The organism is Paenibacillus roseus (assembly GCF_016424485.1).
GTDB classification, from domain to species: Bacteria; Bacillota; Bacilli; order Paenibacillales; family Paenibacillaceae; genus Paenibacillus_D; species Paenibacillus_D roseus.
Genome location: NZ_JAELUP010000077.1, coordinates 59653 through 102788, shown reverse-complemented (window position 1 = coordinate 102788; position 43136 = coordinate 59653). Strand labels below are relative to the sequence as shown.

29 protein-coding genes are annotated in these 43136 nt (G+C 48.6%); 7 read left to right on the top strand and 22 right to left on the bottom strand.

Annotated features, from left to right (window positions below):
• The 19 genes from JFN88_RS15030 to JFN88_RS14940 form a co-directional block, all read right to left on the bottom strand.
• Window positions 1-944 (bottom strand): alpha-helical endospore appendage domain-containing protein (locus JFN88_RS15030; protein ID WP_500048323.1); only part of this gene is annotated, 944 nt, incomplete at its 3' end.
• 205 nt (window positions 945-1149) lie between these two features.
• Window positions 1150-1974 carry a carbohydrate ABC transporter permease gene (locus JFN88_RS15025; RefSeq protein ID WP_199020089.1) on the bottom strand — a complete coding sequence of 275 codons (825 nt, stop codon included), beginning with the start codon at window positions 1972-1974 and terminating at the stop codon, window positions 1150-1152.
• 4 nt (window positions 1975-1978) lie between these two features.
• A complete protein-coding gene (locus tag JFN88_RS15020) occupies window positions 1979-2920 on the bottom strand; it encodes a carbohydrate ABC transporter permease (RefSeq protein ID WP_199020088.1) in 942 nt (313 codons plus the stop codon).
• 81 nt (window positions 2921-3001) lie between these two features.
• Window positions 3002-4258, bottom strand: a complete 1257-nt coding sequence (locus tag JFN88_RS15015) for an ABC transporter substrate-binding protein (protein WP_199020087.1) — start codon at window positions 4256-4258, stop codon at window positions 3002-3004.
• 179 nt (window positions 4259-4437) lie between these two features.
• Window positions 4438-6825 (bottom strand): glycoside hydrolase family 95 protein, encoded by a 2388-nt coding sequence (locus JFN88_RS15010; RefSeq protein WP_199020086.1) that lies wholly within the window; start codon window positions 6823-6825, stop codon window positions 4438-4440.
• 170 nt (window positions 6826-6995) lie between these two features.
• The gene (locus JFN88_RS15005) at window positions 6996-8513 is read right to left on the bottom strand and encodes a response regulator transcription factor (RefSeq protein WP_199020085.1); all 1518 of its coding nucleotides are present in this window, start codon (window positions 8511-8513) and stop codon (window positions 6996-6998) included.
• Window positions 8510-10324: a sensor histidine kinase gene (locus tag JFN88_RS15000; RefSeq protein ID WP_199020084.1), complete on the bottom strand. Its 1815-nt coding sequence runs from the start codon at window positions 10322-10324 to the stop codon at window positions 8510-8512. The genes JFN88_RS15005 and JFN88_RS15000 overlap by 4 nt, the downstream gene beginning before the upstream one ends.
• A gap of 613 nt (window positions 10325-10937) precedes the next feature.
• Window positions 10938-14915: a carbohydrate-binding protein gene (locus JFN88_RS14995; RefSeq protein ID WP_199020083.1), complete on the bottom strand. Its 3978-nt coding sequence runs from the start codon at window positions 14913-14915 to the stop codon at window positions 10938-10940.
• Between the two features lie 385 nt (window positions 14916-15300).
• Window positions 15301-16971 carry a glycerol-3-phosphate dehydrogenase/oxidase gene (locus JFN88_RS14990; RefSeq protein WP_199020082.1) on the bottom strand — a complete coding sequence of 557 codons (1671 nt, stop codon included), beginning with the start codon at window positions 16969-16971 and terminating at the stop codon, window positions 15301-15303.
• 222 nt (window positions 16972-17193) lie between these two features.
• Entirely contained in the window at window positions 17194-18690 is a 1497-nt protein-coding gene (glpK, locus tag JFN88_RS14985; RefSeq protein ID WP_199020081.1) for a glycerol kinase GlpK, read from the bottom strand.
• Window positions 18691-18693: 3 nt separating this feature from the next.
• Complete coding sequence (locus JFN88_RS14980; protein ID WP_199020080.1) at window positions 18694-19269, bottom strand: glycerol-3-phosphate responsive antiterminator; 576 nt, start codon at window positions 19267-19269, stop codon at window positions 18694-18696.
• A gap of 222 nt (window positions 19270-19491) precedes the next feature.
• Window positions 19492-21594 carry an alpha/beta hydrolase family protein gene (locus tag JFN88_RS14975; protein ID WP_199020079.1) on the bottom strand — a complete coding sequence of 701 codons (2103 nt, stop codon included), beginning with the start codon at window positions 21592-21594 and terminating at the stop codon, window positions 19492-19494.
• A gap of 231 nt (window positions 21595-21825) precedes the next feature.
• The gene (locus JFN88_RS14970) at window positions 21826-24003 is read right to left on the bottom strand and encodes a copper-translocating P-type ATPase (RefSeq protein WP_199020078.1); all 2178 of its coding nucleotides are present in this window, start codon (window positions 24001-24003) and stop codon (window positions 21826-21828) included.
• Between the two features lie 168 nt (window positions 24004-24171).
• Window positions 24172-24891: a prolipoprotein diacylglyceryl transferase family protein gene (locus JFN88_RS14965; RefSeq protein ID WP_199020077.1), complete on the bottom strand. Its 720-nt coding sequence runs from the start codon at window positions 24889-24891 to the stop codon at window positions 24172-24174.
• Window positions 24892-24902: 11 nt separating this feature from the next.
• Window positions 24903-25421: a TlpA family protein disulfide reductase gene (locus tag JFN88_RS14960; RefSeq protein ID WP_199020151.1), complete on the bottom strand. Its 519-nt coding sequence runs from the start codon at window positions 25419-25421 to the stop codon at window positions 24903-24905.
• A 43-nt stretch (window positions 25422-25464) separates the two neighbouring features.
• Window positions 25465-26178: a cytochrome c biogenesis CcdA family protein gene (locus tag JFN88_RS14955; protein WP_199020076.1), complete on the bottom strand. Its 714-nt coding sequence runs from the start codon at window positions 26176-26178 to the stop codon at window positions 25465-25467.
• 61 nt (window positions 26179-26239) lie between these two features.
• Entirely contained in the window at window positions 26240-27097 is an 858-nt protein-coding gene (locus tag JFN88_RS14950; protein ID WP_199020075.1) for a M56 family metallopeptidase, read from the bottom strand.
• Entirely contained in the window at window positions 27094-27528 is a 435-nt protein-coding gene (locus tag JFN88_RS14945; protein ID WP_199020074.1) for a BlaI/MecI/CopY family transcriptional regulator, read from the bottom strand. The genes JFN88_RS14950 and JFN88_RS14945 overlap by 4 nt, the downstream gene beginning before the upstream one ends.
• Before the next feature lie 143 nt (window positions 27529-27671).
• Window positions 27672-28193: a DinB family protein gene (locus JFN88_RS14940; protein WP_199020073.1), complete on the bottom strand. Its 522-nt coding sequence runs from the start codon at window positions 28191-28193 to the stop codon at window positions 27672-27674.
• 194 nt (window positions 28194-28387) lie between these two features.
• On the opposite strand from JFN88_RS14940, the gene JFN88_RS14935 reads away from it, so the two are divergent.
• Together JFN88_RS14935 and JFN88_RS14930 are read left to right on the top strand one after the other, a co-directional pair.
• Window positions 28388-28642, top strand: a complete 255-nt coding sequence (locus JFN88_RS14935) for an Ig-like domain-containing protein (RefSeq protein WP_199020072.1) — start codon at window positions 28388-28390, stop codon at window positions 28640-28642.
• Window positions 28643-28690: 48 nt separating this feature from the next.
• Window positions 28691-28834: a hypothetical protein gene (locus JFN88_RS14930; protein WP_199020071.1), complete on the top strand. Its 144-nt coding sequence runs from the start codon at window positions 28691-28693 to the stop codon at window positions 28832-28834.
• A gap of 47 nt (window positions 28835-28881) precedes the next feature.
• On the opposite strand, the gene JFN88_RS14925 is transcribed toward JFN88_RS14930, so the two are convergent.
• Together JFN88_RS14925 and JFN88_RS14920 are read right to left on the bottom strand one after the other, a co-directional pair.
• A complete protein-coding gene (locus tag JFN88_RS14925) occupies window positions 28882-29448 on the bottom strand; it encodes a DUF4256 domain-containing protein (protein ID WP_199020070.1) in 567 nt (188 codons plus the stop codon).
• A gap of 1 nt (window position 29449) precedes the next feature.
• The gene (locus JFN88_RS14920) at window positions 29450-30922 is read right to left on the bottom strand and encodes an aminotransferase-like domain-containing protein (protein WP_199020069.1); all 1473 of its coding nucleotides are present in this window, start codon (window positions 30920-30922) and stop codon (window positions 29450-29452) included.
• A 247-nt stretch (window positions 30923-31169) separates the two neighbouring features.
• On the opposite strand from JFN88_RS14920, the gene JFN88_RS14915 reads away from it, so the two are divergent.
• The 5 genes from JFN88_RS14915 to JFN88_RS14895 are packed head-to-tail and all read left to right on the top strand — an operon-like array spanning window position 31170 to window position 37162.
• Entirely contained in the window at window positions 31170-32189 is a 1020-nt protein-coding gene (locus tag JFN88_RS14915) for an ABC transporter substrate-binding protein (RefSeq protein ID WP_199020068.1), read from the top strand.
• The gene (locus tag JFN88_RS14910) at window positions 32120-34207 is read left to right on the top strand and encodes an iron ABC transporter permease (RefSeq protein ID WP_199020067.1); all 2088 of its coding nucleotides are present in this window, start codon (window positions 32120-32122) and stop codon (window positions 34205-34207) included. Before JFN88_RS14915 ends, JFN88_RS14910 begins: the two co-directional genes overlap by 70 nt.
• The gene (locus tag JFN88_RS14905; RefSeq protein WP_199020066.1) at window positions 34204-35280 is read left to right on the top strand and encodes an LLM class flavin-dependent oxidoreductase; all 1077 of its coding nucleotides are present in this window, start codon (window positions 34204-34206) and stop codon (window positions 35278-35280) included. Before JFN88_RS14910 ends, JFN88_RS14905 begins: the two co-directional genes overlap by 4 nt.
• A gap of 14 nt (window positions 35281-35294) precedes the next feature.
• A complete protein-coding gene (locus JFN88_RS14900) occupies window positions 35295-36503 on the top strand; it encodes an LLM class flavin-dependent oxidoreductase (protein WP_199020065.1) in 1209 nt (402 codons plus the stop codon).
• Between the two features lie 53 nt (window positions 36504-36556).
• Window positions 36557-37162: a DJ-1/PfpI family protein gene (locus JFN88_RS14895; protein ID WP_199020064.1), complete on the top strand. Its 606-nt coding sequence runs from the start codon at window positions 36557-36559 to the stop codon at window positions 37160-37162.
• A 502-nt stretch (window positions 37163-37664) separates the two neighbouring features.
• Here JFN88_RS14895 and JFN88_RS24600 read toward each other — a convergent pair.
• The coding region (locus JFN88_RS24600; protein ID WP_233167881.1) for an InlB B-repeat-containing protein at window positions 37665-43136 on the bottom strand (5472 nt) is incomplete at its 5' end.

Sequence of the window (43136 nt, the reverse complement as noted above, 5' to 3'; positions counted from 1 at the left end):
GCTTCTCCCGTTGCTCCCGTCGCTCCGGTCAAGCCTGCTTCTCCCGTTGCTCCTGTCGCTCCGGTCACTCCCGCTTCTCCTGTTGCTCCCGTCGCTCCGGTCACTCCCGCTTCTCCTGTTGCTCCCGTCGCTCCGGTCACTCCCGCTTCTCCCGTTGCTCCCGTTGCTCCGGTCAAGCCTGCTTCCCCGGTTGCTCCCGTTGCTCCGGTCACTCCCGCTTCTCCCGTTGCTCCCGTCGCTCCGGTCAAGCCTGCTTCTCCCGTTGCTCCCGTCGCTCCGGTCAAGCCTGCTTCTCCCGTTGCTCCCGTCGCACCAGTCACTCCCGCTTCTCCTGTTGCTCCCGTCGCACCACTTGGACCCGTTGGGGTAAGCAAGGTTTCTATTTTAACATTTGCCGAACCCTGGGTGACATCAATAGACAAGGTATCCGAGGAAAACGTGATGCTCTCACCAAAGCCCAAAACTGCGGTGCCGGAGGTTCCTGCTACATTAAACAGAAAATCCCCTAGCGCAATGCTGCCCGTGGCTCCGGTTGCTCCTGTAACACCTGTTGCACCAGTAGCCCCGGTCAATCCAGCCGCACCCGTAGGACCCGTTGGCCCTCCAAAAGGACCTGTCGGGCCTGTTGGACCTGGTGGGCCGGACAATACCGACGCATTCAAAACACTATCAAGTTTCGATTGCAAAAATAACTGGTTCTTCATCGTGCTGTCCATCGTGTTGCGCACACTTGCATTCACAGCCAATACATCACTTATCGTTGCCGGGGGACTGCTTACACCTGGCAACGTTCCCAGAACATACTGAAGATTTTCTCCACCTGCATTCAAAATATGGCTTAAACCCAATTCTTCCAATGCAATCGAAGAAAGCAATAAATTGATTGCATCATCTCTTGTTACCGTTATATTGGGTGTAATATTAGGAATATTCGCTTGTGACATTCAAATCTACCCCCTATAAAAGAATTTGTTGGTGCATTGATAGATTATGAAGTTTACTTAATAGAAGTTCTAGGATAAATAATTAAATCTAATAAAGTGGTTCCTTTTCCCCAGACAGGCTATCGCAAAAACAGCCCGCAAGAAGAACGCTTGGACAAGCGTTTCTCTTGCGGGCTGTTTCATAATTAAAGGAGCAGGGCAGGACTTAGCCTTTTACACCGGATGCAGAGATGCCCTCAATATATTGACGCTGGAACAGGAAGAAGAAGACGAGAATCGGCAACGTCGTCAGTACAACCCCTGCCATAATCATCGGCGTATTTTCGAAGAACAAGTCTTTTACACTGTTCAAACCGACGACCAGCACATATTTGTCCGGCGAATTCGCCAACGTGCTTGGGACGAGGTAACTGTTCCATGTACCGGAGAAAGCCAGAATCGACATCGTAATCAGCGATGAGTTGGCGAGCGGATATACAATGCGCCAGAACGCCCCCATCTTCGTCAATCCGTCGATGCGCGCAGCTTCAATAAATTCCCCAGGGACAGAGAGGAAGAACTGTCGCATCATAAAAATATACAAGCCCTGATACAAGAATGGAATCGTTAAACCCTTAAACGTATTCAGCCAGCCGAGTTGGGCGACATTGACGTATACTGGAATCAGGATCATATGATAAGGAATCATCATCGTCGCGACTACAATCCAGTACACAACCGCTTTTCCTTTGAAATCAACCTTCGCCAGCGCAAAGCCTGCCATCGGGTTAATGATCAGATTGCCCAAGACGACGATGGAGGTCATAATCAACGTATTGAGGAACCACTGCGGAACATCATACGCTTCATTTGTAAAATAAACGTAATAGTTGGCGAAGCTCCATTGATCTGGCCCCACGAGTGTATTCACATTGCGCATCGAAATAAAGGACGTGTAGATCGTGTATAGAAAGGGCATGGCGAACAGCAACCCGAGCGCAATGATGGCAACGTACAACAGTATTCTCCCGGTAAATTTGCGTTCCTTCATTGTCTCACCCCTTCTCATCCAGTAATTTCTTCTGCAAGAACGTAATTAACATAATAATGATGAAGAATAAAACAACCGCAGCACTACCATAACCAATATTCATATAGCGGATACCGTGCTGATAGAAGTACGTGACCACAGTGCTTGTAGCTCCCGCCGGAGAGCCCAACGCTCCATATCTGGAGATAGCCGCAATCTGATCAAAGATCTGAAAACCGACGATCGTAGTTACCGAAACTATAAAAAACGTAATGGGCTTCAAATACGGCAGTGTAATAAAACGAAACTTGTTCCAACCGGAAGCACCGTCGATTTCGCCCGCTTCATAAAGGTCTTTAGGAACCTCCTGCAGACCGGACAAATATACAATCATGGTAAAACCACTATTTTGAAAAATAAACAACAGGCAGACGAACAGCAGCGCATAACGCGTATCCGCAAACCATGTCACATCGCCAAAACCAAATTTGCCGAAAAAATCAGTCAGGAATGTACCTTTTTTGAAAAGCATCATAAACACAGTCGTAATCGCAATTTGCGAGGTAATATATGGAACGAAAAAGACAGTACGGAATATGCCTTTTCCTTTCAGCTTTTTATTCACCAAAATAGCCAGCGACAGTCCTAGGAAGGTCTGCACTGGAACGGAAATAATGACGATCTCCAATGAATGCCAGACCGCCTCATAAAACAGCTTATCTTGTAAAATATTGATATAGTTTTCAAGACCAATGAACTTTGCCTGGCCAAGTGCGGCGAAGTTCGCGTCCTGGAAGCTCCGGACAAAGGACTGCACGAACGGGTAAAAGAACCACCAACACCATAGTACCAAAAACGGCAGTACAAAAATCCAGCCGAGCGCCTTATCGGAATCAGCAAGCATACGCAGTCGTGAAAAACCTGGTCTGCCGGTGATTCTTCCCTCTTGTTTGCTATATTGGGACATTATGTTCCTCCTGAGGTACTGGAGAAGACAGCCTCGCCCTGCGCATATAAACGCAGAGCGAAGAACGAGGCTGCTTTCAACCTATTTGAACTGCTCTTGAATACTGTCGAGAATTTCCTTCGCTGTCTTGTTAGAGCCTCCCAATACGCGATTCTCCACTTGCTTCACCAATTCGTCAATGAACCGTTTTGTATCTGCCGGGTAACCAAAGTCAGTGCTGTACGCCAAAGCCGGCTCTATATCTTTAAACTCCGGATTTTTCTCAAAATACTGCTTGGAGAGCGAAGCTACTGCTGTGTTATAACCGATGTCCAAAAACTGTGTCTGAACGGTGTCATTCGTCAAGTAATTAGCTGCTTTGAGCGCTGCTTCCTGATTTTTGGAATCTTTCAGTACCACATACGCGTTAGAAATCATTGTGCTGCCTTCTACAGTACCTTTAGGAACTGGAACTGCAGCAAATTTCAAGTCCGGGTTGGCGTCTTTCAGATATGGCTTATACCAATATCCGCCTGTCGTCATTGCACCCTTCTCGTTGCTGAACACTTCGCCATCCCAGCCAAAGCCAAGCGATTTCGGAGTTACAGCAAGCCCATCCTTGAACATATCGATAATGAATTCAAGGGCTTGTACGTTTTCAGGGGAATTGATTGTTTTGCCATTGCCCCAGCCGCCGCCAAAGCTTTTCACATAGTTGGTAATGTGGTAAGCGTCAATGTTGATGATAATCCCGTGCGACTTGTCAGAATTCAGCTTGGTAGCCGCTGCTTTTACGTCATCCCATGTTTTCGGATAATCGCCAAGATTGGCATCTTTCCATAATTTCTCGTTGATCAGGAACATCGCAGGCATTGAGCTTGCAGGAATACCGTATTGCTTGTCATTAACCTTCCAGATATTCAGTGCGGAAGGCGTAAAGCGTCCCAAATCAACGCCCGCTTTCCCAATCAGATCATCCAGTGGCGCAAACAAACCTTTATCGATGTACTCGTATGCACCTTCGTTCGATACTGCGATCAGGTCAGGAGCAACCCCAGCTGCAATCTCGCCGGGCAATGTGTTCCAGAATTGCTCGCTGCTCGGGTACTGCTTGATTTTCAAATCAATTTCAGGATATTCCCCGGAAATTGCTTTTGCTGCGTCTTGATAAATTTTCAAGTCCTGGGCCGTTCCCCAGAAACCCATGTTAACGGTAACCTTTTTAACATTTCCAGTGTCTGTCCCTGGCTTGTTGCCATTGCCGCTCTCATTGTTTTTGCCCCCGCATGCGCTTAATGCTACAGCGATTACAAGCAATACCGTAACAATGAGCGAAAAGCGCTTCTTGCTGCCTGCCATACCTGTCTGCCCCCTTAGAAATGGTTGGTTTTCTTGATGCCTAATCATTTTACCCTACAGTCCCATTTTAAAAACAGACGTGGAACACCTATTCATTTTGTAAAATCACACGATTATCCTATAAGTTATTTTGCATAAAACAGTAAAATATATGTGTAACAACACTTTTTTTTATTTTGTCACACTTGTTTCGGCTTTTCGGGGTTTATGACATAGCTTTTTCCTTTTTCAGTAGCAAACGCAATGATATTTCCGTCCTCCGGTTTTACTAGCCATTTTTTCCCCTCGGAAAACACCGACACTGACGTAGTGCAATAGATGCGGCATGGAAGTCCTGCATGAGAAACAACTTTCAATTCTGTCCATTCTCCGTCTCTCCATGTCAGATTGAGCGTAAATGCCCCCCGAACCCGCACCCCTGCAATTGCTCCTGCAGGAAAGCTCGAAGGCAGCGCCGGAAGCAAATGAATGGCTTTCTGATGGGACTGCACGAGCATTTCCATAATGCCCGCCGTAAATCCGAAGTTGCCGTCCGCCTGAAACGGAGGATGCGCATCGAATAAGTTCGGATAGACGCCGCCCCGCTCATAATTCGTCAAATCTTCCTCGGTGACAAGCTGTAAAAATTGACTAACCATCTTGACCGCCTTGTCCCCATCCAAAAATCTCGCCCACAAGCTGATTTTCCAGGCCAGGCTCCAGCCGGTTCCCTCATCTCCTCGTAGTTCCAGCGATTTCCGCGCAGCGTCGTAAAACTCCGCTTCCCGCTCCGGCGTTAATTGTCGGCCTGGGAAAACACCAAACAAATGCGACACATGGCGGTGATACAGATCCTCGCCGTCCCAATCGGCTTCCCATTCCTGCAATTGTCCGAACCGACCAATCTGCATCGGGTACAGATTATCAAGCACGGTTTCCAGTTGCTTGCGGAATTCCAGATCGCCCCCCAACACATCAAGCGCCTCGATACAGTTCGTGAACAAATCCCAGATCAGAGCCAGATCACTCGTTGTCGCCTTGCTTACCGTACACAACTCTCCGCTCGGAAGACGGAACTTATGTTCGGGCGAAGTGGATGGGGAAGTGATCAGCCTGCCCTGCTCGTCCTCAATCAGCCAATCAAGCACAAAGCGGGCGGCTCCCTTCATCAACGGATAAGCCGTCTGCGCTAAAAAGTCCTCGTCTCTCCCATAGGCATAATGCTCCCATAAATTTTGACACAGCCACACTCCAGCCATTGGCCAGGCCGCCCATACCGGATCGCCATGACCGTAGTTCCCCGCAGGGGCTGTCTGCGCCCATAAATCCGAGTTATGGTGGGCAGTCCATCCTTCACAATCGTAGTGAATTCTCGCCGTTTGCTTCCCGTTGACTTCAAGATGGCTGATGAAATCAAACAATGGTTCATGGCATTCCGACAGATTGCCAGCTTCCGCCAGCCAATAATTCATTTGAGTATTTATATTTAACGTATACCCGCTATGCCAAGGCGGCCGAATGTGACGGTTCCATATGCCCTGCAAATTGGCAGGCTGTGTGCCTCTTCTGGAACTGGCAATCAGCATATAGCGCCCGAATTGAAAGAGCAGCTCGACGAGCGCGGGATCGGAAGCGCCGTATTCGGTAATCCGAAGAGCTGTCGGCATATCCTCTGGAGAAATACGTTCTCCCAAATTCAGCTTGACCCTTCCGAACAGGCCGCCGTAATCTGCCAAATGGCGTTCCAGCAGTTCCTCATCCGATTTAGCAAGCGCCTTCTCGATATAACTGGCATTCAGAGCTTCTTCATCCCGCCCTTCAAGGCCGGGATGCTTGTCAAAACCATTGAAGCTTGTCGCCACACTGAGCAACAAGGTCGCCTCTTCAGCTCCCTCCACATGCAGCCCGTCATGGTCGATGCGCAGCTTTCCTCCCTTAACCCGTGCCGCGACTCTGCCTTCGAAGCGCATTGATGCCGCACGCTCGCTGTACATGACCGGATTGTTCGTATTTAAATATTCCGGGTCAACGTGGGAAGGACACCATCCTTTTAAGAAATAGCCCTCTTCTGTTGCCTCGGTTTTGTAGCGCAGCTGACTGCCCAATTGAACGGTGAAGTTGAGCAACCCTTCCCTGCTGCAACGCAGCTTCGCAACCATCACTTGATCGGGAAATGACGCATAGTACTGCCGTTGATAGGAAACGTCCCCTATTTTATAATTAACGTCAACCGTTCCTGTCTCCAGGTTAAGGCTGCGTTCATAGCCATGAACCACACTTCCGTGGTAAAAACGAATGCTCAGCTTGCCCAGAGGCAAATAGGACTCCGTGTATGGCCCCATCATGTGCTTGCCGGTGTGATGCGCATTGACATAATCCCCCTTGGCCAGATAGCTGCGCATTTCCGGAAGATAGGCAAGCGCATCGGGATTGTTATGATTCGTCGGGTGTCCAGACCATAACGTATCTTCGTTCAGATCAATCCGTTCTTCCTCGACGGTTCCGTACACCATTCCTCCCAGACGGCCGTTGCCAATCGGCAGCGCTTCTGTCCATTTCAAAGCTGGTTTAAGATCATGCAATCGCATTGTGCCTAGTGCCTCCCTGTGATCAAACTATTAACAATCATAGTCGCCTGTAACCGTAAAAAAAATGGCGCAAAGCCCAATTCCTTTCCTCTTATGCACCAATGTACGATTTACCCTGCAGGCTTACCTTTTAGTTTTTTTCAATTTCAATACTTTTTTGTTGAATCTATTTATTCCTTGCGAAATTGCTTTGGGGGAACGCCCGTATACTTTTGAAACACAATGGCAAAGTGGGCCTGGTTGCTGAAACCGACCATTTCTGCGACATCGTATATTTTGTACTGGTAATCCTTTAATAATTCTTTCGCCTTCTCAATCCGAACCTCGTTGATATACTCGAACATGCCTTTGCCAACATCCTGCTTAAACATACGGCTTAAATAATTCGGGCTGAGATGAAATTGCTCTCCAAGCTGCTTTAATGACAAACTTTCATGGTAATGCTCACTTATATACTGAATGATGCTGCGAACCAGTTGGCTGTACTCATTCGTCTTACCGGGGAGAAGCCGCTGAAACAACTGACGATAATAGGTCGAAAGCTCGGCAAAAGTATGGAGTGCTTCAGCTTGCTCCTCACTGTCCTTGCCACTCTCCGCCATCATGAAGTAAAAGCCTTCATAAATTTTCTTGGTTTCCTGTTCTGTCAGACATTCTTCCTTCTCCAGAAGCTGTTCCCAGCGGCCAAGCAGTTGCAGGAACTTGTCCCCGCTTCCTTCGCGCAGCGCACCCTTCATCTGCGATACGGATTGATCCGATTGCTCCACAGCACTCTTATTTTGTTGCTTGCGCCTAATATGCTGGTAATAAAAGAAGTGAGACTCCGGGTGATAAAATTTAAATGATAAAGCTGTCTGCGCTTGCTGATAGCCATTTTGAATCCCGTCAAAGTCGGTAAACCAATCACTAATGCCAAATACAAGCTCAATATTCACAAAACGCTTCAAAGTTGAATTTACCATTTGCAGAACGCTATTAACACGGGTCAGTGAAGCCAGCAGGCTCTTCAGATTGCTGTTGCTGATGAAAATAACGCCTCTCTGCTCGTCAAGCTGCAAATACTCCAGCTCCTTCTCCTTCGAAAACAGTTCGCTGATCATGTTTTTAATGGTATTGCCAAGTACCGACTCCGTATGCTCCGTATACCGTTTAATAACAGTTTCATAATCTTTGACCGCAAACAGCACGACGTACAGATTTCCTTGTCTCAGCGAAGTATCTGCAAGATGGCTGGAATTGCCGTGCAAGGCGTTATGCAGGGACTGATCCTTGAGCGTTGCGCCCTTGGGGACGATGATATTGCTCTGATCGCTTGCTGCTGACTGTTTTCCGATCGATCCGAGAATCGCGCTTAGCTCACGTTCGTTAATATCCGGTTTATGGCAGTAATCATACGCTCCCAGCCGGAGTGCTTCTTTTACATATGAAATATCATCAAAGCTGCTCAGCACGATAACCTTCGTTGCAATATTGCGCTGCTTGAGCTCCCTGAGCACTTCAATACCATCCAGCTTGGGCATTTTGATGTCCAACAGCACAACGTCAGGCCGATCTGTCATAATTTTATGGAGCGCTTCCTCTCCGTCCTCCGCTTCCTCCACAGCAAGAATGCCTTGTTCTTCCCAGTTAATAGCCGATTTGATTCCGATGCGAACGAGAGGCTCGTCATCTACGATCAAAACTTTCATTTCAGCTCATCCTTTCCTTCATCTTCAATTACAGGAATGCGAATGATTGCTGTTGTTCCTCCCGTAGAAGCATCGACCAGCCATAACCCGTAGCCTTGCCCGAAATGAAGGGCAATTCGCTCACGTACATTTTGAATGCCAATCGAGTTCAGCGGGTCCCGCACTCCTTTATGCTGTTCTTCCTGATTGTCGTATGCAAGACCCTTCCCGTTATCGGTAACTTCCATCATGATTCCGTCCCGGTCCTTGTACATTTCAATTTTAAGCTGTCCCTTATAGGCAATGCCGTCAAACCCGTGAAATACCGCATTTTCCACAAGCGGCTGCAGCAAAAACTTCAATGTCCTGTAATGAACCAGCGACGGGTCAACCGAATAGTCGACTTCGAATTTGCCCATATAGCGATAGTCCAGTATTTTGGTATAGTTCTGGATAAATTCCAGTTCTTCCCCAATCGCCGTATACGTCCCTTGCGCCTTCGCCGTAAACTTGATGACCGAGGTAAATGCCCCAAGCGCTTCCTCAATACCGGCGGCGCCTTGAATTTTGGCCATCCACTTGATGACGTTCAGCGTGTTGTAGATAAAATGCGGTTGAATCTGCGACTGGAGCGCCAGCATTTCCAATTCGCGTTTTTCATTCTCCTCACGGTATATGCGTTCGATCAGCTCGCGAATATTGCGCAGCATGTTATCTACCGTATTGCTGATGATTCCGATCTCGCCATACTGCGGTTCAAACTGCACATCCAGCTTGCCTTGCGACACCAGCTTCATTTTTCTTTTTAACACGGCGAGCGGTTTCATGATCGTATGGGATACCCGTGTTGCAATCATGACCGACAAAATCAGCAGCACAATCAGGCTGACAGCCAATACAATCGCCATCTGATAGGCAACGGAGAACAATTCGCGCTTCGGAATAACCGTAACGGCCGTCCATCCTGTCAGCGGCGACAGTGAGGATAGTATATACTGATCCGAATTGCCCCAATACGTCTGACTTTGATGCGAGGCTGACTTATCAAGAAAATCCTTGTCCAGCACCGTCGAAGCCATCTGTCCGATTTGCTCATGCTGCTGTCCGTAAATGATGCGCCCTTTTTCATCGATCAGATAAAAAGATGTATTCTCCGTCAATGCGCTGTCGTTCCAGAACGTTCTCAGCTTGTCCACCGAAATGTTAAGCAAAATAAACCCCAAGTTCTGCTTCGAATAAGGGTCCATAATCGCACGTCCGATCGACACAACCGGCACCCCCTGACGGGAGAGCAGATAATCATTATGAATGCCGACTGCGACATATTGCCCGTCCATCGCCTGAATCTCCTGCACAAACCCCTCCTGCAAAAATTGCTGCTGGGCATAATCGGAATTGATATACTCACTGCTGCTTCTGCCAAAGACAAGATGATTATTGGCTTGAAAAATAGTCACGGAATCAATCGTCTCCGAATACAGCATAATCCCGTTGCGAATGAGGTTGTTGACCTTATCGTAATCCCGTCCCCGCTCCAACAGCGGATATTGCAGCTTGTTATAGTCCTTCTGCATAATTTGATAAACGGTCGGCTCTTGAATAGGAAGCATAGATAGCCGCAATAGCGGCTGAATGGACGTATCGATATTAGAAAGTATTTGTTTGTTCGTTTCCACTGCCGCGCCGAGCATCGTATCCCGGTTATTCTCAACATATACCCAGGAGAGAACGCCTCCAATCAATAGCAGCGGAACAACTACAAATACAGAGAAAGCCAAAATCAGCTTGTTAACCAGGCTCAAGTGGAGCAGCGGTTCCTTCCACCTCTTCATCCTTCTCCCCCTTAAAGTATTCACTTTGTCATTCATCATACTCTGCTGCTGTAAGATGAGCAAGCCCCGTTTGTTTCCTGAGTAAAACCGGGAAGGAGAGAATGCTAGGCGTCAAAATAGAAAAACACCACTTCGTTTGGTAAAGTGAGAGTGACGGCAGTCACTCACAAACAGAAGAGGTGTCACCTTTTAGGATAGATCATCAACACGACCTAAATCAATTTCCAAACGAATTAAAAACCGGCTTTCAAGAATTGAACGTGATGATTTCAGTCATTTGTCCTTGCCTTGGTGAATTTTTTTCATAATAGAAATCAGGTTGATAAATAAAATAACAGCAATAATTGGAAGTGAAAAGAAAATAATACCGCTCAATCTTTATACCCCCTTCAAAATCCGCCAATGCGAGCCAGGTGACAATAAATCTGCGATCCAGCTGATATGGTCCCATCAAATCGTTTCATTCGAGACTACATGACCTACTATAACTCAATTCGGATTCAAACAGAACTAAATAGCCAGTCACCGAAAGATTTCCGGCGACTGGCTGCATAAGCTTGTAAAGTGTTTTGATCCCTGTCTTGCCAACGAAGATCAGTTCCAAACTGAGTTATTACCAGTTGTTACCTGATACTCTGTTCACTGTGAAGCCTGGGCTCTTATCCTCCCCGTAGATTGCGCGAATGCCAGGATTATTGATTTTGACATTCTTGAAGCTTGCTTGACCGAGAGCTGGTCCTTGCCCATCCTCTGCCTTTGCAACAAGCTTGATGCCATAGCGGCCTGGATTGTTGATGTTGACATTTTCAATCCGAACATTTTGCATCGGCAGGTTTTCAGGCGATTTCGTCTGGAACATCAAGCCAAAGTAGACCGAATTGTTGATATCAATGTTTTTGACCAGAATATTCTTGAACGTTCTGTCTCCACCAAAGAACCAGATTGCTCCAAAGTTCTGGTACTCGTTGATTTTGTCATCCGCGCCCACGCTGGTCCAGAAGTCGCCTCCTGTCCGGTCCAAGGTCACGCCATCAAAGACGGTATCCTTGTCGCCGAAGCCCAAAGTGTTGTAGCCGAAGCTCAAGCTGCTGATTGTAATGCCCGGATAAGTCAGCGTATCCGCCCCGTACAGGTTCTGGAACAGGTTATCTGAACCGCCATATACTGCGAATGCAGCCGCGCGTCTTACGTTGGTCGCTGTCAGATTGGTGTACTTGTTCCCTACATTATAGGAGCCGCCAGAGTCAATCGCGCTGAACAGGGCAAATGCATCGTCCCCAGCTCCCCGGGAATAGTTGTTGTCGATTACATTATAGGAAGATCCGTTGGTCATGTTAATACCGTCTGCAAAAACATTTTTGATCCGGTTATTCTTGAAGGTATTATACGATGAGTTAACTCCCCAATACAGGCAGACGAAATGCTCGACCCATGTATTCTGGATGGTTACGTTCTGCATGCCGTTGCCATCGATAAATTTACCCGGACCGTCAACCCGGTATATATAGTTGCCCCACGCGGACAAGTCACGAATCGTAGAGCCGTTCGCGGTAGAGCCGATATTAAAGCCTACATCGGTATTCGTTTGATTCTGAGGGGCGACCAGCTTGGTATGCCAAGGACCAGCGCCGACAATTTCTGTCGCTCTGCCGTACAAGAAAATCTTGTTGCTGAGCGACCATTCACCCGCTGGAATGAAAATTCCTTTCTTCGTATTGTCCTGTCTAAACTCATTCAGGGCCTGCTCAATGGACTTGCTGGCAGAGACTTGAACATATTTGCTTGGATCAGGATTGGAAGCCGGCGGAGCGACATTTTCCGTTTCAAGCATATCTACATAAATCCATGGTACGTCCCCGGCATCCTTCTGGATTTTGATTTTTGTTCCCGCCGGGAATACTTCATTCAGCAGCAACTGGGAGTCTTCATAGAGCCAGTAAGCAGTCAATCCTGCCCCAGGCTGGTTGTCATAGCCCAGACGGCCCAACGTGCTTGGTGTTGCATATACATGAGAGAATTTGGAGGTCACATTGAAGGTGCCTTTTTTCACATCATTGGCATAAATGCTGACTGTCCCGGATGAATTCTCGGCGACCGAGCTGCGAAGCACAAAGGCATTGGCAGGGGAAGTCAGTGTAAACTCAACATATTTCCCTGTTCCATCCAGATAGACGGCAGAGCGTCCAGATGCCTCGCCTGCATAATCGCCAGGTTTGAAGTTCGGAGCAAGAACCGTTCCGTTCGTCCTGTTAGCAGACGATTCTGCCTCAATAATAGTAAACGGCACGTTAGCTCCGCGGCCAATATACAGCCCGCTTGTGTTGGTATTGTTGCCGCGTTTTGCCTCAATTTCATTCCCGTCGGCAGTAACAGTCGTCGTTACGTTGTAGCTGCCGTTTGCTGCAGTCCAGGTGCCGAGTGCAACATTGGTGGACCCTCCAGCTTGAATGACGCCCGAGTAGGAGCCGTTCAAAGTACGAACTGTATTCCCTTCGCTGTTTTTCAGCACAAGCGTAACCGCATGCGGGCCGCTGGTTGTGGCAGTATTGCCCTGGTTTTTGAGTGTTACCGTAAAGTTAACGGTATCACCCGCGCCAGGAGTGCTCGGCGCCCAGGCGGCAGTCGGTACCAGATCAGAGCTGGCAACTTCGCTTACAACAAGCGAAGTCGGATTGGTGTAGCTGTTGTTATTGTAATCCAGTTCCACAATAGATCGGTCTTCGTTCACCTTGGCGCTGACGGAATAAGAAGCGGCAACCTTAGCGCCAATGTTAAGGGATACATTAGCGGTAGCGCCTTGAGTCAGCGCTCCGACAGGAGCTGAACCTGCCAGTGTGTTATTTAAGTAGAAATTTACAGTTGAAGCAGGAGCAGATGCTGTCCCGTTGTTTTTGACTGTAGCAGTCAAGGTAATTTGCGCAGTTTCATTTGGTGTAGCTGGCGACCAGGTTAGTCCAGTCACTGTCAAATCCGGATTAGGAGCAGGCGTTCCAAAAATTTGGAATTCCGCTACCTGGCCAGCCGGAGCACCGGAATTGCTGGTGAATGCAAGACGAACTTCCGCTGCCGTTGCAGTAACCGGAATGGTCACCGAGTTGCCTGTTGCAGGATTGAATGTATAGGTCTGAGCGGATACCAGATTAGTGAAGCTGGAGGCATTCTGGTCGCGACCAAGCACCTGAATGGTCTGGGTGCGTGTCGACCATGATGCAGATGGGTTGAGCTTCAGCACAATGGAGGTAATGCTCGCATTTCCACCCAGATTAACGGTCAGATTGTTCGGGTAAGCGTTGCCAGCTCCCTCCCAATACGTATCCGTGCTGCCATCGTTCGCATTAGCAGCAACGAAGGTATGAACGGTTGAAGACGCAGTAATTGGTTTGTTCAAGGCAAGATTCGAACTGCTAACGTTTTCTCCTGTGCGAGTAACCGTGTTGCTGCGAGGAGAAGCGCTGCCCGCTGCATCCTTCGCAATCACGTAATACGTTACAGTAGCCGTGGACGGCTGAGTATCCGTATAGGTAAGCGTGGAGCCGTTCACGCTGCCGCGCAGTTGCTCATTCGCATAAATTTCATAGCTTTGCACACCAGTGCTGCCTGTAGAGGCCGTCCACGTTAATTTAATGGACCCTGACGACGGCTCCGTATAGGCCAGATTGCCTGGCGCAGTCAGCGGCGAGCTGACAGACCCCTGTTGGAAATTGATCCAATTGAGATTAAAACCGCTTCCGCTCGCATAAACACGCAACGTCTGCTGACCTTGGCTCAGTTGTACCGTCGCGCTGACGGTCTGCCAGGATTGCCAGCCGCCGGTGTTCGGTACGGAAGTTGTGGCCAGTGTTGTCTGCCCGGAACGGAGCTGGATGCCTCCTGAGCTGGAAGTGCTGGCTACACGGTACTCAACCGTATAGGTGCCGGCCTGCGCCACATCTACATAATAGTCCAGCCAATCGCCCGTATCGATCCAGCCAACATTCAGTCCGCCGCCGACATCGGAAGTTTGTTCGGTCTGCACGCCAGACATAGCATCCCAATTTTCAGCTTCGATTTTGCCAGGAATCGGCTTGGCGGTTGACGCTGAAGCCCCATAAATCTCTAATTCGGACAATTGGGCTGCAGACCATCCGGAATTGGCGGTAATATTGACTCTTAAGTATGAAGTGTTTGTAGCCGGGAAACTAATCGTAACTGTATTTCCCGTATTGGGATTAAAGGTGTAAGCGGCAGAATTCACGATTGTGTTGAAATTCGTTCCGTTGCTGCTGCCCTGAATGGATAAAGTTTGCGTTCTTGTCTCCCAGTTGGACGGAAGTTTTAGGACAACGCTTTCAACATTGACTGCATTGCCCAGATTTACTTGAATCCATTGTGGGAATACACCGTTAGTGCTTTCCCAGTATGTGCCTTGATTCTGATCAACAACATTACCAGGTGCCAAAGCATTCTGTTGACTGCTGGCGGTCGCACTCTTGCCGATCGCAAGGTTCGGGCCTGCTGCTGCCGCCGTTTTGATCGTCGGCCCGATACTGGACAAGAAGGTCGAGAGAACAAAGGTTGCTACCAACGACCACACGAAAAACTTGTTTCGCATCTTAATCCTTCCTCCTAACCTGTAATAAAAGATGAATTGCAAAAACATGACGCACATCACGACAACGATAACATTCTTGCTGAGACTGGCCTTTCTTCTGGTCTGCAAATCTGTTTTGTTTCACTTTGTCAGCTCGTCTGATAGCGTTTTCAAATTAGGGCTGCCTGCCGCCCTTTATTCCCCCCCTTCATAGAAACAAATTTTTCCTGATACTATTTCATTCTAATTCTATCCCTTGGTAATTTAGAGGTGTAATTCAACACAGGTTATGTCAAATTTTATGGAAATGGAAAAATGATTCGCTTACCCTGATAAAAAACCCACCGTACAGGTCGGGCCTGCGGTGGGTTAACGGGTTAACAGTCTGATGTGGCACAGCTGGTTTTTAGCGCTTGTTTTTGCGCGATTTCTTAGGAGAGGCAGCCGCGGTCAACTCCCGCTCCAGTTCATCGGTAAAATCACGCTTCTGCTCTTCCGTATAAGCCAATGCTTCCGCCATGAAGCGGATTACAGGTTCGGCCCAGCGCCTTGCCCAATCGATGTCGAAGAACACGGAGCCAGTTCTCCTGATGAAGAAATCAACTGGCTTGACGGCCAGTTCTTCCTCAATCGCATACAACAACTCAGCATGAAGTTCCAGCGGAAGACCATGAGAATTTTCTTCTATCGTTGGAATCCGACTATATACGGCTGTCACATTCGAACCATACCGGCGAGCGAGTTGCTCCGCCGCTTCCGGAGACAAGCCAAGATCCGCGCCTATTCCCGCCATCTTCTTCACGAACGACGGGAACTGTCGTGAACCGCCCACATCGCCGCCCGATATCGGCAACGTCTTCGTGCTGCATGGCTCGAACGGTCCGCGGCCATTGTTCAGAAGCCTGCTAGCAAGCAGATTGGTCACCGTCTCCGCCATTTTGCGATAACCAGTCAATTTGCCCCCAGCTATCGTAATCATTCCCGAAGGAGAGACGAAAATCTCATCTTTGCGGGACACTTCGGACGGCGACTTGCCCGCTTCATAGATCAACGGACGCAAGCCGGCCCAACTGGACTCGATATCCGCTTCGGTCAGCTTCAAGTCGGGGAACATGCCATTGGCAGCCGCCAGTACATAGTTCCGATCCTCTGCAGTAACGAGGGGATGGGCTGTATCCCCGCTGTAGTCGGTATCCGTTGTACCGATATACGTTTTGCCGTCTCGGGGAATTGCGAATACCATCCGGCCATCCGGCGTATCGAAATAGATCGACTGGTGAAGGGGAAACCGGGCCTCGTCGAAGACGAGATGCACGCCTTTCGTTAGCCGCAATGTCTTCCCTTTTCTGGAGCCGTCCAGCTCTCGGAGGGTATCCACCCATGGCCCCGTGGCATTGACTACCTCGCGTGCCTTAATCCGGTACGTTCCACCGCCGAGCACATCTTTAGCGACAACTCCTGCGAGCTTGCCGTCTTCATAGAGAAGCTCCTCCGCCTTCACATAGTTAAGGAGTTGTCCCCCTGCCTCAATTGCTTTCTTCATGACCTCGATCGTCAGACGCGCATCGTCCGTCCGGTATTCCACGTAATAGCCGCCGCCCTTCAGGCCATCTCGCCGCAGCAGCGGTTCCTTGTTTAACGTCTCTTCCCTGCTGAGCATTTTGCGGCGTTCTTCACGTTTGACGCCAGCGAGAAAATCGTATACACGCAGGCCGATCGAAGTTGTGAACGCCCCGAATGTCCCTCCTTTATAAAAGGGCAGCAGCATCCATTCCGGTGTTGTCACGTGCGGACCGTTCTCATATACGATTGCTCGCTCTTTCCCGACATCCGCCACCATTTTCAGTTCGAACTGCTTCAGATACCTTAGCCCGCCATGCACCAGCTTCGTCGAACGGCTCGATGTTCCAGCCGCGAAATCCTGCATTTCGATCAGCGCGGTCTTCATTCCACGTTTCTGGGCATCCAGCGCAATGCCGGCTCCCGTAATTCCGCCGCCGATGATCAGTACATCAAACTCGTTTTTTTCCATTTCAGCAAGCTGTCTGCTCCGATTCCCGCCAAAAATTCTGTTCATCTGCAATCCCTCTTTTTTAAAAGATTATGAAAGATGTGACAAGCGTAAACGGCTTTTGCCGTCCTTTGACGAATAAAAGTTTAAACAAAAACGAACCATGCACAATCCCGTTGCTTGGCCGCAACGGGAACGCTCATGGTTCTCCTGATCTCCTACCGTGTATGAACTTGTTAACAATATTATAGCACTTTAACCGAGCGAATGAAAGCCGATCGCCGCAAGTTACGGCTTAAAAGCCCTAGCGGCCTGCACCGCCTTCTTCCATCCTGCGTAGGCGCGGCCCCGCTCCTCTTCAGACATGACCGGTCGGAACGCGCGCTCACGCTCCCAGCTATCGGCGATCTCCTGTTTATCCGCCCAATAGCCAACGGCCAGCCCTGCCAAATATGCCGCGCCGAGCGCTGTCGTCTCATTGACGACCGGTCGTTCCACTTCCACCCCGAGCAGATCGCTCTGGTACTGCATCAGAAAATCGTTACGCACCGCACCGCCGTCCACGCGCAAACTGCGGAGCGACAAGCCGGAGTCTTTGACCATCACGTCCAGCACATCCTTGCTCTGATAAGCCAGGGACTCCAGCGCAGCCCGGATGAAGTGCTCCTTCGTCGTGCCGCGCGTAAGTCCGAATACGGCTCCACGCATATCGCTGTCCCAATAAGGAGTACCCATACCGACGAAAGCCGGGACGACATAAACCCCTTCCGCCGATTGTACCCGAGCTGCATAAGCCTCGCTGTCGGCAGTCGTCTTCAACATGCGCAGACCGTCCCGCAGCCATTGCATCGCAGACCCTGCTACGAAGACACTTCCTTCAAGCGCATATTCAATCTTGCCCCCGATGCCCCAAGCAATCGTCGTCAGCAGACCTTGGTCGGACCGAACAGCTTCCTCCCCTGTATTCATGAGCATGAAGCAGCCGGTTCCATATGTGTTCTTGGCCATTCCCCTCTCGAAGCAAGCTTGCCCGAACAGCGCTGCCTGCTGATCGCCAGCGATGCCGGCGATCGGTACTTCCGCGCCGAAGAAATGATGGTGTACCGTCTTGCTGTACACCTCCGATGACGACCGCACCTCAGGCAGCATCGAAGCGGGAATATCCAGAATGCCGAGCAGTTCCTCATCCCAGGCCAGCTCATGAATGTTGTAGAGGAGCGTCCTTGAGGCGTTGGAGTAATCGGTGACATGAGCCCGCCCTCCGCTCAGTTTCCAGACCAGCCAGGAGTCGATGGTGCCAAACAGCAAATCTCCGTTCTCCGCCTTCTCGCGCGCGCCTTCGACGTGGTCAAGCAGCCATTTGATCTTTGTACCGGAGAAATAAGCATCGATCAGCAGGCCTGTTTTGCTATGGAATCGTTCCTCATGCCCTTGGAGCTTCAACTGCTCGCAAATATCCTGCGTCTGTCTGGACTGCCATACGATGGCATGATGAATCGGGCGGCCCGTATGGCGATCCCACACGACGGTCGTTTCTCTCTGATTTGTAATGCCAATTGCCTCTATTTGCTTCGGGAGAATTTCCGCACGGGATAGTGAAGCAGCGATTACCCCGAGCACTGAAACCCAGATTTCGTTCGCGTCATGTTCGACCCAGCCTGGCTGAGGAAAATATTGCTGAATTTCTTGCTGCGCCGTGCTGACGATACGCCCCTGCCGATCGAAGACGATCGCCCGAGAGCTTGTCGTTCCCTGGTCAATCGCCAAAATGTAGGTTTGAGACACCCATTACTCCCCCTTCCGTTCGCCGGGATCGAAATGTTTCCACAAATCATAGTTCGATGTTGTCACAGCCGACGCCCCGGCGTGGATTGCTTGTTCGACGTCAGTTACAGTCCGAATCAGACCGCCCGCAAAAATCGGAATCTTCGTCCTCTCTGACACTTCCGAAATAATGTGCGGAATGATACCCGGCAGCACTTCAATGAAGTCCGGCTTCGTGCGCTCAAACATTGCGTAACTCTTCTCCAGAGCATTCGTATCGATCAAGAATAGCCGTTGAATCGCCAGCAGCCCGTTCTGCTTGGTCTTGGAGATTACCCCGGCCCGAGTGGAGAGGAGGCCCGCAGGCCTCACCACCTGGCATAGATACTCTGCTGCATACTCGTCGTTCTTCAAGCCTTCAATCAAATCCGCGTGCAGAAGCGGCTTTTTTCCGTGCGATTTCGCCAGGTCAACGATCGGCCGGATTTGACTGATGTGGGAGTCAAGAATCACGATATATTCGTAAGACAGCTTCATCAGTTTCTCCAGATCCTTCACTTTCCGGGCAGCGGGCAAAATGCGTTGGTTATTAAAGTTCATATCAGCCCTCCCTGTCATTTGCCTGTATAGGAGTGTAAAAAAGGAGTGTAAAAAAACAAAAAAGGAAAATGAACGAACGATCCTGCAAGGACCTGATTCGCGTGTTCTCCTTTTCTCCGCACCCCTATTAACTTGTATTTGATTATAAACCAAATGAAGAGGAGTGTCCAGAAAAAGGGTCCTTCGGCAGCAACAGACATGCTGCCGAAGGATTAATCAACCTTAAACCAGATTCCAGAACAGGACAGTGTTCGCGGCAGTAATCATCGTAAACAAGATCGTGTTCAGGAAGGAAGCCAACCAGACATTATTGGTTTTCTCGAACACTTTGCGTGCATAGATGGCTGCAACAACGAGAACGGGAACAAGTGCAAAGAGCAAGATGCCGTTCAAGGCTTGCCCCGGGTAGAGTGCCACACCCGTCAGGAAGTTCTTCCCGTATTGAACAGCGATCCACAGCACAAGACCGCCTACATTCAGAATGCTAGCCAGCAAGTTGCCCCACTTGCGTCCGCGCGTATTGGCATTCAGCGCCACCACGCTGACGAAATAGTAGAACAGGAAGAACGGCATATATTTCAGTGCGGTTATCACATGCTCAATCTGGAACGTGCGGACAGCCAGCACCCACAGGCGGAAGTCAGTGCCGAAGACAGCTTGCAGGGCAAACAGGATTGCATAGCCGATTACGATCGCAACAACAGCTGTACACAGGCTGGCAACTATCGTCACGGGATTCAGGCTAATTCCGTACTGGCCAAACGAGCTTCCCGCGCCTTTATTCAGGAAATAATGGAAAGCCAGCGCAACGAAGGCCATAATCAGCGCAACCGAGAATGCCCAATAAGCGATCTGGTTCGTTGTTGGTTCATTGAAGTAAGAACCAAGCTTCAGAATTTGTTGAGCATTATTAAATACGAGCCACATGATAAAGGAGACGACCGCCAGCAGCATGCTTCCCGTACCGATGTGTTTCCTCTTCGTCACAAATCCTGCGATTGCTCCAACAACGCCAAGCGACAGCAGCACGATGGCGATGACGCCAAGCGTTTGCAGGCCACCCTCTTGTTTATCCATTAGTGTCGGGAACAAGATAGCCGGAATGAGCGCACTAAAGGCAAATGCAATGACGTACAGTCCTTTGTGAAGTCCAGTGCCTGGCGTCTTTATCGGGGCGACTGCTGTCGTTACTGATCTGCTCAGGAACGGTACTTTAAGCAACAGGCTGATTAATGGTACGAACAGCAAGAAGAATCCGACAAGCGCCACACCATTGAAAACTTCCTTGAGCCACCAAATTTGATTGCCTGCCCCAAGCTCTGTCTGGTCAGGCGAGGCAACGTTCTGGAACGCATGGGTGTAAAAATCGATCAAATCCGCGGTAACTGTCGGTGAGAAGTGATTCCACGGATGTGTCTGATTAGGCGTGAAGATGATGCGCTCGCCTGTCTCTGAAGCACGAGCCTTTTGCTCTTTCACCAGCACGTCGCCTGACTGGACGGTATAGAACTGGCCGGCCACACCCTGTTGATCGGCAGGCAAACCGAGAAACGCTTTGCCTGATGCAGTCGCCACAAAGTCTTTGCGTGTGACCGTGCCCTTTACTTCCAACTCCGCCGCAGATTTCTCAGCATCGGACTTGTTGAAGAAGAATTCATCGTATTTTCCGGCGATTACCCCGACCGTACGGCTTCCGTAAGCAGCCTGGAGCTGATCCTGGGGCGCCACTGCGGCTGCATAGGAGAAATCCGCGCCTACTGCAATGCCGGCATAAATCATTCTGTGCCCTGTCTGCAAGGCATTCATTTCGTCAAAATACATGGCGAGCAGTGAAGAAAAACCACCCATAGAATGACCGCTCACCGCGACATATGCGTTGCCATTGGCATCCTTTTTGGTGAAAGGCTGCTCGTAAATATATTTGGCCGCGTCAAATTGGGAATGAATCCAGAACGTAGAAAACATCTGTTTTACCGGGATATCGGCTGACCACCTCGAGTCCCCGTGATCATATTGGTCGAGCGCCAGCACGATATAGCCCCGTCTGGACATTTCAATGGCAGGCGCATCCTGCATCTCTTTCGAATTCAAATAGCCGTGCGTCGTAATAATCACTGGTCTCGGATTGTCTGCACCTGCCCCCTTAGGCATATACAGCAGTCCGGTCAGCTTTCCGTGTTCGGCCTCAAAAGAGATTTTTTTTACATTGACTGCGTAAAACGACGTGTGGAACAACCCTGCAAAAAAGCTGGCGACAATCATAATCGCCAATGAGATGGCCAGCAGCCCCTGCGGTTTTCTCCAGAATGACCGTGATTTTGTCATATACTAAACCCCTTTTGTTTAAATTAGCGGTTGGCAGCGCTATCATTTCACTGATGAAAAGAAAGAAACCACAACTCCATTAATCACGCTAAAAGCGAAATTATGTGTTGTGGTTTCTCCAGATCTCCAACCGGCTATTAATTTGAGACCATTATACCACGTAAAATCAGGGTTGAATAGGTCTTGCGACAAATTCGCGCGACTGGAAAAAGAAGGCTGTTCTCAACCGATTCAGTCTATTTTTAGCAACTTTGCGTTGATCGCAACGATTACCGTGCTTAAAGACATTAGAACAGCGCCAACGGCCGGACTCAAAATTATGCCGAAGGCATACAGCGCACCCGCTGCAAGCGGAATGGCAACAATATTATATCCGGCTGCCCACCACAAGTTTTGCACCATTTTACGATAGGTAGCCCTTGATAATTGAATAATATTCAGCACATCCTTGGGGTCGCTCTTCACTAGCACAATATCTGCAGTTTCAATCGCAACATCTGTTCCTGCGCCAACTGCAATACCGAGATCGGCCTTTGCCAACGCTGGAGCATCGTTTACTCCATCACCCGTCATCGCCGTACGCAGCCCTTCTTTTAGTTGGACATGTTCGATTTTTTCCGATTTTTCATGGGGCAGGACTTCTGCGAAAATCTCTGCCAAACCAAGTTGTTTCCCAACATATTGGGCCACCTTCTTATTATCGCCTGTCAACATAATCGATTTGATGCCTAGTGCCTTCAATTCATTTACGGCCTCTTTTGCTGTATCGCGAACAATATCCGCAAGCGCGATCATCCCCGCGAGCTGTCCATCAATCAAGGTAAAGACAACGGTTTTCCCTTCATCCGACCATGTATTGAAGCTATCAAGATGATAACTTAGCTTCTGCTCATTCACATATCCCGGGCTAACAACCATAACCTCTTTGCCTTCAACGGTTCCGCGCAGACCTTTTCCTGTCATGGACTCAAAGTCAACTACCTTCTTCAAAGGTATTCCCTCATCCTTCACTTTCGACACAATCCCTTGTGCCAGCGGATGTTGGGATAATACTTCAACAGCGGCAGCATAACTTAGGACTTCTTCCTCTGTATATGAAGCTTCAGCGTAAACATTGGTTACCCCGAACTCCCCTTTCGTTAAGGTACCTGTTTTATCGAAGACAATGGCTTCAATATTACGCGCTCCTTCAAATGCTGTTCGGTTGCGGATCAACAAACCTTTCTTCGCAGCGATTGAAGTGGACACCGCTATAACAAGCGGTATTGCCAAACCAAGAGCATGTGGACAAGCGATAATCAGCACGGTTACTGCTCTTTCAATAGCAAATGAAACGGGATAGCCAAGTGATATCCAAACTATAAACGTTATTAATCCTGCAGCTAAGGCACCATAAAACAGCCATTTTGCCGTATTGTTGGCCAAATCTTGCGCTTTCGACTTGGATGCCTGAGCTTCGCGTACCAGATTAATGACTTGTGAAAGGTAGGTATTCTTGCCGGTTTTCTTCACCAGGATCGTTAAAGATCCTTCACCATTAATCGATCCTCCAATTGCCGGATCACCTTTCCCTTTTTCAACAGGAACCGATTCACCAGTCAGCATCGATTCATCAATCGTCGATTTCCCCTCGATTATTTCGCCATCAATGGGAATTTTCTCGCCAGGCTTTACTAATACTTTTTGCCCCTGCTGTAATTCTGCCACACCGATTTCTTGAATATTGCCATTGTCGTCGATTAGATGGGCTATTGATGGCATTAGCTTTGCCAGCTCCTCAAGAGCTTTCGAGGCCCCCATCACAGAGCGCATTTCAATCCAATGTCCAAGAAGCATAATGACAACTAATGTCGCAAGCTCCCAGAAAAAATCATTTTCTGTTAACCCAATTGTTGAACCGGAACTATATAAATAAGCGACAACGATTGCCAGCGATATCAGCGTCATCATGCCAGGCAACTTCTCTTTTAGTTCATCTACGGCGCCCTTTAGAAACGGCCAGCCTCCATAGAAAAAGACAAATGATGACAAAGCAAATAATATCCACATATCCCCGCTGAATCGCCAGTCTACATTTAAAAACATCTGAATCATAGGTGAAAGTAATAGTATCGGAATGGTAACCACTAACGAGATATAAAACCGCTTTTTAAAATCATCTACCATGTGGGCGTGGTGATTATGATGACCGCCATCCCCATGTCCTTGATGGTCTTCATGATGAACCTGTTCATGGTGCTGATGAGCAGCATGATGGTCCTGATGCTCCTTGTGGTTGTCGCCATGATCTTGATGGTGTTGATCGTGTTGATCGTGTTGATGGTGTTCATGACTGTGATTATGACCGCCGTGATCGTGATGTGCAGCGTGATGGTCGCTATCCCCGTGATGATTCTGTTTTTTATTCATCTTCCTCAAACCTCCAATCTACATCAATTTTTCCCATTTTATTAGCTGAAATACATCATGTTAAAAATGTAATTTTTTTACTCTTCCTTCTAATTAGTACTATACTCCCCTTATGTATATTATTCAAGAGGTATTTGCAGTTTTTTAATGGATGGGAGTTTAATTTATTTAACCAGACTTCTTCTTGTTTAAAACGATGGAAAGGACAACCCCCGCTGCCATCATCACTACATACACGACTTGTTGTCCGGATAAGCCTAGTAGAAAAATCGTTTTAGCCTTGAACAACGAAACCAGCATCATACCCAGTCCAAAATAAGTCAAAAACAAAATAAATATATCCCCTGAACCGACCTTTGATTGTTGCCTCCATATGTAAATGAACAAAGGCACCGTAACAAGCACGATATAAACATTAATCGGATGATATTTAAACTGAGGATTTTCAATCGAAATTCCCCAAGGCAACGAAGTAGCCAAACCATACTGCCATCTAATCAAGCTATATACGAGAACCGAAATTACGAGTCCAATGGCCAGCAGATCAAGAACAAATACAACTGGAACTTTCATTCGCCGCATACTTTTGAACATGTATAGTACAGCAACTGTAACTCCAACCCATAAACCAATGGGAGAGCCAGCCATTGTGATTAACCGGTATGGGTCATTCCACAAAATAGATGGTGAAAATAATAAGGGGCTGAACTTCCAAACGAGCAGCACGATCATGAAGCTGTTGACTAGCTTATCGAGGATAGAACGATCGGCAAAATGGGAGCTTTTGATAAGTCTCTGCATTGCAAAATAGCCAGCTACTGCCGAAATCCCCCATAGGAGCCAGTCAGCTTTAATTATAAAGGGTCCAAATTGCAATATATCCGGCATACTCTTCCCCCCTACTTAATAAGCCTTTTAATTTTTCGTTCCATATCTTGGGGATCGACAGCTCCAATCACCTGATCCGTAATGATGCCTTTTCCATTTACAAAAAAGGTTGTCGGGATCGGCTTGACCTGATATCGCTGAGTCACTGATCCATCCAGGTCCAATAAAACAGGGAACGAAAAGCCGTATTCTGCCACGAATGCTTTTGCCTCATCCAGACTATCCACAGCTGTAATGTTTACGGCATAAATCTCAATTTGTTTACTATATTTTTCATACGTCCTTACTAAATCAGGCGCCTCAGTCTTGCAAGGGCCGCACCATGATGCCCAAAAGTTAATGATGACGGGCTTGCCATTCAAACTTTCAAAGGAGTATGTCTTCCCATCTAACCCATTTAGCGAAATCTGCGGGGCTTTATATCCTTCTTTCGGCAATTCTTCCTTATTGCCAGTTGGTGTTGACGATTGAAAAACAGCCAGTACGGTGAGTACAGCAATAGCCACGATAATAATCCATTGTTTTTTAATCTTTCTCCCCTCTTTCATAAGCCGATAATTTGAGAAAACCTGTTCAAAATCCCGTAAATCCTCCGTAGAGTTGAATCAATACAATCGTTATTTTGGTCATTTGATCCGTATACAGAAGTATTCCGGTTAATACCATTAAAGCTCCGCCAACCTTCATCAAAATACCGGAGTATTTGAGTATAAATTTTAACCGTCCGATAAAGAAGGCCATTACGAAAAACGGGATAGCAAAACCAATTGTGTAGGCAATGGTATAAATAAAGGCTTGATTTGGATTGGCCACGCCAAGCAAAATTACCGCCGATAAAATGGGACCGACGCATGGTGTCCACCCCGCGGCATAGGTGATCCCAACCAGTACGGAACCCAAATAACCAGTTGGCTTGTTGTTGAAGGTTATTCTTGTGTCTTTCATTAAAAACTTGGGCGTAAATATTCCCAGCATAATAAGCCCCATCACAGCGACCATCAGGCCTCCCAGCTTTCGAATCAGTTCTTGGTAATCCACAAATAAATTTCCTATGAAACTCACTGAAATACCAAGGGTAATAAAAATAATCGAGAAACCGATCATAAAAAATACCGTATGCAGCATGGCTTGACGATGAAGCAGTCCTTTTCCTTCTTGCAGATCTTTGACAGATACGCCTGTAATATAGGATAAATACGAAGGATATAAAGGTAGACAACAGGGTGAAATAAATGACAAGAGGCCTGCCCCCAATACAAGCCAAATACTTAAATCTGCCGCGTTCATTAAATGGTTTCCTCACTTTATTCACTACTAATCGTAGTGTTATTTTTCAAAAAAAGCAGGCTTACGAACACCCACCTAAAATTATACTACTCATGAGAACGATAAGCGATACGACTATTAACAACGGTTTAAAGTTTGACTTCGGGATATGAACCCGCTTTGTCGGTTCAAGCACCTGCATAATACGGTAATTGATTGCATGTTCTGCAAAGTAGACGGCTGTAGTGGATTGCTGCATTTGGCCCGCGTTTGAAAACTTCAGCAAAACATTGCCTAAATAATATTCCGTCCCCATTTGTCTAATGGCGAAACTGTCGGCAAGCAATTCTTTCAATGTCTTAAAATCGCGCATCGCTGCCTTCGCCGCTGGTATGTAACCCATCCCATCAAGAATTAAGGTCAGCAAAAATAATTGTAGAGGGTCACGTTGTTGGCAATGGTACCATTCATGAAACAAAACGGCCTCAACTTCATGATTAGAAAACATACTCAAGGTCCCGGTAGAAACAACAATTCGCGGACGAACAAGGCCTAATGTCAGAGCTATAAATTTCTCGTCTTTGACGACAATGAACTCTGTTCCCCATTTACGGTATTTGGAGTTTAGTTGCTTGGTTAATTTAACATGCTTCTGGCCAGCAAAAACTTTAAGCCATTTTCTTGTCAGACAGATTTGATTATAGACGCGCCAAATGATTTTGCCGACTGTATATAAAATGACCAAGTTAAACAAAATCTTTATGAAATTGTGAGCCGCAGGTTCATCCGTTAGTATGCTTGCGCAATATTGAAAAAAGCTCCACTGAAAACGAACATCCCAAATTTGATGCACTATAAATAAACCCATCTGCCCTGAAATCACAGCTCCAGCAACTAGCAAGGAACTAAAAATAAGGTTTGCCCGAAGTGCAGGATTCATGGATCTACCCTGTCTTTCAGATGATTTAATTTATCAGATAATTTACGAATCAACTCAGCATCGGCATCTTCCAAAGCATCAATCATGTGACCCACAACAAGATCACCAAACTCATGAATGAGGCCAAGTGTAACTGCCTTTGTTTGTGCATGTAGAAATTGCTCTTTGGTTTGTACAGGAGTAAAAATCGTTTTTTTAGCCCTGCCCTTGCCGCTTGTATTTTTATTTAAATGTCCTTTTTCCAATAGTCGATTCATGACTGTCATCACAGCATTAAATGAAATTGGACTTTCTTTATTTAAGGCTGACTGCACATCTTTAATGCTCATACCTTCAGACAACCATAATATATTCATAATCCTGGCTTCGAGCGGACCGAAAAATCGGTTCAGACCTTCTTCATTTACATTCATTTTTTTCACGTTTGTCATTATCTGCACCCCACACACTACAAATTGTAGTATGTTTTTATGGATAACGTCAAGGTTCTGGAGAAGCGGAATACCGTACCGACCATGGATAGTAAAATAGGACGTCCAAAGTCATCACATCGATGACTTTGGACGTCCCTTCTTTAATTTGTAAAACAAGTATACAAGTAAAAACCAAAGTCCGTCGGCGTACCCGGGTGCCCAATCTGTCTGAGCATCGCAGTCACATTTCCGCGGTGGTACGTCCCGTGATTGACAAGATGCTGAATAAAATCAATGTAGCGGGCTTTAAACGTCCCGGACGGGCACAATGCTTCAATACCCTCATGCTTCGTAATAAACGTTCTGAATCGCTCACTCAACTCATCCATCATTTGACCAAGCTCTTCTATACGTTTCCCTTCGGTCGCAGCCACTAATTGATCCGTCGTTTCCTTTAGTTCCTGAAAATATTCGGCCGACATGTCCGTGACACCGCCACTCGACAAGAACGCAAGCCAATTGCAATCGATCACATAGATGTGTGTCATTGCATCGTATATCGTAGGGAATACGCTGGTGATTTCCTTTTGATATACCTCCTGGGACAATTCTTGCAAGTGCGCGCACACTTTCTTGTTAGCCCAGACATGATAATCATACTGCTGAAGTGCGTAATGTTTCACTGACTTTCCCCTCTCAATGGGGAATCGCGCAGTTCAAGGGCAATTATGCGCTTAGCCCCTGGTGAGTTTGCCCGTAAATATGATTTGTTTTCATGTCAAACGCCTCCCGTTCTTGATCTAAAGCTTATTCTATCATAGGGAGAATGGAAAATCACCGTTCAAATGTAATAAATTCGTAGCCTGGGTGTCACCGCTTGGGACAGCCCCAGGCGCCAGCTGCTCCGACAATTGCTGCACCGGCGCAAGGAAGCCAAATCAACACACCCAAACCACGGATCACCGGAACTGCAGAACCGAATTCCACAGTAACCGTCAGCCTTAACGGCATCGAACATAGGGTAACGGCGAACAATTCGGAGGCATGGAGCTACATACCGGAGCAAAGTCTAGTTTCCGCTTCTTCGCTGAAAGTCCGCGCCACCGATCAGGCAGGTAATGTCGCTCCTTAGTCAACCAACCGCGCTGAGGTCGTTGATCGCACCATCAGCGCTTCTCTGGTGAAGAAGTTCTCTGGCGACCGCGATTCCGACGAGCGAGGCGGAGAAAGCCGCTTTGCTTTCCTGGCAAATCTCGCCGTATACATTGAGCACTCTGACGGCACCAAGGAACTGAAACGCGGCAAGGTGCTGAACGATTATTGAACAACCCCGGCGTTTACTCATTATGAATCAAGCTTTCTCAACAATATCTAGACCCTTAATGCGCCGCGGAAACCCCTTGCAGCATAGTAAGATTCAGCCCCATTGTGGTACACGAAGACTGTGTCGTAGCGACGGTCGCAAAAGATAGCCCCGCCGAGTTTTCGAATACTGGCGGGTGTTTGCACCCAGCTCGAAGTTTTCAAATCGAAATATCCAAATTTCTGCAGCTTCCTGTATTGCTCTTCTATTAAAATCTCGATGCCCATGGCAGCTGCCATTTCCAACGCATTATTTTGTGGTTTATGTTCCTTCCTTGACTCCAGCGCTTCGCGGTCGTAACACACGCTTCTGCGTCCTTTAGGACTTTCCGCTGAACAATCGTAAAAAACATATTCGCCCGTTGTAGCATCATGCTCAATAATATCCGGCTCGCCGCCAGTCCTCTCCATTTCATAGAGCGACCACAGTTTCCCAGGGTGAGCTTCGAGCTTTGCTTGTACGTCAGCCCATTCAACACCTTGATGACGGTTTATGTTTTTCTCAAACCGGGTTTTCAATGTTTGGAGCAGTCCTTCGGCCAGCTCCAGTGATAATTCCTGTATATGGTTTGTCATTTCAATTTCTCCCTTCAAATAGACTGCTACGACCGATCATTCGCTCAAATACACGTTTTATCAAAGCGATGCCTTCTTCCAACTGCTCTTCCGACACTCTCGAAAAGGCAAGACGAAAACATTTCTTGCCGGGGTGCATGACATTGCCCGGCATAATCAGCACGCCGGCGACTGCACATTGGTGCTGGAAGTCTGACAAGTCGATGGGCTGACGGAACGTACACCAGACGTAAAAGCCGCCCACAGGTTTTTGCCACACAACATAGGGGGAAAGATGGAGTTCCAGCAGCTTCAGCATTAAAGATTGACGCTTGTTCAATACTTCTTGCAAGCAGTCCAGACGAGACTCAAGCACATCCTCCTCCAACAGCATTTGTGTAAATCCCTGCAAAATCGAGCTGCTTCCGTTATCGATTTCGCGACGATGGTAGGATAACCGCTCGATCACCTGCGGCGCGGCGATCAACCAGCCTGACCGCAAGGCAGGGGACAATATTTTGGACACTGTCCCAATATACAAAACCAACTCGCTATTGGGATACAACGCTTTCAGTGACAGCGGAGCCTGCCCCAGCGACGGAGGATACAGCAAACTATAGGGGTCGTCCTCCACGATGAGGATGCGGCGCGCCGCGCAAATATCATACAATTGGTGTCTGCGCTCCACACTAAGAACAGTACCTGTAGGGTTTTGCAAGGTTGGATTTACAATGACCATTTTAATTTTATGACGAGTGTACAAGTGCTCTACATGCTCTGGAATAAGCCCTTCCTCATCTACAGGAATCGAAAATACCCGCAAGCCGGCAGAAATATACAGATTTTGCGCATGAGCAAACGACGGGCTTTCAATTGCAATCGCATCTCCCGAACGAAGCAGACAATTCACAAGCAAATACAAGGCTTGTTGAGCCCCTGCCGTAAGCAGGATTTGATCCGGTGTTGCAGTAATAGAATGCCTTCTTTGCAAATGGCTCGCCAGGTTCACTCGATACTTCATATCCTGCATCGGGCCGATATATCCGATAGTCGACCATTCTTCCAGTTTGTGAACATCCTGAAGCAAACGGGTCACCTCCAGCAAGTCTCCGGAAAGCTCGCCCAATGCAAGATTAATCGTATCTGGCCTCGACGCCTCTGTGAATAGATTTTTCCTTATATTCATTAACGGGTTATCGGATTTCTTATTCCAAAATTGCTCCCAGTTAACAGAATAGGTAAGTTGCCTCTGATTAGGAACTCCCACGACCCTTGTTCCACTTCCCTGCAGCTTCGTTACAAATCCGGAGGTCACCAATTCCTGATATGCTGCAGCTATTGTGCTGCGATTCACTCCGAGCCGACCTGCCAGTTTGCGCTCCGGCGGCAACATCTCATTGGGCTGCAATTCAACATTCTTAATTTTCTCCGCAATTTGTCTGGATATTTGTCGAAACAACGGCTCCTTGCTGGCAGCATGCAGTATGATCTCCATGCTTCTCCCCCTTTCGCTACATTACTGCACTCATTATACGTAAAATGGATGGTCTATGCCAAATGAATTGGCTGTTTACCAGCATTGAAGTTACAACTATAATCAAATTTGTTGATATTGATAATCATGATCAAATAAAAGAAAGGTGATGTTTGTCACGACAAAATAAAGATTAGGACGAGGCAAACATCACCTCTCCCGTTTTCCTTTTCAACACGATTACTAAACATTTAGGAGAAGATGCAGAGTGAAAAACATACTGAAATCGGCAGTGCTGGCTGTGCTTATGCTTGCCCTGCTTGCCGCATGTGGAACGACATCCAATGATCCCGCTGCAAATGGAACAAATAGCGTTTCCAATGAAACTGGTAATGAAACTGCTAATGAAACCAAGACGATTACGATCAGCCATGCCCTTGGCGATACTGAAATTACTGGCATTCCAAAACGTATTGTTGCCCTTGACTTCCGTTACGTTGAAGAGCTTACTGCACTCGGTATTACACCCGTCGGAGTTGGCGATTTCACTGGTTACGAAAATTTTGTAGGACATGATATGGAGTTGCTTAAGGCCAATGCAATCGATGTGGGCAAACGCAGCGAGCCTAACCTGGAGCTTATCGTACAGCTAAAACCGGATTTAATTATTGGGAACTCTTCATTTATGGGCGAAAACTACAAATTGTTAAACGATATTGCTCCAACGCTTGCCTTCGAGCCTTACCCTGACGCAGGCTTGGACCAATATGAAGAGATGGAGCAAACATTTCTGAAGGTTGCCTCCGCAGTTGACAAGCAAGCTGAAGCGGAACAAGTATTAGCCGATCTTAATGGACACTATGAGGAATTAAAGCAAACTCTAGCTGAACACGGCAAGGGCGGCGCACCCTTCGTGCTGGGCTTGCTCAGGAACAACAATGATGCGGCCTCTGTAAGACTTTATGCAAGAAATGCACAAGCTTCCGGCATTCTGCAAAAGCTTGGATTAAATCTTGTCTTCCACTCCGAAGAAGCTGCAGCGTTCGGAACTGCGGACTCGACTGTAGAGGCATTGGCTGCTTATCAGGATGCGAATTTTCTCTACATGTTAAATCCGGGACAAGAAACTGTAGTTACAGATTTGTTTAAAAATAATCCGGTATGGAGCAGCCTGAAGTTTGTTCAAGAAGGCCGCGCTTATCCGATGGAGAAATACGTATGGCAATTTGGCGGTCCGCAAACTGCAAGAGAATTCGCCGATTTGGCAGTCAAAGCTATCATTTCATGAATAAAGAGATTCGCTATTTGATAATGGGCGTCATTTTGCTGCCCATTATCATGCTTCTCAATGTAATCCTGGGCCAAGCGGACATACCCTTTGTGCAGCTTTTGAACCAACTCGTTCATAATCCGCATTCAACCGAAGCACAAATCTTTTATACCTTCCGCATGCCCAGGACAGTGCTGGGCGTATTGGCTGGCGCCTCGCTTGCTGTAGTCGGTTTGCTGTTGCAAACTACGCTTCGCAACTCTCTGGTATCAGCCAGTACGCTCGGCATTAATGCCGGCGCCTTCTTTGTTGCAACGGCAGCAACTGTCTTTTTGCCGGTATGGATGAGCGGTTATCCGGTTCTGCTTTCTTTTCTGGGCGGACTATTGGCAATAGGGCTTGTCTATATGATTGCGGGTCGGGCTGCGAATTCACCACTCCGAATGGCGCTTTCCGGCATGATCGTGACCATGCTGCTCGGCTCCTTGACGAACGCTATTCAGATTATGTTCGAGAATGAAACCAGACAGCTTCTCATTTGGGGCAACGGTACTTTAGTGCAAAACGACTGGAAAAATGTGCTGTTTATTTCTCCGTGGATTGTGCTATGTCTATCGCTTGCCTTCATTGCGCATAAGCAACTGGATGTCATTCGTTTAGGCGAAGAAATGTCAGGAGCGTTGGGGCAACGTGTCGGTGTCATCAAGTTGTCTATTATCTTATTATGCATATTTATTGCAGCTACTATAGTGAGTGTGACGGGCCCCATCGGGTTTGTCGGATTAGTCGCTCCGCATTTAATCAAAATGGCGGGCTTCCGCAAACATATCACCATGCTGCCGGCTACAGCTTTGTGCGGGGCGTTGCTGCTCTTGCTTGCCGATACTTTAACCTATCGACCGGGCACAATTACGAACCAAGTTCCAGTAGGCGCTGTTATGGCGCTAATTGGCGCGCCATGGCTGCTCTTCATGGCTCACAGACTGGCCAAGAAGCACCAGTTGGGAAGCGGACTGCAACATATTCATTTGAGATCCTTGCTTCCTCAACAAAAATTGACCGTTCCACTGCTCGTTGCCTTTTTAACGGTGGTACTGGCGGTTGTGTTTGTGGCAGGCATATTCGTATCAAGCGCTTCTTCAATCACATTGAAAGATGTGCTTGCGGTGCTTATCGGTCAAGGCGATAAGGATGCAAACAAGATCGTTTTAACCTTCCGCATGCCAAGAATGGTCGCAGCTGCTATAGCCGGCGCCATGCTTGCAGCTGCAGGTTTGCTCGTACAGGGCAGCGTACGCAACCCTTTAGCAGACCCGTCGATTATCGGTGTCACTTCCGGCGCAGGCGCGGGAGTGCTTGCTTTAATCTGGCTTGACCCTTCAGCAACCGCCATTCAATATTCGCTCGCTGCATTGATTGGAGCTTTGATCGCAAGCGCACTTGTGCTTTTGGTTACGTGGAAAGGGAAATTCCAGCCTGGATATTTTATTATGGCAGGCATTGCGATTTCTGCTGCCTTTTCGGCGCTCATTCAAATCTTAATTTTACAAACGCCATTTAGTGTGTCAGCGCAAATTTGGCTTAGTGGCAGTACTTACGCCATCAAGTGGGTTCATGTTCATATTTTATTGTGGACCTTCGTTATAGTCATGCCGATCGCTTGGCTTTATGCCAAACGAATAGAACTGCTCGGCTTCGACGATCAGGCATCTGTCGGTTTGGGCCTGAAGCCTGTGCCAACACGTTTTATAGCTTTACTTATCGGCGTCATTTTATCAGCTGTTACCGTATCTCAGGTTGGAACGATCGGCTTTATCGGATTGCTTGCGCCACATGCCGCACATATGCTAGGCGGTCATTCCTTCCGCGGCAAGTTGATATTGTCCCTTCTGATCGGCGCAATTATTTTATCTCTATCTGACATCATAGGACGAGTTATCCTTTTGCCTAATCAAATACCTTCAGGAACTATTGTCGCTATCGTCGGAGCGCCATATCTATTTTATCTGATTGCCATCAGTAGAAGGAAAAGTTGATTCATACAACGGTCATGGAGGAAATTATGGAAAGGTTCCATCACTCAATTCATCTAAGCATAGGTCTGACCTGTCATACGTCCGGCTTAAGTTTACCGTTTGTTGGGCAATGGTCTACTGAGAGATACCGGCTCGACTATTACAAACAAGCTGTGCAGTGGGCTGAGTTAGGCTGCATGGATGCCGTCCTGCTGGACGGTGCGCTACTGCCATCTCACTTGCAGGAAACCAAAGGCGTAGACCCAGTCACACTTGCCGCCGCGTTAACTCCGACAAGTAAGCATATTGGTCTTATTCCCACTCTGGCGACTGCCCATTATGAGCCATATTTTATTGCAAGGGGACTGGCCTCCCTTGATCATATAAGCAAAGGCCGAAGCGGATGGCTGCTGCACACTCCTTCCTTACAGGCGGAAGTCGAACGAAGCGGAGAGTTGCTGTCGGTAACCCGCAAGCTGTGGGACAGTTGGAAGGATGGCGCCGTCATTATAGATAAGGAGGCTGGTATTTACGCCAGACCCGAATTGGTTCAACCGATCAACCATCACGGGACTTATTTTCAGGTCAAGGGTCCGCTTAATGTCAATCGTCCCTTGCAAGGACATCCGGTCATCGCTTGCGGCATAGCAAGGGAAGAGGAATTCGATACTGCCATCAAGCACGCAGACTGGATCGTATTGCATGCAGCCGACGCTTCCATGCGACAGGCCCATTATACAAAGCTTAAGCAGCTTGCTGCCGCTAATGGCAGAGACCCGAACCAGTTGCGTATCAGTCAACTTATTCACATCGAAGAGATCAACAATAAGGCTTCAACTCACTCTATGAGCAATGTCTTCGACGGCCCTTTTATTGGAAATATGGATAACTTACTTCATGCTATGATTCATGCAATCGACACCAAGCAAGCGGATGGCTTCCATTTCGTGTTTGATCATTTGCATCAGCATCTTCCGTCATTGATCGAACAACTCATTCCCGAGCTTCAACAGCGCGGATTGTTTCGCCAAAGTTACAGCGGCCGAACTTTGCGTCAGCATTTAGGGCTTCAGCGTCCTGCTGCTATATTATAAAGAGGTGAACATCAATGACAACCGGAAACAAAATGCTCCATTTGAACGCCTGTTCATTAGGCCATGATTTCGGTTCTGTATGGCGTCTACCGTTTACTCAGCCAGAACGTAGTCGTGATTTAAACTATTTAATTGAACTTGTTCAATTAGCTGAAAAAGGAAAAATGGATGCGCTGTTTTCTGCGGATTTTTATTCGGTCAGAGATGATGTCGACAGTTCCCCTGCGCCAGAATCTGAGCCTCTGACCTTGTATAGCGCATTGGCAGCCGCAACATCGCATATCGGAATCGTCATGTCCGCCTCCACCACATATAACGATCCTTACCATCTGGCGAGTACCTTTGCCTCCATAGATCATCTGACAGAGGGTCGCACCGGCTGGAATATGGTCACAACGGCCGTGTCGAGTGTCGCGGGCAACTATAGTCGAAGCGAACATTTGGACCACGATTCCCGCTATGAGTTGGCGCGCAAAGTCGTGAATCAGGTGCGAGAAAGCTGGAACCGATGGGAGTACCCCTTGCCACAGAAGCATCCAGTAGCTGTGCAAGCGGGTTCATCCGAAGCGGGCAAGCAGTTCGCTGCCGAATACGCCGAAGTAATATTTGCAGCGCAGCCACTGCTTGCCTATGCGCAAAATTTTTATGCCGATGTGAAGACGCGCGTCAAACGCGTAGGCAGAAATCCGGATCATGTTCACATTTTACCGGGTCTTGTGCCTATTATCGCCGCTACACATAAGGAAGCTCTTGAATTGGAGCAGGAGTTGAACATCTATGCGAATCTGAAAAATAGTACCCAAGCCGTATCGCGGCTTATAGATGTCGATTTGACCAAGCTTGATCCGGATATTCCCATCCCCCATTCGATATTGCCGCAAACGAGTGAAGTAGAGGGAATGAGAAGCCGCAGCCAACTCGTGTTGGACATGATTCGCGATCAGAATTTAACCGTTCGTCAACTCGTATCCGCAGGCACACATCTGCGCATGGTCGGCAGTTGGAATGAGGTGGCGGATCAAATGACGACCTGGCTGGAGCAGCGAGGAGCAGACGGATTCAACGTCATGTTCCCGTATACGCCCGGGGGACTTGAGGATGTTGTGGAACACCTGATTCCCGAATTGCAAAACCGGGGGATCTACCGTGCGGATTACGAGGGAACGACGCTAAGAAGTCATTATCAACTTCCGTTGCCAAGTGACGCTGCGCTAAACAGATGAAGGATTAACGCATCAAACCCTATTCAAAGCACAACTTAAAAGGAGGGAGATTGTTGAAACCAATCTCGGTAGGCATTTTACTGTTCGATGATGCAGATACACTTGATTTCGTGGGACCGCTCGAAACATTCGCTCTCGTCCAAGTTCAGCAGGACGAGCACAACTTCGGTCCTGCTTTTCGAACGTTTACCTTTTCTCTGCAAGGAACAAGCATAAAAACAGCCCAAGGTGTTACTATCATTCCGGATTATAGCGAATCCCAGATTCCGCCTTGCGATATTCTCATCGTTCCAGGCGGCCCCGCAGCGAGACGAGCAACCGATCAGGACGACTTCGTGAAGTGGCTGCGTCATACAGGAGCTAATATCCCGACCGTGGCTGCCGTTTGCACCGGCGCCTTCCTGCTGGCTCATGCAGGCCTGCTTCACAACAAAAAAGCGACTACCCATTGGTTGAGCATAGATCAATTTCGCGCTCAATTCCCCGACACGGAGATTATTGAGCATGTGAAATTTGTTGACGAAGGCAATCTGATAACCTCTGGCGGCATTAGTTCCGGCATAAATATGGCACTCCATATTATTGAGCAACGATTCGGTAAAGAAGTTGCCACGCGCACCGCGCGCATCCTTGACCTGGATTTGTCTTGTGAATGGTAGCCGTGTTCTTCCTCTACGCTACAATATATCCTGTGCCTTTTTAAACCTCCGGACTGACTATCGCTTCATGATGATTGTTTAAATAGTATTGATCTCTTCGCCGCGGTATCGAGCCTTCGTTTAGAGACGGGATCAACGGTAAGGTTTGCCCTTGCAATGATAGGCTCACCATCCGGTAGACAGGTGAAATCATAAAAGCCTGTTTCTGTCTGCACTTGGAATTAACGATTCTGCAGGAAATAGATACGACAAATGACAATTCGCTTGTGCTAGACTGGACTGTTCGTTCACAGCGACCAAGGAATCCAGTACACATCCTGGCACAGAGACAACAAAACAAGCTGGCTCCGGTGGAATACCGTCGCCAGCTTGTTGATTGTTGACCAGGCTTTTTTCAATGTCTACTAAACATATGGGCTTGACTAATGCTCAAGAAGAGGCTTAATTAGCTTAAGCTCATTTATGAATCGAATCATCGAAGCGGCGGCAATCTACTAAAACCTTACTTGTTCTTGTACGCCAACATTTTCAGCAATACGGTTACAGCCTCGGCTCTTGTCGTTTTATCGCCCGGAGCAAATTGGTTCGCTCCTTTGCCTTCCATGATGCCAAGTTTCTTTAGCCCCCCTGCCGCGCCTTTCGCCCAAGTTGGAATGTCCTTGTCATCCGCGAAATCCGTTGCCTCAGTGGCAGATTGGTCCAGAGCCCGCGCTACCATTACAGCCATCTCCGAACGGGTGATTTCGGCATCCGGACGGAAGGTGCCGTCGGCATAACCGCTGATTATGCGGGCCTCAGAGGCGTAAGCTACCGCTTTCTGCGCCCAGGAAGCGATCTTGCCTTTGTCGGTAAACTTCAGTTCAGCCCCGTCCCCTTGCGGCTTCAACGCATTCATCAGCATAACCGCAAATTCCGCACGCGTTACAGTTCGGTTCGGCTTGAACGAGCCGTCCGGATAACCGCTGACGATAGCGGCACTTACCGCTTGCTTGATGTTCGCCTCCGCCCAGTGACCAGCAATATCACTGAAGTGGGTTGTCTCTTTAGTGTCCGTCTGCTGACCCACGCCAAATACCGCAAATTTCGTAAAGTGGTCAACTGTTACTGTAATCTTATTCCCGTTTACTTTGCCGCCGATTTCCACCCATTCCTTTTTCACTTCGTCATAGTAGAATACAGATGGCCTTTGACCGCTCTTCAAGCTTGCTGGATCGAAAGTGAAGGTTAGCGTTACCGGTTTCCTGAAGTTCTCTGGGAAGTTTTTCAATACCTCATATACTGCGCTAGCTAGAACATCTTTTTCCGTTACAAGCCCTTGCGTGTCCAACACTTTATAGATCGTTAATTCTAGTTCTTTGTCCGTTGCATTGGCTGGAATGGAGAGCATGATTTCATTTTCCAAACTAACCTCACCCGCTTTGCCTGCGGGAAGCGTAAGTTTGCCATTGTCTGAAATCACTTTGCTGTTGTCTGGTGGAGGTGTTGAACCTCCTCCTCCTCCGCCCGCATTAATTGCCGTCCACTTTGCATACAGCGTCGTATTTGACGTCACAACGTCGGCGCTAAAGTTCCACACCGTCGTGGCGCCAGCTTCTTTATACCAGCCGCCGAAGGTATAACCGCTTCTTGTCGGGGCTGTCGGGGCGCTAATCGTCGCTCCCGAAATTACGCCCGTCAGGTCCGAAACCAAGCTGCCTCCCTGCGAGTCGAAGGTTACCGTGTACGTCTCCGGGATTACCTCCGTCCATTTCGCATACAGCGTCGTATCTGCCGTTACCGTGTCGGTGCTAAAGTTCCACTCGGTTGTAGTGCCAGCTTCCTTATACCAGCCGCCGAAAGTATAACCTGCTTTCGTCGGGGCTGTCGGGGCACTTATCGTCGCTCCCGAGATTACGCCCGTCAGGTCCGAAACCAAACTGCCTCCCTGCGAGTCAAAGGTTACCGTGTACGTCTCCGGGATTACCTCCGTCCATTTCGCATACAGTGTCACATTCGACGTTCCTATCGCAAAGGTTGCATTCGCCGCGTAGCTCGTTCCTTGGCCATCTGCTTGCGTATTCCATCCTTCGAACGTGTAGCCCGGCTTCGTCAGATTGCCTGTGTTGCCCTGTACAGTGACCGTCGCCCCCTGCTCGTACCTATTGTTGTCGCTCGGCACGCTACCGGAAGTAGCTCCGTTGCTGTTATACGTTACTGTATACGTCGGAATTGCTGTCCACTTCGCATACAGCGTCCTATCTGCCGTCACCGTGTCGGTGCTAAAGTTCCACTCCATTGTGGCGCCAGCTTCCTTATACCAGCCGTGGAAGGTATAACCTGCTTTCGTTGGGGCTGTCGGGGCGCTTATCGTCGCTCCCGAAGTTACGCCCGTCAAGCTCGAAACCAAACTGCCTCCCTGCGAGTCAAAGGTTACCGTGTACGTCTCCGGGATTACCTCCGTCCATTTCGCATACAGTGTCACATTCGACGTTCCTATCGCAAAGGTTGCATTCGCCGCGTAGCTCGTTCCTTGGCCATCTGCTTGCGTATTCCATCCTTCGAACGTGTAGCCCGGCTTCGTCAGATTGCCTGTGTTGCCCAGTACAGTAACTGTTGCTCCTTGTTCATATGCATTGCCGTCGCTCGGTACGCTACCGGAAGTAGCTCCGTTGCTGTTATACGTTACCGTGTACGTCGGAATCGCCGTCCACTGCGCGTACAACGTCACATTCGACAATCCTATGGTAAAGGTCGCATTCGCTGCGTAGTTCGTTCCTTCACCATCCGCTTGCGTATTCCATCCTGTGAACGTGTAGCCCGGTTTCGTCAGATTGCCTGTGTTGCCCTGTACGGTGACTGTTGCTCCTTGTTCATATGCATTGCCGTCGTTCGGCACGCTGCCGGAAGTAGCTCCGTTACTGTTATACGTTACTGTGTACGTCGGAATTGCTGTCCACTTCGCGTACAACGTCACATTCGACGATCCTATGGTAAAGGTCGCATTCGCTGCGTAGTTCGTTCCTTGACCATCCGCTTGCGTATTCCATCCTGTGAACGTATAGCCCGGTTTCGTCAGATTGCCTGTGTTGCCCTGTACGGTGACTGTCGCTCCTTGTTCATATGCATTGCCGTCGTTCGGCACGCTGCCGGAAGTAGCTCCGTTACTGTTATACGTTACTGTGTACGTCGGAATTGCTGTCCACTTCGCGTACAGCGTCGTATCTGCCGTCACCGTGTCGGTGCTAAAGTTCCACGCAGTCGTAGCGCCAGCTTCTTTATACCAGCCGCCGAAAGTATACCCTGCTTTCGTCGGGGCTGTCGGGGCGCTTATCGTCGCTCCCGAAGTTACGTCCGTCAGGTTCGAGACCAAGCTGCCTCCCTGCGAGTCAAAGGTTACCGTGTACGTCGGAATTGCTATCCACTTCGCGTACAGCGTCGTATCTGCCGTTACCGTGTCGGTGCTAAAGTTCCACGCGGTCGTAGCGCGAGCTTCTTTATACCAGCCGCCGAAAGTATACCCTGCTTTCGTCGGGGCTGTCGGGGCGCTTATCGTCGCTCCCGAAGTTACGTCCGTCAGGTTCGAAACCAAGCTGCCTCCCTGCGAGTCAAAGGTTACCGTATACGTTGGAATTTCCGTCCACTTGGCGTACAACGTCACATTCGCTGCGCCTATGGCAAAGGTTGCATTCGGTGCGTAGTTCGTTCCTTCACCATCCGCTTGTGTATTCCATCCTTCGAACGTATAACCCAGTTTCGTCAGATTGCCCGTGTTGCCCTGTACAGTAACTGTTGCTCCTTGTTCATATGCATTGCCGTCGCTCGGCACGCTACCGGAAGTAGCTCCGTTACTATTATACGTTACTGTATACGTCGGAATTGCCGTCCACTTCGCATATAGTGTCGTATCTACCGTCACCGTGTCGGTGCTAAAGTTCCACGCGGTTGTGGTACCAGCTTCTTTATACCAGCCGTCGAAGGTATATCCTGCTTTCGTCGGGGCTGTCGGGGCGCTTATCGTCGCTCCCGAAGTTACGCCCGTCAAGCTCGAGACCAAGCTACCTCCCTGCGAGTCAAAGGTTACCGTATACGTTGGAATTGCCGTCCACTTGGCGTACAACGTCACATTCGCTGCTCCTATGGCAAAGGTTGCATTCGCTGCGTAGTTCGTTCCTTCACCATCCGCTTGTGTATTCCATCCTTCGAACGTATAACCCAGTTTCGTCAGATTGCCCGTGTTGCCCTGTACAGTAACTGTTGATCCTTGTTCATATGCATTACCGTCGCTCGGCACGCTACCGGAAGCAGCTCCGTTGCTGTTATACGTTACTGTATACGTCGGAATTGCTGTCCACTTCGCATACAGCGTCGTATCTGCCGTCACCGTGTCGGTGCTAAAGTTCCACGCAGTCGTAGCGACAGCTTCCTTATACCAGCCGCCGAAGGTATACCCTGCTTTCGTCGGGGCTGTCGGGGCGCTTATCGTCGCTCCCGAAGTTACGCCCGTCAAGCTCGAAACCAAGCTACCTCCCTGCGAGTCAAAGGTTACCGTGTACGTTGGAATTGCCGTCCACTTGGCGTACAACGTCACATTCGCTGCTCCTATGGCAAAGGTTGCATTCGCTGCGTAGTTCGTTCCTTCACCATCCGCTTGTGTATTCCATCCTTCGAACGTGTAGCCCGGTTTCGTCAGATTGCCTGTGTTGCCCTGTACGGTGACTGTTGTTCCTTGCTCGTACCTATTGCTGTCGCTCGGCACGCTGCCGGAAGCAGCTCCGTTGCTGTTATACGTTACCGTGTACGTCGGAATTGCCGTCCACTTCGCATACAACGTCATATCTGCCGTCACCGTGTCGGTGCTAAAGTTCCACGCGGTCGTAGCCCCAGCTTCCTTATACCAACCGTCGAAGGTATAACCGCTTTTTGTCGGGGCTGTCGGGGCGCTTATCGTCGCTCCCGAGGTTACGCCCGTCAGGTTCGAGACCAAGCTGCCTCCCTGCGAGTCAAAGGTTACTGTGTACGTCGGAATCGCCGTCCACTTCGCATACAACGTCACATTCGACGTTCCTATGGCAAAGGTTGCATTCGACGCGTAGATCGTTCCTTGACCATCTGCTTCCGTGTTCCATCCTTCGAACGTGTAGCCCGGCTTCGCCAGATTACCTGTATTGCCCAGTACGGTGACTGTTGTTCCTTGCTCGTACCTATTGCTGTCGCTCGGCACGCTGCCGGAAATAGCTCCGTTACTGTTATACGTTACTGTGTACGTCGGAATTGCTGTCCACTTCGCATACAACGTCACATTCGACGTTCCCATTGCAAAGGTTGCATTTGACGCGTAGCTCGTTCCTTGACCATCTGCTTGTGTATTCCATCCTTCGAATGTGTAGCCCGGTTTTGCCAGATTGCCCGTGTTGCCCAGTACAGTGACCGTTGCCCCCTGCTCGTACCTATTGCCGTCGCTCGGCACGCTGCCGGAAGCAGCTCCGTTGCTGTTATACGTTACCGTGTACGTCGGAATTGCTGTCCACTTCGCATACAACGTCGTATCTGCCGTTACCGTGTCGGTGCTAAAGTTCCACGCAGTTGTGGTACCAGCTTCCTTATACCAGCCGTCGAAAGTATAACCTGCTTTCGTCGGGGCTGTCGGGGCGCTTATCGTTGCTCCCGAAGTTACGCCCATCAGGTCCGAAACCAAGCTGCCTCCCTGCGAGTCAAAGGTTACTGTGTACGTCGGAATCGCTGTCCATTGCGCATACAACATCACATTCGACGTTCCTATGGTAAAGGTTGCATTTGCTGCGTAGCTTGTTCCTTGACCATCTGCTTGCGTATTCCATTCTGTAAACGTGTAGCCTGGTTTCGTCAGATCACCTGTGTTGCCCTGTACGGTGACTGTTGATCCTTGCTCATACCTATTGCCGTCGCTCGGCACGCTGCCGGAAATAGCTCCGTTGCTGTTATACGTTACCGTGTACGTCGGAATTTCTGTCCATTG

Excerpts from the sequence above, each read along its gene's own strand:
- JFN88_RS15025 (WP_199020089.1), bottom strand. The coding sequence starts at position 1,974 with ATGAAGGAACGCAAATTTACCGGGAGAATACTGTTGTACGTTGCCATC.
- JFN88_RS15020 (WP_199020088.1), bottom strand. The coding sequence starts at position 2,920 with ATGTCCCAATATAGCAAACAAGAGGGAAGAATCACCGGCAGACCAGGT.
- JFN88_RS15015 (WP_199020087.1), bottom strand. The coding sequence starts at position 4,258 with ATGGCAGGCAGCAAGAAGCGCTTTTCGCTCATTGTTACGGTATTGCTT.
- JFN88_RS15010 (WP_199020086.1), bottom strand. The coding sequence starts at position 6,825 with ATGCGATTGCATGATCTTAAACCAGCTTTGAAATGGACAGAAGCGCTG.
- JFN88_RS15005 (WP_199020085.1), bottom strand. The coding sequence starts at position 8,513 with ATGAAAGTTTTGATCGTAGATGACGAGCCTCTCGTTCGCATCGGAATC.
- JFN88_RS15000 (WP_199020084.1), bottom strand. The coding sequence starts at position 10,324 with ATGAAGAGGTGGAAGGAACCGCTGCTCCACTTGAGCCTGGTTAACAAG.
- JFN88_RS14995 (WP_199020083.1), bottom strand. The coding sequence starts at position 14,915 with ATGCGAAACAAGTTTTTCGTGTGGTCGTTGGTAGCAACCTTTGTTCTC.
- JFN88_RS14990 (WP_199020082.1), bottom strand. The coding sequence starts at position 16,971 with ATGAACAGAATTTTTGGCGGGAATCGGAGCAGACAGCTTGCTGAAATG.
- JFN88_RS14980 (WP_199020080.1), bottom strand. The coding sequence starts at position 19,269 with ATGAACTTTAATAACCAACGCATTTTGCCCGCTGCCCGGAAAGTGAAG.
- JFN88_RS14975 (WP_199020079.1), bottom strand. The coding sequence starts at position 21,594 with ATGACAAAATCACGGTCATTCTGGAGAAAACCGCAGGGGCTGCTGGCC.
- JFN88_RS14970 (WP_199020078.1), bottom strand. The coding sequence starts at position 24,003 with ATGAATAAAAAACAGAATCATCACGGGGATAGCGACCATCACGCTGCA.
- JFN88_RS14965 (WP_199020077.1), bottom strand. The coding sequence starts at position 24,891 with ATGCCGGATATATTGCAATTTGGACCCTTTATAATTAAAGCTGACTGG.
- JFN88_RS14955 (WP_199020076.1), bottom strand. The coding sequence starts at position 26,178 with ATGAACGCGGCAGATTTAAGTATTTGGCTTGTATTGGGGGCAGGCCTC.
- JFN88_RS14950 (WP_199020075.1), bottom strand. The coding sequence starts at position 27,097 with ATGAATCCTGCACTTCGGGCAAACCTTATTTTTAGTTCCTTGCTAGTT.
- JFN88_RS14945 (WP_199020074.1), bottom strand. The coding sequence starts at position 27,528 with ATGACAAACGTGAAAAAAATGAATGTAAATGAAGAAGGTCTGAACCGA.
- JFN88_RS14925 (WP_199020070.1), bottom strand. The coding sequence starts at position 29,448 with ATGACAAACCATATACAGGAATTATCACTGGAGCTGGCCGAAGGACTG.
- JFN88_RS14920 (WP_199020069.1), bottom strand. The coding sequence starts at position 30,922 with ATGGAGATCATACTGCATGCTGCCAGCAAGGAGCCGTTGTTTCGACAA.
- JFN88_RS14910 (WP_199020067.1), top strand. The coding sequence starts at position 32,120 with ATGGCAATTTGGCGGTCCGCAAACTGCAAGAGAATTCGCCGATTTGGC.
- JFN88_RS14900 (WP_199020065.1), top strand. The coding sequence starts at position 35,295 with ATGACAACCGGAAACAAAATGCTCCATTTGAACGCCTGTTCATTAGGC.